Origin of the sequence: Klebsiella sp. KP20-425-1 (assembly GCF_025813515.1) — a bacterium.
Classification (GTDB): domain Bacteria; phylum Pseudomonadota; class Gammaproteobacteria; order Enterobacterales; family Enterobacteriaceae; genus Klebsiella; species Klebsiella pneumoniae.
The window spans coordinates 1293510-1351180 of record NZ_CP109614.1; the positions used below are offsets into that span (position 1 = coordinate 1293510).

A 57671-nucleotide genomic window follows, 5' to 3' on the forward strand; every position below is an offset into this window, starting at 1 on the left:
CGGCATGGTCGGCGCGCCGGCCTGCGGCGACGTGATGAAGCTGCAGATTAAAGTCAACAATGAAGGTATCATTGAAGACGCGCGCTTCAAGACCTACGGCTGCGGTTCCGCTATCGCTTCCAGCTCCCTGGTTACCGAGTGGGTGAAGGGCAAATCGCTGGACGAAGCGCAGGCGATCAAGAACACCGATATCGCCGATGAACTGGAACTGCCGCCGGTGAAAATCCACTGCTCGATCCTGGCGGAAGACGCGATTAAAGCCGCGATTGCGGATTACAAAAGCAAACGCGAAGTAAAATAATTAGTTGAGGTTTTGTTATGTCGATTACTCTTAGCGACAGTGCAGCAGCGCGAGTCAATGCCTTCCTGGCGAACCGCGGTAAAGGGTTTGGCCTGCGCCTGGGCGTAAGAACCTCCGGCTGCTCGGGTATGGCCTATGTACTGGAGTTTGTTGACGAGCCGGCGGCTGAAGACACCGTGTTTGAAGACAAAGGCGTGAAGGTCGTGATCGACGGCAAAAGTCTGCAATTCCTCGACGGCACTCAGCTGGACTTCGTCAAAGAAGGCCTCAACGAAGGGTTCAAATTCACTAACCCTAACGTCAAAGATGAGTGCGGCTGCGGCGAAAGCTTTAACGTATAATCGGTACTCCTCAACCCCACCGCGGTCACGCCGCGCGTGGGGTTTTAATTTAGATGCATGACCCTGAGGTTACTATGGACTATTTCACCCTCTTCGGGTTACCAGCCAGCTATACCCTCTCGCTTGAACAACTGGCTGTCCGGTATCAGGATCTGCAGCGCCAGTACCATCCGGATAAATTTGCCAGCGCGCCTGCGGCGGAACAGCTTGCGGCGGTTCAGCATTCCGCCACTATAAACCAGGCCTGGCAGACGCTGCGCCATCCGCTGACTCGCGCAGAATATCTCCTTTCGCTGCATGGCTTCGATCTGGCCAGCGAGCAGCATACCGTTCGCGATACCGCGTTCCTGATGGAACAGCTGGAATTGCGCGAAGAGCTGGATGAGATCGGCCAGGCGAAAGACGACGCGCGGCTGGAAGGTTTTATCAAACGGGTGAAAGCGCTGTTTGATACCCGTCAGCAGCTGATGGTTGACCAATTGCATAATGAGAGCTGGGAGGCGGCGGCGGACACGGTTCGTAAGCTCCGTTTCCTCGATAAACTGCGCAGCAGTGCTGAAGAACTCGAAGAAAAACTGCTCGATTTTTAATTTTCGGAAGCAATTATGGCCTTATTACAAATTAGTGAGCCCGGCCTGAGCGCCGCGCCGCACCAGCGTCGTCTGGCGGCCGGTATCGACCTGGGCACCACCAATTCTCTGGTGGCTACCGTGCGTAGCGGCCAGGCCGAGACTCTGCCCGATCATCAAGGCCGCTATCTGCTGCCGTCGGTGGTGAACTACCACGCTTCGGGGCTGACCGTCGGCTATGACGCCCGGCTTAACGCCGCTCAGGATCCTGCCAATACCATCAGCTCCGTGAAGCGGATGATGGGGCGCTCCCTCGCCGATATTCAAAACCGTTACCCGCATCTGCCGTATCAGCTGCAGGCCAGTGAAAACGGCCTGCCGATGATCCAGACCGCCGGCGGCCTGCTGAACCCGATTCGCGTCTCCGCCGATATCCTCAAAGCGCTGGCCGCCCGGGCGACCGAAGCGCTGGCCGGCGAACTCGACGGCGTGGTCATTACCGTTCCCGCTTACTTCGATGACGCTCAGCGCCAGGGAACCAAAGACGCGGCGCGTCTGGCGGGCCTGCACGTGCTGCGCCTGCTCAATGAGCCGACCGCGGCGGCTATTGCCTACGGCCTCGACTCCGGCCAGGAAGGGGTGATTGCGGTCTACGATCTCGGCGGCGGCACCTTTGATATCTCCATTCTGCGTTTAAGCCGCGGGGTGTTTGAAGTGCTGGCCACCGGCGGCGACTCGGCTCTCGGCGGCGATGATTTCGATCACCTGCTGGCTGACTACCTGCGCGAGCAGGCGGGCTTCAGCGACCGCAGCGATAACCGTCTGCAGCGTGAGCTGCTGGATGCCGCCATCGCGGCGAAAATCGCCTTGAGCGATGCCGAGGCAGCGCACGTCGAGGTCGGCGGCTGGCAGGGCGATATCACCCGCAGCCAGTTTAACGATCTGATTGCCCCGCTGGTAAAACGTACCCTGATGGCCTGCCGTCGGGCGCTAAAAGACGCTGGCGTTGAAGCGCAAGAAGTGCTGGAAGTGGTGATGGTCGGCGGTTCGACCCGCGTGCCGCTGGTGCGTGAGCGCGTTGGCGAGTTCTTTGGTCGCACTCCGCTGACCTCCATTGACCCGGACAAAGTTGTCGCCATCGGCGCGGCGATCCAGGCCGATATCCTGGTGGGCAACAAGCCGGACAGCGAACTGCTGCTGCTCGACGTTATCCCGCTGTCGTTAGGCCTGGAAACCATGGGCGGCCTGGTGGAGAAAGTGATCCCGCGTAATACCACCATTCCGGTGGCCCGCGCGCAGGAGTTTACCACCTTCAAAGATGGCCAGACGGCGATGTCCATTCACGTGATGCAGGGCGAGCGTGAGCTGGTCCAGGATTGCCGTTCGCTGGCGCGCTTTGCGCTGCGCGGTATCCCGGCGCTGCCGGCGGGCGGGGCGCATATTCGCGTTACCTTCCAGGTGGATGCCGATGGCCTGCTGAGCGTTACGGCGATGGAAAAATCGACCGGCGTGGAAGCCTCCATCCAGGTGAAACCGTCTTACGGTCTGACCGATGGCGAAATCGCCACCATGATTAAAGATTCGATGAGCTACGCCGAACAGGATATTCAGGCGCGCATGCTGGCTGAACAGAAAGTGGAAGCCGCGCGCGTACTGGAGAGCCTGACAAGCGCGCTGGCCGCCGACGCCGCGCTGTTAAGCGCCGCGGAGCGTCAGGCCATCGATGCCGCTGCGGAGCAGGTACGCGCCGCCGCGGCAGGCGACGACGCTGACGCGATTAAAGAAGCGATTAAAAATATCGACACACAAACCCAGGAATTCGCCGCTCGCCGTATGGATCAGTCGGTCCGTATCGCGCTGAAAGGCCAATCCGTGGACGAGGTTTAAAATGCCAAAAATTGTATTTCTGCCCCACCAGGACCTGTGTCCGGATGGCATCGTTGTGGAAGCTGAGACCGGTGAAACCATTCTCGATGCCGCGCTGCGTAGCGGTATCGAAATTGAACACGCCTGCGAAAAATCCTGTGCCTGCACCACCTGCCACTGCATCGTGCGTGAAGGCTTTGACTCGCTGGCGGAAAGTAGCGAAGATGAAGACGACATGCTGGATAAAGCCTGGGGGCTGGAACCTGACAGCCGTCTGAGCTGCCAGGCGCGCGTCACCGACGAAGATCTGGTCGTTGAGATCCCGCGTTACACCATCAACCACGCACGCGAGCACTAATATGGCACTGAAATGGACCGACAGTCGCGAAATCGGCGAAGCCTTGTATGACGCTTACCCGGATCTCGACCCGAAAACCGTTCGCTTTACCGACATGCATCAGTGGATTTGCGATTTGGAAGAGTTTGATGATGATCCAAACGCATCCAATGAAAAAATTCTCGAGGCGATTCTGCTAGTCTGGCTAGACGAGGCCGAATAATTTCGCGTTAAGCGAAAACATTTTAACGGGCTGCCATAGGGTGGCCCGTTTGCTAAGAAGGATAATGATAATGACCGAAGCTATGAAGATTACGCTTTCTACTCAGCCAGCCGATGGACGCTGGGGAGAAAAAGCGACCTGGAGCATCAATAACGACGGCATCGCTCTACATCTCAACGGTAAAGACGACCTCGGGCTTATCCAGCGCGCGGCGCGCAAAATTGACGGCATGGGCATCAAGCACGTCGCCCTGAGCGGCGAAGGCTGGAACACCGATCGCGCCTGGGCCTTTTGGGCCGGCTATAAAGGGCCGAAAGGTCAGCGTCAGGTCGAATGGCCATCCCTTGACGACGCGCAGCGCAGCGAGCTGGATAACCGCCTGACGATCATCGACTGGGTGCGCGACACCATCAATGCGCCGGCGGAAGAGCTGGGTCCGGAGCAGCTGGCGCAGCGCGCTGTCGACCTGCTGTGCGGCGTGGCGGGGGAGAAGATAAGCTATCGCATCACCAAAGGCGAAGATCTGCGCGAGCAGGGCTATCTTGGTCTGCATACCGTGGGCCGCGGCTCCGAGCGCCCGCCGGTTCTGCTGGCGCTGGACTATAACCCGACCGGCGATAAAGAGGCGCCGGTATACGCCTGCCTGGTGGGCAAAGGCATCACCTTTGATTCCGGCGGCTACAGCATCAAGCAAAGCGCCTTTATGGATTCGATGAAATCCGATATGGGCGGTGCGGCGACTATCACCGGCGCGCTGGCTTTTGCCATTACCCGTGGGCTGAACAAACGCGTGAAGCTGTTCCTGTGCTGCGCCGACAACCTGATCAGCGGTAACGCCTTCAAACTGGGCGATATTATTCATTATCGCAACGGCAAAACCGTTGAAGTTATGAACACTGACGCGGAAGGCCGCCTGGTGCTGGCGGATGGCCTGATTGACGCCTCGGCGCAGAAGCCAGAGCTGATCATCGACGCCGCCACCCTGACCGGCGCGGCGAAAACCGCGTTGGGCAATGATTACCACGCGCTGTTCAGCTTTGACGATGCGCTGGCGAATCGCCTGCTGGCGAGCGCTCAGGCGGAAAACGAAGCCTTCTGGCGTCTGCCGCTGGCCGAGTTCCACCGCAACCAGCTGCCGTCCAACTTTGCTGACCTGAACAACACCGGCAGCGCGGCCTATCCGGCCGGCGCCAGCACCGCGGCGGGCTTCCTGTCCCACTTCGTGGAAAACTACCATCAGGGTTGGCTGCATATCGACTGTTCGGCAACCTACCGCAAATCTGCCGTTGAGCAGTGGTCGGCGGGCGCCACCGGGCTTGGCGTGCGTACCATTGCTAACCTGCTGACAGCTGAGTAATGGCCTGGCCGGGTGGCGCCCGCGCTTACCCGGCCAGGAAAACCATATGCCCGCGTGGACGAATGGCCGCCGGGCAATTCATTGTGAAGTAGCCAAACTATGTCAGATACAAAAAATGAATTAGAAACCCTGCTGGAAAAAGCGGCGACTGAGCCCGCCCATCGTCCGGCATTTTTCAGCGCGCTGCTGGAGGCCACCGTCTGGGTGCCGGGCAGGGCAGCCGATGGCGAGCAGATTGTCGAAGATAGCGCGCTGGATCTGCAGCATTGGGAAAAAGACGACGGTACCTCGGTGATCCCATTCTTTACCTCGCTGGAGGCGCTGCAGCAGGCGGTGGCGGATGAACAAGCTTTCGTGATGATGCCGGCCCGCACGCTGATGGCGATGACGCTGGGCGAATCGTTATTCCTCAACCCGAAGCTGCCGAGCGGCAAAGAATTCACCCCACGGGAAATCAGCCATCTGTTAGGCGAAGAGGGCAGCCCACTGAGCACCCAGACGGTACTGGAAGGCGGCGAAGCGCTGCTGCTGTCTGAAGTCGCCGAACCGCCGGCGCAGATGGTCGATTCGCTGACCACGTTGTTCAAAACGCTGAAGACCGTCAAGCGGGCGTTTCTGTGCTCGATTAAAGAGCGCGCCGATGCGCCGGCCAACTTATTGATCGGGATTGAAGCGGAAGGGGATATTGAAGCCATTATCCAGACCACCGGCAGCGTGGCCACCGATACCTTGCCAGGCGACGAACCGATCGATATTTGCCAGGTGGTGGAAGGCGAGAAGGGCATCAGCCATTTTATGATTGCCCATATCACGCCGTTCTATGAAAAGCGCTGGGGCAGCTTCCTGCGCGATTTTAAGCAGAACCGCATCATCTGACAGCGGGGGCGGCAGCCCCCGCTGTTTCTTTCTGCTTCCAGTTCGAGGCACAAAAGCGGGGTGGCAAAAGCTAATGCAGGGCGGCAAAGATTCGCGGATAGGCAGACACCATGTGATAGAGGAGAAATCCCGTCACGCACAGTGTGACAATGCCGTTGAAGAGCGCCATATCCCCGCGCCAGGCCCGGCACCTCTCTTCGCCCAGCAGAGAACGTAGCGCTGCCACCAGCCCGCCGACCAGCATAAACGCCAGTAACACCCCTGCCATTTGCGCGATAACAATGTACCAGCCCAGCGGCGTATTCACGCCCCGGGCGCTCATCAGCGCGATCTGCGCCGGCAAAATCGTCTGGAACCCGAGGGTAAGTATCATGAGAAGACGCAGGTCCGCCAGCTGAGCGTCGAACGTGCGGGCCAGGCGCCGGGCGTCACGCAGGAGCAGCACCCCTGACGCCACCGCCGCGGCAACGCTGATGTGCTGGAGAATAAAAATATATAACGCCAGGGTTCCGGATGGGACCCGGGACAAAAAGAACAGATTGCAAAAGACAATGACCAGCAGGCCAAATTTTGTGACCCAGGCACGGAATACCTCGCCGGGCCAGCGACGGCTTGACGCTGGGTTATGCATCATCCACGCGGCAAGGGTCGACTTACCGTAACCGGGCGCGAGCAGCACCATCAGAAAACCCAGCAGCGCCTGATGGCAATAGGTGACTAACGGAACGTCTTCGAGAGTGACCCCGAGAAAGCGGGTATACACGGAGACTGGCGCAGGCACCAGGCTTAGCCATGTCCGGTTCCATTGCGGCCAAAAATAAAGGATCGCGCCGCCTGCCAGCAGGCCAGCTATACCTCCCAGCCAGGGAAGGCGCGGTGAATAAGCCGAATGTGGGTTAGAGACTAATGCCATTTTCACTCCTTGTGGTGACATCAGATTGGGATGGACTGGATGCGCTATCAGCCCTGAGGAATTCTGTACCAGTGCTCTGCCTCCCCATCAGGCAAAGCGAACTCGGCAGGAACAAGCCCTGCGGCAGCACAGAGTAACCGGTTTAGCGAGAAGCAGAAGAAAGTGGGAGAGAAAATCAGAAATTATTTAGTGACCGCGGAACGGGAGGCCCGCGGTCACGCTGTGTTTACGGAGCGGCAGGGGCCGGTTCAATCGGCAGATCGCTCCGCGCGCCCCATTCGCTCCAGGAGCCGTCATACAGGCAGACGCCGTTCACGCCAAGCGTGGTGAGCGCCAGCACGACCACCGCCGCCGTCACCCCCGAGCCGCAGCTGGCGATGATCGGCCGTTCAAAATCGACACCCTGACGTAAAAAGATATCGTTCAGCTCGTCAACGGTTTTCAGTTCGCCGTTAATCACCAGATCCGTCCACGGTACGTTCAGCGCGCCGGGGATATGCCCGCGGCGCAGGCCCGGGCGCGGTTCGTCGGCCTGGCCGTTAAACCGGGCCGCCGGACGGGCATCGACAATCTGCGCCGATCCTTCATGGCTGACCAACAGGACGTCGGTCAGACGCTTAATTTGTTGAGGATCGAACCGCACGTCGAATTCCCCTTCGGCCACCTCCGGCATCCCTTGTTCCAGCGGCAGTTCGTCGCGCCGCCAGCCCTCCAGTCCGCCGGCCAGAATTGACACCTTCTCTACGCCAAAGGTGCGCAGCATCCACCACGCGCGCGGGGCGGAAAACAGATTGCCTTCGTCATAGACCACCAGATGCTTATCGCTGCAGACGCCCAGTTCGCGCATGGCGACGGCAAACGCTTCGGCCCGCGGCATCATATGCGGCAGCGGACTGGTGTGGTCGGATAGCGCCTCGATATCGAAAAACAGCGCGTTCGGCACATGGCCGGCGCGGTATTCCGCGGCCATATCCCGCAGGGCCTCCTGCCCGGCGGGCGCCATGCGGGCGTCGATAATCTGAATTTCCGGGTCATCAATATGTTCTGCCAGCCAGTCGGCAGCGACAAAAAACGAGGTGGACATAGGTGCCTCCGTTTTATTATTCATGACTGAATTGTCGGCGTTTTAGCTGGCGCTGACAAGTTAAGGACGCCAGAGTGGGGACGGCGTCACGGCACTTTTCTGATTAATCGGCAGAAACCCGCTTCGTCACTGTTGAGAAGCGCCGCCATAACGCATAATAAATGTGACAAATAGCATCAGGCTCATCGGCCGAGGGGTTAGAAGGATGAAACCATTTCGTTTAGCGGCGCTATCACTGGCGCTCCTTACCGCATTTTCATTAACCGGGTGTGATGACAGCGGTACACCGCAGGCCTCGGCCCCGGCGCCAGCCGCGGATAGCAACCCAGGCGCGACGGCAAAACCGGACCGCGCCCAGCTGGCGGCGCTGGCGGAAAAAAGCCAGGGTAAAGCGCTGACGCTCCTCGACGCCTCGGAGGTGCAACTGGATGGCGCCGCGACCCTGGTGCTGACGTTTTCCGTCCCGCTGCAGCCGGACCAGGATTTCTCGCGCAGCGTGCATCTGGTCGACAAGAAAAGCGGTAAGGTGGACGGTGCCTGGGAGCTGGCGCCGAATCTGAAAGAGCTGCGTCTGCGTCACCTTGAGCCAAAGCGCGAGCTGATTGTCTCGGTCGACCCGACGCTGACCGCCCTGAACAAGGCGACGCTCGACAAACCGTTTGAGAAGACCCTGACCACCCGCGATATCGCACCGAGCGTTGGGTTTGCCAGCCGCGGCTCGCTGCTGCCGGGCAACGTGGTCGCCGGGCTGCCGGTGATGGCGCTGAACGTCAATAATGTCGACGTTAATTTCTTCCGCATTAAGCCGGAATCGCTCTCCGCCTTTGTCAGTCAGTGGGAATACCGTAACTCGTTAAGCAACTGGGAATCTGATGAACTGCTGAAGATGGCGGATCTGGTCTACAGCGGCCGCTTCGATCTCAACCCGGCGCGTAATACTCGCGAAAAGCTGCTGCTGCCGCTGAGCGACATCAAGCCGCTCCAGCAGCCTGGCGTCTACGTGGCGGTCATGAACCCGGCGGGCCGTTATAGCTACAGCAACGCGGCGACGCTGTTTACCCTCAGCGATATCGGCGTCTCGGCGCATCGCTACCATAACCGGCTGGACGTTTTTACCCAGAGTCTGGAAAACGGCGCCGCCCAGTCGGGTATTGAGGTGCAGTTGCTCAATGCCAAAGGGCAGACCCTGGCGGAAGCGAAAAGCGACAGCCAGGGCCACGTCACCCTGCAAACCGATAAAGAAGCCGCGCTGCTGCTGGCGCGCAAAGAGGGGCAGACCACGCTCCTCGACCTCAAGCTGCCGGCGCTGGATCTGGCGGAATTCTCTATCGCAGGCGCGCCCGGCTTTAGCAAACAGTTCTTTATGTTTGGCCCGCGCGATCTCTATCGTCCCGGCGAAACGGTGATCCTTAATGCGCTGTTGCGCGATAGCGACGGCAAGCCGCTGGCGGAGCAGCCGGTGAAACTGGAGGTGGTTCAGCCGGACGGCCAGGTGATCCGCTCGGTGATGAGTAAACCAGTGAATGGCCTGTACCAGTTTACTTATCCGCTCGACAGCGGCGCGGCTACCGGCATGTGGCACATTCGCGCCAGCGCCGGCGACAACCAGCCGCGCGAATGGGATTTCCACGTTGAAGACTTTATGCCGGAACGCATGGCCCTGAACCTGACGCCGCAGGCCGCGCCAGTCGCGCCGGATGCCGACGTCACCTTTGGCGTTAGCGGCGCTTATCTCTACGGCGCGCCGGCCAGCGGCAACCAGCTGCAGGGCAAGCTGTTCCTGCGCCCGCTGCGCGACGCCGTCGCTGCGCTGCCGGGCTTCCAGTTCGGCGATATTGCGGAAGAAAACCTCTCCCGTAGTCTGGATGAAGTCCAGCTGACGCTGGACGAAAAAGGCCATGGCGAAGTGACCACCTCAAGCCAGTGGCAGGATAGCCATTCGCCGCTGCAGGTGGTGCTGCAGGCCAGCCTGCTGGAATCCGGCGGTCGCCCGGTGACCCGTACGGTTAAGCAGCCGATCTGGCCCGCCGAGGCGCTGCCGGGGATCCGCCCGCAATTTACGCTGAAGGACGTTTACGATTACCGCACCGATACCACCGTCAAACAGCCGGTGGTGGATGAAAACAGTAACGCCGCGTTTGATATCGTCTATGCCGACGTCAAAGGCGAGAAAAAAGCGATCTCCGGTCTCCAGGTGCGGCTGATCCGCGAGCGGCGCGACTACTACTGGAACTGGTCCGACAGCGAAGGCTGGCAGTCGCAGTTCGATCAAAAAGATCTGCAGGAGGGCGAGGAGTCGCTAGACCTGCAGGCCGGCCAGATCGGCAAAGTGAGCTTCCCGGTGGAGTGGGGATCCTATCGCCTGGAGGTGAAAGGACCGGACGACGTGGTCAGCAGCGTGCGCTTCTGGGCGGGCTACAGCTGGCAGGATAACAGCGAAGGCGCCGGCGCGGCGCGTCCTGATCGCGTAACGATGAAGCTCGACAAACCTGGCTATAAACCGGGCGATACCATCAGGCTGCACATCGCCGCCCCGGCGGCGGGTAAAGGCTACGCGATGGTCGAATCCAGCGAAGGGCCGCTGTGGTGGCAGGAAATTGACGTCCCGGCGGAGGGCATGGATCTGTCTATTCCGGTCGATAAAGCCTGGAATCGCCACGATCTCTACCTCAGCACGCTGGTGGTTCGCCCCGGCGATAAATCGCGCTCGGCGACGCCGAAACGCGCGGTGGGCCTGCTGCATCTGCCGCTGGGCGATGAAAACCGTCGCCTGACGCTGGCGCTGGAGGCCCCGGACAAAATACGCCCCAACCAGCCGCTGACGGTGAAAGTGAAAGCCAGCGTCAAAGAGGGCGAGGCGCCGAAACAGGTCAATGTCCTGCTCTCGGCGGTGGATAGCGGGGTACTGAATATCACCGATTACGCTACCCCGGATCCGTGGAACGCCTTCTTTGGCCAGAAGCGTTACGGCGCAGATATCTATGACATCTACGGCCAGGTGATCGAAGGGCAGGGGCGGGTGGCCAGCCTGCGCTTCGGCGGCGATGGCGACGAGTTAAAACGCGGCGGCAAACCGCCGGTCAACCACGTGACGATCGTCGCCCAGCAGGCGCAGCCGGTGGTATTGAACGATCAGGGCGAAGGCACGGTGACGTTACCCATTGGCGATTTTAACGGCGAGCTGCGGGTGATGGCCCAGGCGTGGACGGCGGATGACTTCGGCAGCAGCGAAGATAAAGTGGTGGTGGCCGCCCCGGTCATCGCCGAACTGAACACCCCGCGCTTCCTCGCCAGCGGCGATACCACACGGCTGGCGCTGGATCTCAGCAATCTGACCGATAAACCGCAAACCCTGCAGGTTCATCTTACCGCCAGCGGGCTGGTGACCTTGACCGAGGGTCAACTGCCGCCGGTGCAACTGGCGCCGGGGGCGCGCAGCACGCTGTTTATACCAGTGAGCGCGCTGGCGGGCTTCGGCGATGGTCAGGTTAATGCCACCATCAGCGGCCTGAGCCTGCCGGGCGAAACCTTCGCCCCGCTGCAAAAACAGTGGAAAATCGGCGTGCGTCCGGCGTACCCGGCACAGACCGTCAACAGCGGCGCAGTGCTGCAGCCAGGTGAAAGCTGGCAGCCGCCGGCGGCGCAGAGCCAGGGCTTTGCCCCGCAAACGCTGCAGGGCCAACTGCTGCTCAGCGGTAAACCACCGTTGAATCTCGCCCGCTATATCCGCGAGCTGAAAGCCTATCCTTACGGCTGCCTTGAGCAGACCGCCAGCGGCCTGTTCCCGTCCCTGTATACCAGCGCGGCGCAGCTAAAGGCGCTGGGCATTAGCGGGGACAGCGACGAAAAACGCCGCGCGGCCATCGATGTCGGTATTTCACGCCTGCTGCAGATGCAGCTGGAAAACGGCGGCTTTGCGCTATGGGATAGAGAGGGGCCGGAAGAGTACTGGCTGACCGCCTACGCCATGGACTTCCTCGTGCGCGCCAGCGAGCAGGGCTATAGCGTACCGGTCAACGCCATTAATAAAGGTAACGAACGCCTGCTGCGCTATCTGCAGGAGCCGGGCCTGATGACCGTGCGCTACAGCGACGACGCCCAGGCCAGCCGCTTTGCCGCTCAGGCCTATGCCGCGCTGGTGCTGGCGCGTCAGCAAAAAGCGCCGCTCGGCGCCTTGCGTGAAATCTGGAGCCGTCACGACCAGGCGCGATCCGGCTTGCCGCTGCTGCAGCTCGGCATTGCGCTGAAAACCATGGGGGATGCGCCGCGCGGCGATGAGGCCATGAAGCTGGCGGTTACCACGCCGCGCCAGGATGAGAATCGCTGGTTGGGCGATTACGGCAGCCAACTTCGCGATGATGCGCTGAAGCTGGCGCTGCTGGAAGAGAACAAGCTGCTGCCAGAGGTACAAAACCAGCTGTTGAGCAGCTTGTCGGAAGAGGCCTTCGGTCAGCGCTGGCTGTCGACGCAGGAAACCAACGCGCTGTTCCTTGCCGGGCGTACGCTTGCCGACCTGCCGGGCAACTGGCAGGCGCAAACGTCGCTGCAGGCGCAGCCGCTTGCCAGCGACAAAGCGCAAACCCGTAATCTCGACGGCGATCGGCTGGCGGCGCTGCAGGTGACGAATACCGGCAATCAGCCGCTGTGGCTGCGCCTCGATAGCAGCGGTTATCCGCAAAGCGCGCCACAGCCGGGAGGCAACGTGTTGGGGATTGAACGCGCTATTTTCGATACCCACGGCCAGCAGAAATCGCTGACCTCGCTGCGCAGCGGCGAACTGGTGCTGGTCAAGCTGGAGGTGACCGCCAAACGTAACGTTCCTGACGCGCTGGTGGTCGATCTGCTGCCGGCGGGACTTGAGCTGGAAAACCAGAACCTGGCCAATAGCAGCGCCAGCCTGCAGGAGAATGGCGAAGCGGTACAAAACCTGCTTAACCAGATGCAGCAGGCGGATATTCAGCATATCGAGTTCCGCGATGACCGCTTTGTCGCCGCAGTCGCCATCAATGAAGGTCAGCCGGTGACGCTGGTCTATCTGGCGCGGGCGGTGACGCCGGGCACCTATCAGGTTCCGCAGCCGCAGGTGGAGTCGATGTATGTACCGCAGTGGCGGGCGACCGGAACGGCCAGCGGCCCGCTTACCGTTACGCCGTAAATGCGCGCATTACCTTGCATAAAACGCCGCTGGCGCTGGCTGGCGGCGTTTATTTTTCTGCTGTGGTTAGCGGTGCTGCTGGCCGATCGTCTGTGGCCGCTGCCGTTGCATGAAGTCACCCCAGCCCGCGTGGTGGTAGCGGAAGACGGCACGCCGCTCTGGCGCTTTGCCGACGCGCAGGGCGTCTGGCGTTATCCGGTCACCATCGCCGACGTTTCGCCGCGCTATCTGCAGGCGCTCATCCAGTATGAAGACCGCTGGTTCTGGCGCCATCCGGGGGTCAATCCCTTCGCGGTGCTGCGCGCCGCCTGGCAGGATCTTACTTCCGGGCGAGTTATCTCGGGCGGCAGCACGCTTACCATGCAGGTGGCACGCCTGCTTGATCCCCATCCACGCACCTTCGGCGGCAAGCTGCGCCAGCTGTGGCGGGCGCTGCAGCTGGAGTGGCATCTGTCAAAAAGCGACATTCTAACCCTCTATTTGAACCGCGCGCCGTTTGGCGGCACCCTGCAGGGGATCGGTGCGGCCAGCTGGGCCTATCTCGGTAAGCCGCCTGCCAGGCTTAGCTACGGCGAGGCGGCGATGCTGGCGGTACTTCCCCAGGCGCCCAGTCGTTTACGTCCGGACCGCTGGCCGCAGCGGGCCCAGGCGGCGCGTGATAAAGTGCTTACGCGAATGGTCAGCCAGGGCGTCTGGCCGGAGCAGGCGGTAAAGGAAGCGATGGAGGAACCAGTATGGCTGTTTCCGCGCCAGATGCCGCAGCTGGCGCCGCTTTTTTCACGCCGCGCGCTGGCGACCAGCCGTGATGAAAAGGTGGTGACGACTCTGGATGCCGGACTGCAGCGGCAACTGGAAGATCTGGCGCTGAACTGGAAATCGCGCCTGCCGCCGCGCAGTTCGCTGGCGATGGTCGTCGTCGACCACACGGATATGAAAGTTCGCGGCTGGGTGGGCTCGGCGGATATCACCGACGACAGCCGCTTCGGCCATATTGATATGGTCTCGGCGGTACGCTCGCCGGGGTCGGTGCTGAAACCCTTTATCTACGCGATGGCGATGGATGAGGGGCTGATTCACCCGGCATCGCTATTACAGGATGTGCCACGGCGTTTTAGCGATTATCGCCCCGGTAATTTCGACAGCGGGTTTCATGGCCCGGTGAGCGCCAGCGAGGCTCTGGTGCGTTCGCTGAATCTGCCGGCGGTGCAGGTGCTCGAAGCCTATGGACCAAAACGCTTTGCGGCTAATTTACGCAACGCCGGGCTGCCCCTGACGCTGCCCGCTGGCGCAGAGCCGAATCTGTCGCTAATCCTCGGCGGCGCCGGGGCGCGGCTGGAAGATATTGTCGCGGCGTACAGCGCCTTCGCCCGCCATGGCAAGGCGGCGCGGCTGCGCCTGAAGCCGAGCGACCCATTGACCGAGCGCGCGCTGATGTCGCCCGGGGCGGCATGGATCGTCCGGCGTATTTTGGCCGGCGAAGCGCAACCGGTTCCCGATGCCTCGCTGCCGCAGGCGGTGCCGCTGGCGTGGAAAACCGGCACCAGCTACGGCTATCGCGACGCGTGGGCGGTCGGCCTCAATGCGCGATATCTGATAGGCATCTGGACCGGGCGCCCGGACGGTACGCCGGTGGTGGGCCAGTTTGGCTTCGCCAGCGCCGTACCGCTGCTCAACCAGGTCAATAATCTGCTGCTGGCCCGCCCGGCGATGAGCCGCGGCGGGCTGCCGAGCGATCCGCGCCCGGCAACGGTCAGCCAGGGGACAATCTGCTGGCCTGGCGGGCAGGATCTGCCGGCGGGCGACAGCAACTGTCGTCGTCGCCTGGCCAGCTGGCTTTTGGATGCCAGCCAGCCGCCGACTCTGCTGCTGCCGGGGCAGGAGAGCATACGCGGGATCCGCTTCCCGGTGTGGCGCAATGAACACGGCGAACGGGTGGCGGCGGATTGTCCCGGCGCTCGGGAAAGCCAGGTCGAAGTCTGGCCGCTGCCGCTGGATCCCTGGCTGCCGGCCAGCGAAAGGCGGCGCGCGCGCCTGGGACCGGCATCGGAGTCATGCCCGCCGTTACAGACTCAGGATACCGCGCCGCTGGTGCTGTCCGGCATCCGTGATGGGGCGGTGATAAAACGTCTCCCGGGTGAGGCGCGGGTGATGTTGCCGCTACAAACCAGCGGTGGGGAGGGGCGGCGCTGGTGGTTTATTAATGGCGAACCGTTAGAGGCCGCCGGCGCAAGAACCACGCTAACGCTGGATAAACCCGGCGAGTGGCAGTTGGTGGTGATGGATGAAGCGGGCCAGACGGCAGCCGCCAGCTTTACCCTGCAATAACCAGGGTAAATTTGTTGTTGGCGGTTTGTGTTTTCAATACTCATCTTATTTTAACAAAATGTTACCTTCATCCGTAGGCAGGGGCGGGGATGCTCATTATAATGCGCGCCAGGCCATACAATCGTATGTGCAACAACAGAACATTTAATTAGAGGTAATCATGGCTATTGAACGTACTTTTTCCATCATCAAACCAAACGCGGTGGCAAAAAACGTTATTGGCAGCATCTTTTCCCGCTTTGAAGCTGCAGGGTTCAAAATCGTCGGCACCAAAATGCTGCACCTGACCGTTGAACAGGCTCGTGGTTTCTATGCTGAGCACGAAGGTCGCCCGTTCTTCGACGGTCTGGTTGAGTTCATGACCTCCGGCCCGATCGTGGTTTCCGTTCTGGAAGGCGAAAATGCGGTACAGCGTCACCGTGACCTGCTGGGCGCCACCAATCCGGCAAACGCCCTGGCGGGTACCCTGCGCGCTGACTACGCTGACAGCTTCACCGAGAACGGCACCCACGGTTCCGACTCTGTAGAATCCGCTGCCCGCGAAATCGCGTTCTTCTTTGCTGAAGGCGAGGTTTGCCCGCGCACTCGCTAATCTCCTGCGTCTTTCACGCCACAGCATTGTTGGCTTCCTTCGCGCACCCCGGTCACATAGTTATCTATGCTCCCGGGGATTTGCGAACTCGCCGTCTCGCTGTGACCTGAAATACTTTGGAGATACAAACCTCGTCTTTTCGACCGTCGCGGCGTTGGCTGCGCGCGTTCACCCCGGTCACATAGTTATCTATGCTCCCGGGGATTAATGAGAGGCTCCTGCCTCTCACCGGAGGCCAGCCTACGGCTGGTCAAATTCGTTCCCGACGAATTTGTCACTTGCTTGCCGCCTTGCGACAATCGAAAAGCCTTAGAGGATTGAGCAGTCAGTTACAGATTTTTTTTCATTGCTTTGTGCAAACGTGGCAATGATGCGCCAGAATTTGTAGAATATAGCGCCCCTGGACGAGCAGTCGCTCTCCGGGGCGTTTCTTTTTCAACCCACCTGGGGCCATAACGTGTAATAACGAGGCCGGAAAATATTATGTCTGAACAAATTGTCACGCCTGATACCGCCGCTCTGACGGTGCCGAACAAAGATGCCAAAATCAACCTGCTGGATTTAAACCGTCAGCAGATGCGCGAGTTTTTCAAAAACATGGGCGAGAAGCCTTTCCGCGCCGATCAGGTGATGAAATGGATGTATCACTACTGCTGCGACGACTTTGATGAGATGACCGACATCAACAAAGTCCTGCGCAGTAAACTGAAAGAAGTGGCGGAGATCCGCGCCCCGGAAGTGGTTGAAGAGCAACGCTCAACCGACGGGACCATTAAATGGGCGATTGCCGTTGGCGATCAGCGCGTCGAGACCGTCTATATCCCGGAAGAAGACCGCGCCACCCTGTGCGTCTCCTCCCAGGTAGGCTGCGCGCTGGAGTGCAAATTCTGCTCCACCGCCCAGCAGGGCTTTAACCGCAACCTGCGGGTATCCGAAATTATCGGCCAGGTCTGGCGCGCGGCGAAGATCGTCGGCGCGGTGAAGACCACCGGCGTGCGTCCCATTACCAACGTAGTAATGATGGGCATGGGCGAGCCGCTGCTGAACCTCAACAACGTCGTTCCGGCGATGGAAATCATGCTCGACGATTTCGGCTTTGGCCTTTCCAAGCGTCGTGTGACCTTGTCTACCTCCGGCGTGGTGCCGGCGCTGGATAAACTCGGCGATATGATCGATGTTGCGCTGGCGATCTCCTTGCACGCGCCGAACGACACCATTCGCGACGAAATCGTCCCGATCAACAAAAAGTACAACATCGAGACGTTCCTCAACTCGGTGCGCGGCTATATTTCGAAGTCCAACGCCAACCAGGGCCGGGTGACCATCGAGTACGTGATGCTGGATCACGTCAACGACGGCACCGAGCACGCCCATGAGCTGGCGGCGCTGCTGAAAGATACGCCGTGCAAGATCAACCTGATCCCATGGAACCCGTTCCCGGGCGCGCCGTATGGCCGCAGCTCCAACAGCCGCATCGACCGTTTCTCCAAAGTCCTGATGGAGTACGGCTTTACGACCATCGTGCGTAAAACGCGCGGCGACGATATCGATGCCGCCTGCGGCCAGCTGGCGGGAGACGTCATTGACCGTACCAAGCGTACGCTGCGTATGCGGATGCAGGGCGAAGCGATTGACGTAAAAGCGGTCTGACAAATGATGACCCGTGCAGCGCAGGCGGCACGGGTCATATTTATGGCCGATAGCCAGGCGAAATACGCTGATTCGGTTAATAATTACGGTGCGTTTTTGTCGACTTTGAGGCAGTATGTAGCGGCACAACAACCGCTTAGCATTCAATTTTGATTCGTCTCTGTGATCGCGCGGCTGACAGTCCTATACTGTGAGGCTGACGTAGCACAGATGTCTCGCGGCGCCGGCTTTTTCCCGCGCTGAACTTTAAATTTCACGTACCAGTAGTTGTAGCGAATGAATACTGAAGCCACTCAAGATCATCAAGAAGCAAACACCACGGGCGCGCGTCTGCGTCACGCCCGCGAACAACTCGGACTTAGCCAGCAAGCGGTGGCCGAACGCTTATGCCTGAAGGTGTCCACGGTTCGTGATATTGAAGACGATAAGGCCCCCGCCGACCTCGCCTCCACCTTCCTGCGCGGGTACATCCGCTCCTACGCTCGCCTCGTACATATTCCAGAAGACGAGCTGCTGCCGATGATGGCCAAGCAGGCGCCCATCCGCGCGGCGAAAGTCGCGCCAATGCAGAGTTTCTCTTTAGGCAAGCGCCGCAAAAAGCGCGACGGCTGGCTGATGAGCTTCACCTGGCTGGTGCTGTTTGTGGTTATCGGTCTGAGCGGCGCCTGGTGGTGGCAAGACCATAAGGCGCAGCAGGAAGAGATTTCGACCATGGCCGATCAGTCTTCCGCTGAGCTGAACGGCGGCGACGCCAACAGCCAGAACGTGCCGCTGGATACCAGCGCCCCTGCAGCCCCGACCGCCGATAGCGCCGCGAACAGCGCGCCAACCGATACCGCCAGCGCACCGACCACCAGCGCGCCGGCCCAGACGCCAGCGGATAATAACGCTGTCGTGGCGCCTTCCCAGGCCAATGTCGATACCGCGGGGACGACGCCGGCAGCTCCGGCTACCACCCCAGCCTCGCCGTTGCCGACCGATCAGGCGAACGTCACGACTCCGGCGGCGTCGGCGCAGGATCTGGTGATGAACTTTTCCGCCGACTGCTGGCTGGAAGTGAGCGATGCCACCGGTAAAAAACTGTTCAGCGGCCTGCAGCGTAAAGGCGGTAACCTGAACCTGAGCGGTCAGGCGCCGTATAAGCTGAAAATTGGCGCCCCGGCCGCGGTACAGATCCAGTATCTGGGCAAGCCTGTCGATTTAAGTCGTTTTATCAGAACTAACCAGGTTGCGCGTCTGACCCTCAATGCCGAATCATCACCGGCGCAGTAACAGACGGGTAACGCGGGAGATTTTTCATGCATAACCAGGCTCCGATTCAACGTAGAAAATCTAAACGTATTTACGTTGGTAATGTGCCAATTGGCGATGGGGCTCCCATCGCCGTTCAGTCAATGACTAATACGCGCACCACCGATGTGGCGGCGACCGTAAATCAAATCAAAGCGTTAGAGCGCGTAGGCGCGGACATTGTCCGTGTCTCTGTTCCGACGATGGACGCTGCTGAGGCGTTCAAACTTATCAAACAGCAGGTTAACGTCCCGCTGGTCGCCGATATCCACTTTGACTACCGTATTGCGCTGAAAGTGGCGGAATATGGCGTCGACTGCCTGCGTATCAACCCGGGCAACATCGGCAACGAAGAGCGCATCCGCATGGTTGTAGATTGCGCTCGCGATAAAAACATCCCGATCCGCATCGGCGTCAACGCCGGCTCGCTGGAAAAAGATCTGCAGGAAAAATATGGCGAGCCGACGCCGCAGGCGCTGCTCGAATCCGCCATGCGTCATGTCGATCATCTCGATCGTCTGAACTTCGATCAGTTTAAAGTCAGCGTTAAAGCCTCCGATGTCTTCCTGGCGGTGGAATCCTATCGTCTGCTGGCGAAACAGATCGATCAGCCGCTGCATCTCGGGATCACCGAAGCGGGCGGCGCGCGCAGCGGCGCGGTAAAATCGGCGATCGGTCTGGGACTACTGCTGTCCGAGGGGATCGGCGATACGCTGCGCGTCTCGCTGGCGGCGGATCCGGTGGAAGAGATCAAGGTCGGCTTCGATATCCTCAAATCTCTGCGTATTCGTTCCCGCGGCATTAACTTTATCGCCTGCCCGACCTGTTCACGCCAGGAGTTTGACGTTATCGGTACGGTGAATGCTCTGGAGCAGCGTCTGGAAGATATCATCACCCCGATGGATGTTTCGATCATCGGTTGCGTGGTGAACGGCCCGGGCGAAGCGCTGGTCTCCACCCTTGGCGTCACCGGCGGCAACAAGAAAAGCGGCCTGTATGAAGACGGCGTGCGTAAAGATCGCCTGGACAACAACGACATGATCGACCAGCTGGAAGCGCGGATCCGCGCCAAAGCCTCGATGCTCGATGAAGCCCGTCGGATTGACGTTCAACAGGTTGAAGCAAAATAACGTGTTGGGAAGCGATACGCTTCCCGTGTATGATTGAACCTGCGGGCGCGAGGCGCCGGGGTTCATTTTTGTATATATAAAGAGAATAAACGTGGCAAAGAACATTCAAGCCATCCGTGGCATGAACGATTATCTGCCGGGCGAAACCGCTCTCTGGCAGCGCATTGAAGGCTCACTGAAGCAGGTGCTCGGTAGCTACGGTTACAGCGAAATCCGTTTGCCGATTGTAGAGCAGACCCCGTTATTCAAACGCGCGATCGGCGAAGTGACCGACGTGGTTGAAAAAGAGATGTATACCTTCGAAGACCGCAATGGCGACAGCCTGACGCTGCGTCCGGAAGGGACGGCGGGCTGCGTACGTGCCGGCATCGAACATGGTCTGCTGTACAATCAAGAACAGCGTCTGTGGTACGTCGGGCCAATGTTCCGTCACGAGCGCCCGCAGAAAGGTCGCTACCGCCAGTTCCATCAGATCGGCGCCGAAGTGTTTGGCCTGCAGGGCCCGGACATCGACGCGGAGCTGATTATGCTGACCGCGCGCTGGTGGCGTGAGCTGGGCATCTCCGAGCACGTCAGCCTGGAGCTGAACTCCATCGGTTCGCTGGAAGCGCGCGCCAACTACCGCGACGCGCTGGTGGCATACCTGGAGCAGTTTACCGATAAACTGGATGAAGACAGTAAACGCCGGATGTATACCAACCCGCTGCGGGTGCTGGACTCCAAAAACCCGGACGTGCAGGCGCTGCTCAACGACGCGCCGGCGCTCGGCGATTATCTTGACGAAGAGTCGAAAGCCCACTTTGCCGGCCTGTGCGCGCTGCTTGACGATGCCGGGATCCGCTACACCGTCAACCAGCGCCTGGTGCGCGGCCTTGATTACTATAACCGCACCGTGTTCGAGTGGGTGACCACCAGCCTTGGTTCCCAGGGCACCGTCTGCGCCGGCGGTCGTTACGACGGCCTGGTTGAGCAGCTGGGCGGTCGCGCTACCCCGGGCGTGGGTTTTGCCATGGGGCTGGAACGTCTTGTTTTACTGGTCCAGGCAGTGAATCCGGAATTTAAAGCCGATCCTGTTGTCGATATATACCTGGTAGCCTCCGGGACCGATACTCAGTCTGCTGCAATGCGTCTCGCTGAGCAGGTTCGCGATGCGCTGCCCGGCGTGAAGCTGATGACCAACCACGGCGGCGGCAACTTTAAGAAGCAGTTCGCCCGCGCTGACAAGTGGGGGGCGCGCGTCGCGCTGGTGGTCGGTGAATCAGAGATCGCTGACGGAAACGTGGTAGTGAAGGATTTACGCTCAGGTGAGCAAACTACCGTAACGCAGGAGAGCGTTGCCGCGCATTTGCGCACACTTCTGGGTTAATCTCCCGGGAATTATTAGTCAGGAGAAGGACTGCGTGGAAACTTTTAACAACGAGAACGATCAGGTCGATGCGCTGAAGCGTTTCTTTGCCGAAAACGGCAAAGCGCTGGCGGTCGGGGTGATTTTAGGGATTGGCGCGCTGGTTGGCTGGCGCTACTGGACCTCCCATCAGCAGGATACCGCCAGAGACGCGTCGCTGGCTTACGAGAAGGCGACTTCCGCGCTGAAATCGAATACGCCAGAAGTGCTGTCAGGGGCAGAGAAATTCGCGGCTGACAATAAAAATACCTACGGCGCCTTCGCCTCTCTCGAGCTGGCACAGCATTTTGTTGAACAGAACGATCTGCCGAACGCTGAAAAGCAGCTGCAGCAGGGGCTGGCGGCCGCATCTGATGATAATCTGAAATCGGTTATCAGTATGCGTCTGGCCCGCGTTCAGCTGCAAATGAAACAGGCTGATGCGGCGCTGAAAACCCTCGACAGCATCAAAGGTGAGGGCTGGACCGCCATTGTGGCCGATTTGCGCGGCGAAATTCTGTTGAGCAAAGGCGATAAGCAAGGGGCCCGTGCGGCGTGGGAAGCTGGCGTGAAAAGCGATGCTTCTCCTGCGCTCAGCGAAATGATGCGTATGAAAATGAATAATTTGTCCATCTGAGAGGGACTCGATGCAATTGCGTAAATTACTGTTGCCAGGGCTGCTTTCCGTTACCTTGCTGAGCGGGTGTTCGCTGTTTAATAGCGAAGAAGATGTGGTGAAAATGTCACCGCTGCCGACGGTAGAAAACCAGTTTACGCCGTCCACGTCCTGGAGCACCTCGGTTGGCGATGGTATCGGCGAATTTTACTCTAACCTTCATCCGGCCTTTGCCGACGGCGTAGTGTATGCTGCTGACCGTAAAGGCACCGTCAAAGCGCTGAACGCCGACGATGGCAAAGAGGTATGGTCGGTGAATCTGGCGGAGAAAGATGGCTGGTTCTCGCGCACGCCAGCGCTGCTTTCCGGCGGGGTGACCGTCTCTGGCGGCCATGTTTATATCGGCAGCGAGAAAGCGCAGCTTTATGCGCTGAATACCAGCGATGGTACCGTGGCCTGGCAAACCCGTGTCGCCGGCGAGGCGCTGTCGCGTCCGGTGGTGAGCGATGGCATGGTGCTGGTGCATACCAGTAACGGCCAGCTGCAGGCGCTAAACGAGACCGATGGGGCCGTGAAGTGGACCGTTAACCTCGATATGCCGGCGCTCTCCCTGCGCGGCGAGTCTGCGCCTGCGACCGCCTACGGCGCGGCGATCGTCGGCGGCGACAACGGCCGCGTCAGTGCAGTATTGATGCAGCAGGGGCAGATGATTTGGCAGCAGCGTATTTCTACGGCCACCGGCCCGACGGAAATTGACCGCCTGAACGACGTCGACACGACGCCGATCATCGTTAACGGTGTGGTTTATGCGCTGGCTTATAACGGTAACCTGACCGCGCTGGACCTGCGTAGCGGCCAGATTATGTGGAAACGCGAGCTGGGTTCGGTGAATGATTTCATCGTCGATGGTAACCGTATCTACCTGGTAGACCAGAACGATCGCCTGCTGGCACTGACCACCGACGGCGGTGTAACCCTGTGGACGCAAAGCGATCTGCTGCACCGTTTGCTGACCGCGCCGGTGTTGTATAATGGCAATCTGGTCGTCGGCGATAGCGAAGGCTACATGCACTGGGTTAATCCGGAAGATGGCCATTTTGTGGCGCAGCAGAAAGTCGATAGTTCCGGCTTCCTGACCGACCCGGTGGTTGCCGATGGTCGACTGCTGATCCAGGCGAAAGACGGTACGCTGTACGCGATTACGCGTTAATTACCGCTGTCGTGAGTGATTAAGAAACGGCCCCTGGCAGACAGGGGCCGTTTTGACTTTTTTAAAAACGTCGTTAAGACGATGTTGCTTAGTGATTGTATGAGGCATTTAACATGATACCTGTGGTCGCGCTTGTCGGGCGCCCTAACGTTGGAAAATCCACGCTCTTTAACCGCCTGACGCGCACTCGTGATGCGCTGGTTGCGGATTTCCCGGGGCTGACTCGTGACCGTAAGTACGGTCGGGCCGAAGTCGAAGGCCGCGAATTCATCTGTATCGATACCGGTGGTATTGATGGTACGGAAGAGGGCGTGGAAACCCGGATGGCGGAGCAGTCGCTGCTGGCAATCGAAGAGGCCGATGTGGTGCTGTTTATGGTCGATGCGCGCGCGGGCCTGATGCCGGCGGACATCGCGATCGCTAAACACCTGCGCTCTCGTGAAAAGCCCACCTTCCTGGTGGCTAACAAAACCGACGGCATCGACGTCGACCAGGCGATGGCGGACTTCTGGTCGCTCGGCCTGGGCGATATCTATCCGATTGCCGCTTCGCACGGCCGCGGCGTGACCAGCCTGCTGGAGCAGGCCCTGCTGCCATGGGTCGATGAGGTTAATCCGCAGGAAGAAGTGGATGAAGACGCCGAATACTGGGCGAAATTCGAAGCCGAGCAGAATGGCGAAGCGGAAGAAGAGCCGGAAGACGACTTCAATCCGCAGGATCTGCCGATCAAGCTGGCGATTGTCGGACGTCCTAATGTCGGTAAATCAACCCTCACCAATCGCATCCTCGGTGAAGATCGCGTGGTGGTTTACGATATGCCGGGCACCACCCGTGACAGCATTTATATCCCGATGCAGCGTGACGAGCGCGAATACGTGCTCATCGATACCGCCGGGGTGCGCAAGCGCGGGAAAATCACCGACGTCGTGGAAAAGTTCTCGGTGATCAAAACGCTGCAGGCGATTGAAGACGCCAACGTCGTGCTGCTGGTGATCGATGCTCGCGAAGGGATCTCCGACCAGGACCTCTCGCTGCTGGGCTTTATTCTTAACAGCGGCCGTTCGCTGGTGATCGTCGTTAACAAGTGGGATGGCCTGAGTCAGGAAGTGAAGGAGCAGGTGAAGGAGACCCTCGACTATCGTCTGGGCTTTATCGACTTTGCCCGGGTGCACTTCATCTCCGCCCTGCACGGCAGCGGCGTCGGCAACCTGTTTGAATCGGTACGCGAAGCCTACGACAGCGCTACGCGCCGCGTAAGCACCGCGATGCTGACCCGGATCATGAACATGGCGGCGGAAGATCATCAGCCACCGCTGGTGCGTGGCCGTCGCGTGAAGCTGAAATACGCCCACGCCGGGGGCTACAACCCGCCTATCGTGGTGATCCACGGTAACCAGGTCAAGGATCTGCCGGATTCCTACAAGCGCTATCTGATGAACTACTTCCGTAAATCCCTGGACGTGATGGGCACGCCGATCCGGATCCAGTTCAAGGAAGGGGAAAACCCGTTCGCTAACAAGCGTAACACCCTGACGCCGAACCAGATGCGTAAACGTAAGCGCTTGATCAAGCACATCAAGAAAAGCAAATAATCATTAAACCCGCTTCGGCGGGTTTTTTGTGGCCGCCATGCCGGTAAATGTCAAAACCTTCCGCCATAATCCCGCGATACTTCGCCGGGAACAGAGCGGCTCAAAGGTGGACTTACTATGCAGATTGGTTTTATCGGCCTCGGCGCGGTGGTGGAAACCGCCTATTTACCGGCGCTGCGTCGCCTGGGGGACGTCATCGACCGCTGCCAGGGCTATGACCTGGACTGCAGCAGAGCGCTGCCGGGGATCCAGCGCTGTAGTTCGCTGTCGGCGCTGCTGGCCGAACCCCTGGATACGCTCTTCATTACCACCTCATCACTTCAGCATCTGCCCGTACTGGAGAGGGCGTTAGCCAGCGGCATTTCCCGCATCGTGGTGGAAAAGCCGATCGTGGCCAACCTTGAGCAGGCCGCCCGGCTGCGGGCGCTGCTGGCGCCGCCTGAGCAGGCCGCGCGGGTGCTGGCTCTTGACCACTGGATGGCGCGAGGCGTTGCGCTGAACGCTCCTGGCCCGCTGTGGCGGGCGGAAGGGGAGGCCAGCGGCTTGCCTCCGCCGCACCTGTCAGCGCAGGATATCGTCTGGCTCGAAGGCTCTTTGCAGGAGCCAAGCGGCTTTAACAGCGCTGGTGAGCCGGTCGCACTCAATTTTGCCACCGGGGAGCTGGATACCCGGCAGCTGCGTCACCCTGATGGGGTGATCCTCGATATCGGCACCCATGTCCTGGCGATGCTCCGCGAAACCCTGCACGCCAGCGGAAGCGATACGGCGCTGAGCCTTTCCCTTCGGGTGGCGAAAGACCGCCTCGGCCATGACATTGCTCCTGGGGATACGAGCACTGCCGAGGGGGAGGCGCATCTGCAGGGAACCCTGGGCACTATCCCGCTCAATATCTGGCTCAACAAATACGCGGGTCCCGCGGGCGGGCAAAAGGGAATGCGGATAGGACTGCGGGACGGGCGAATAATTACCTTCGATCGCGCCCCTGAGGGCGAAGTGGTGACGCTACAGGACGGCGAGCGGGTGCAGCGCTGGACCCGGCCCGGGGCGATCTATACGCACTGTCTTGATGAGCAGATCCTCGGCGCTGATAATCTGTTTATCCGGGCGCCGGACAGCGTGGCCGGGCTAACGCAGCGTAGGCTTGAGGAAGTGGAATGGCTGCTCAGGTTGCAGCAGCAATTACGCGGCCCGCATTAAACCCGGAACATGATAAAATAGGTGCAGATAAACGTTGAAAGGAATGGTTATGGAACTTGATTGCCCTCTGTGCCACGCGCCGTTAGATGTCAAAGGCAGTAGCGCGCATTGCGCCCAGTGCGAAAGGGTATTTACCCTTGAGGCCCGCTGCCCGGAATGCCACCAGCCGCTGGAGGTGCTGAAGGCGTGCGGCGCGGTGGATTACTTTTGCCAGCATGGGCATGGCCTTATCTCGAAAAAACGGGTGGAATTTATTCCGCTGGTTTAGTGGGCGAAGGCTTTCTGGCCCGCGTTTTTTTCACCGGCGCGATCTGCTTCACTTCGCTTTCGACCCAGCCGTCTTTCAGGCGGGTGGTGAGCAGATCGCCGGTTTTGACCTGTTTTGTCTGCTTCAGCACCGTACCGTCGCTCACCGAGGTGACGCTGTAGCCCCGCGCCAGGGTGGCTAAGGGGCTCACCGCCTCCAGATGGGTCACCGCGTTGCCAAACCGTTCACGCCGCTCGCTGAGGCGGCCACGCATAATTTCCGCCAGCCGGTATTCCAGCTGCTGGATCCGCGACTGCGCGCGGTGGATCCGCGGCTGCGGGTTGTAGTGATTCAGACGCTGAACGGTGCGCTTTTGCCGCTGTTCTGCGCGCTTAAGCTGTGACTCCACGGCGATACGCATCCGTTGGCGCAGGCGTTCCAGGGCGGTCTGCTGGCGGGCCAAGCGCAGCTGTGGATGCTGTTGCTGCAGGCGATGGAACAGCTGGGTAAAACGGCGCTGGCGACTGGCGAGGAAATAGTCCATCGCCATTTCCAGCCGCTGCTGTCCGGACTGCAGCTGGCGCAGCAGCTCCTGCTGGTTGCGGCTGACGATTTCCGCGGCGGCTGAGGGAGTCGGTGCCCGCAGGTCGGCAACAAAATCAGCGATCGTGACGTCGGTTTCATGGCCGACGGCGCTGACGATAGGGATCTGGCTGGCGAAAATAGCCCGCGCCACCCGCTCATCGTTAAAACTCCACAGATCCTCCAGCGAACCGCCGCCGCGTCCGACAATCAGTACGTCACACTCCTGGCGCGCGTTGGCCAGCGCGATGGCGCGCACAATCTGCCCGGGGGCGTCGTCACCCTGGACCGCGGTTGGGTAGATGATCACCGGCAGCCCGGGATCGCGGCGCCTGAGGACATGGAGAATATCGTGCAGCGCGGCACCGGTTTTCGAGGTGATGACGCCGACGCAGTGGGCGGGAGAGGGGAGCGCCTGCTTATGTTTTTGCTCGAACAGTCCTTCCGCCGTTAACTGCGCTTTCAGCTGCTCATACTTCTGCTGCAGCAACCCTTCGCCGGCGGGCTGCATGCTTTCGACGATAATCTGGTAGTCGCCGCGCGGCTCATACAGCGTGATGTTGGCGCGAACCAGCACCTGCTGCCCGTGCTGCGGGCGGAACGTGACCCGGCGGTTGCTGTTGCGGAACATCGCGCAGCGCACCTGGGCGTTATCGTCTTTTAAGGTGAAGTACCAGTGGCCGGAGGAGGGCTGGCTGAAGTTAGAGATCTCGCCGCTGATCCAAACCTGGCCCATTTCGCGCTCAAGCAGCAGACGCACCGTCTGATTGAGGCGGCTTACGGTAAAAATTGCGGGGGATTGAGAGGGTAACATGTGAGCAAGATCAAACTTTAAATCAGCAGGTTATTCAGTCGATAGTAACGCGCTCAGAGGGGATGGCAAGTATTATTTGCAAAAAAGGGTAGATGCAATCGGTTACGCTCTGTATAATGCCACGGCAATATTTATCCACCCTGGTCGAGATATTGCCCATGCTACGTATCGCTAAAGAAGCCCTGACGTTTGACGACGTCCTCCTCGTTCCCGCTCATTCTACCGTTCTGCCGAATACTGCCGATCTCAGCACTCAGCTGACGAAAACCATTCGTCTGAATATTCCTATGCTCTCCGCAGCCATGGATACCGTAACGGAAGCGCGTCTGGCTATTGCCCTGGCACAGGAAGGCGGCATCGGCTTTATTCACAAAAACATGTCCATCGAGCGCCAGGCGGAAGAAGTTCGTCGCGTGAAGAAACATGAGTCCGGCGTGGTCACCGACCCGCAGACTGTTCTGCCGACGACCACTCTGCGTGAAGTGAAAGAGCTGACCGAGCGCAACGGTTTCGCCGGCTACCCGGTGGTTACCGAAGAAAACGAGCTGGTTGGCATCATCACCGGCCGCGACGTGCGTTTCGTCACCGATCTGAACCAGCCGGTCAGCGTCTACATGACGCCGAAAGAGCGTCTGGTCACCGTTCGTGAAGGCGAAAGCCGTGAAGTGGTCTTCGCTAAGATGCACGAAAAACGCGTCGAGAAAGCGCTGGTCGTGGATGAGAGCTTCCACCTGCGCGGCATGATCACCGTCAAAGACTTCCAGAAAGCAGAACGTAAACCGAACGCCTGTAAAGATGAGCAGGGCCGTCTGCGCGTAGGCGCGGCGGTCGGCGCCGGTGCCGGCAACGAAGAGCGCGTAGACGCGTTGGTAGCGGCAGGCGTTGACGTTCTGCTGATCGACTCCTCGCACGGTCACTCAGAAGGCGTTCTGCAGCGTATCCGTGAAACGCGCGCGAAATATCCTGACCTGCAGATCATCGGCGGCAACGTCGCCACTGGCGCAGGCGCACGCGCGCTGGCGGAAGCTGGCTGCAGCGCGGTGAAAGTGGGCATCGGCCCGGGCTCCATCTGTACTACCCGTATCGTCACCGGCGTGGGTGTGCCGCAGATCACCGCTGTTTCCGACGCGGTGGAAGCGCTGGAAGGGACCGGTATTCCGGTTATCGCTGACGGCGGTATCCGTTTCTCCGGCGATATCGCCAAAGCGATCGCCGCCGGTGCGGCGGCGGTGATGGTTGGCTCCATGCTGGCGGGTACCGAAGAGTCCCCGGGTGAAATCGAACTCTATCAGGGTCGCTCTTACAAATCCTACCGCGGGATGGGCTCCCTTGGCGCGATGTCCAAAGGCTCCTCTGATCGCTATTTCCAGAGCGATAACGCCGCTGACAAACTGGTGCCGGAAGGTATCGAAGGCCGCGTGGCCTATAAAGGCCGCCTGAAAGAGATCATTCACCAGCAGATGGGCGGTCTGCGTTCCTGTATGGGTCTGACCGGCTGTGGTACCATTGACCTGCTGCGTACCAAAGCTGAATTCGTACGCATCAGCGGTGCGGGCATTCAGGAAAGCCACGTTCACGACGTGACCATCACCAAAGAGTCCCCGAACTACCGTCTGGGCTCCTGATTTCTTCGCCCGACCTTGCGTCGGGCGATTTATTTACTCTGTTTCACTTGCCTCGGAATTAGCGTCAATGACGGAAAACATTCATAAACATCGCATCCTCATCCTCGACTTCGGGTCTCAGTATACTCAGCTGGTGGCGCGTCGCGTGCGTGAGCTGGGCGTCTACTGTGAGCTGTGGGCATGGGATGTCACGGAAGCACAGATCCGCGAATTTAATCCAAGCGGCATCATTCTTTCCGGCGGCCCGGAAAGCACCACCGAAGAGAACAGCCCGCGCGCGCCGCAGTATGTGTTCGAAGCCGGCGTGCCGGTATTTGGCGTCTGCTACGGCATGCAGACCATGGCGATGCAGCTGGGCGGCCATGTAGAAGGTTCTAACGAGCGTGAGTTTGGTTACGCGCAGGTTGAAGTGGTTAACGACAGCGCGCTGGTGCGCGGTATCGAAGATTCCCTGACCGCAGACGGCAAACCGCTGCTGGACGTGTGGATGAGCCACGGCGACAAAGTGACCGCCATCCCAGCGGACTTCGTAACCGTCGCCAGCACCGACAACTGCCCGTTCGCCATTATGGCCAACGAAGAAAAACGCTTCTACGGCGTGCAGTTCCACCCGGAAGTGACCCACACCCGTCAGGGGATGCGTATGCTGGAGCGCTTCGTGCGCGACATCTGCCAGTGCGAAGCGCTGTGGACCCCGGCGAAAATCATCGACGACGCCGTTGAGCGTATCCGTCAGCAGGTTGGCGACGACAAAGTGATCCTCGGCCTCTCCGGCGGTGTGGACTCTTCGGTGACCGCGATGCTGCTGCACCGCGCTATCGGCAAAAACCTGACCTGCGTATTCGTGGACAACGGTCTGCTGCGCCTGAACGAAGCGCAGCAGGTGATGGAGATGTTCGGCGACCACTTTGGCCTGAACATTGTTCACGTTGAAGGCGAGCAGCGTTTCCTCGACGCGCTGGCGGGTGAAAGCGATCCGGAAGCCAAGCGTAAAATTATCGGTCGCGTGTTCGTGGAAGTGTTCGACGAAGAAGCGCTGAAGCTGGACGACGTCAAATGGCTGGCGCAGGGTACCATCTACCCTGACGTTATCGAGTCTGCTGCTTCCGCCACCGGTAAAGCGCACGTCATCAAATCTCACCACAACGTGGGCGGCCTGCCGAAAGAGATGAAGATGGGCCTGGTTGAGCCGCTGCGTGAGCTGTTCAAAGACGAAGTACGTAAGATCGGCCTGGAACTGGGCCTGCCGTACGACATGCTCTACCGTCACCCGTTCCCGGGCCCCGGCCTTGGCGTGCGCGTGCTGGGCGAAGTGAAGAAAGAGTACTGCGACCTGCTGCGTCGTGCGGACGCTATCTTCATCGAAGAGCTGCACAAAGCTGACCTGTATAACAAAGTCAGCCAGGCGTTCACCGTGTTCCTGCCGGTTCGTTCCGTCGGCGTGATGGGCGATGGCCGTAAATACGACTGGGTGGTTTCCCTGCGTGCGGTGGAAACCATCGACTTTATGACCGCGCACTGGGCGCACCTGCCGTACGATTTCCTCGGCCGCGTCTCCAACCGTATCATCAATGAAGTGAACGGTATCTCCCGCGTGGTGTATGACATCAGCGGCAAGCCGCCAGCAACGATTGAGTGGGAATAATCCCCGGCGTTAGCTGAGTAAAACGAAACCCTCTGTGTTTACAGAGGGTTTTTTTATAGCTGCTACATTAAGGTCTCCCACCTGACGGCAAGCGCTAATCGCGCATATATTGATGCATCTGGGCCGCCGTCAGATCCCACTGGCTTCCTTCAAACGGGGGCATATAGCTGCCATCATCTTCGCCAATCTCAGCGGCAGTGAGCTGATTGAGTTTATCGTTCATTGTCATTAACAGATCCCGGTATTTCTCTGGCTCCCGGGCGAGGTTATGATTTTCTTCGGGGTCGTTAACCAGATCGAAAAGTTCAACATCATTATTCTCCAGCAGCTCGGCCAGGGTAGCAGGAATATGATGCTGCTTGAGCGAAAAGTAGCGGGCAAATTTATAGTGTCCATCGTTGATCATACGGATCCCTGAGCGATGGGAAAAATCAGGATGGAGTGACGCGATCGCTTTTTTAAATTGATCGTGCGGGAGTTTTTCTCCAGCCAGCTTTCTGAATTTTGCCGTGTATTGCGCATCCATATACAGGATCATGCCGTAACAATAAAGCGAACCCGGACGCAGCGCATTTAAGCCCGCTTGCTCAGGATGCGCCAGTAATGGGCTCATATCCCGGCCTTTTCTGCCCTCCAGGACTTTCTCTCGCAGCGAGCGATCGCGTCCAGTCAGACCAATCAGGGTCGGTACTAAATCCAGATGATTAGTCAAACTGTTGCAGCGGATGTTTCCCGGATACGCCGGATGGCGAATGATCATCGGCACATGGATCTGCTCTTTGTACACCGAGGAACCTTTACCATGCATCTGGTGGGAGCCACCGAGTTCCCCATGGTCGGCGGTAAAGACGATAATCGTATTTTGCGTCAGCTGCAGGTTATCCAGCTCATTGAGAATCGCCTCAAGATGCTGGTCATTATCGCGAATACAGTTGAAATAATAATCCAGTAATTTGCGCCAGCGCCGGTCTTCATCGGGGAACTGTCCCTCCATCACCGCCCTGGCATTCTGGTACTCTTTATGGGCGGCAGGTCTGCCAGGCTCATCGAGCGGCTGGTGGCGGTTTGCAGGCAGCGGATAGTCTGGCCAGCTTTGCTGATAGATTTGGTTGTGCGGGGGTTGGGTTGGCAGCAGGGTGTGGTTTTCTTTATCCATTGGCCCTTTCCACTGCACCTGCTCACCATGCTCATCGGTGTCGATAAACATGACATCGTGGGGGTTAACCAGGTTTACTGCCGCGAACCAGGGTTTATTTTCATCATTCAGCGGGCGGCCGGTGTTACGTAGCCAACTAATGGTCTGCCCCGTGGTGACTGAATCAAAGAAATAGCCGCCCTTACTTTTCCCGATGACATCGCCAATGCCGTGATAATCAGAGAAACCATACTTTTCCATAATTTCATGCAGTCGCGGCGTCGGGATCTCGCCCAGGTCCATTTCTTCTACCGATTTACCAGCGACCGGCTGATCGATCTCCCGGGTAAGATGCCATTTACCTTTATACGCCGTGTAATAACCCAGTTCACGCATCATATGGCCCACGGTACGTAATTCCGGGTCCAGATCGTAATTCATCCAGGGGAAGCCAAGATTATCAAACATCCGGGTGTGCGGCATATGGAGCCCGGTGTACATGACAGAGCGCGATGGCGTACAAACGTTGGCCGTGTTCTGATGATTGGTAAAAGTGATACCCGTTTTCATCAGGCGTTCCCGGCCCGGCACCGGAAAGGGATACCGCTCGAAATAACGTTCCTGATCGCAGGTTATGAGTAAAATATTGTAGCCTTCGGGCAGTGTGTCAGGGATTTCGCCGGTGAAAGGAATATCCCATGCCGCTTTCGGGGCGGCATTATTTTGCGCGGCGTTTCCCGTCTCTGGTAACAGGCTCACGACAGCGGCAATCCCCAGACCTTTGAGGAGATCGCGGCGATTTCCATCTATTTTATTTGGTTCTTTCATCTTCAGACTCCGTTAATTGTAATATATTTTGCCGAATCTCCGGGATAAGACTCATAATGAGCGCGGGCGGCTGGCAATTTAATAAAAGCCTTCTCATGACGTTCATATAGGGCGTGATATGGCCGAAAAAGGTTAAATAGCCGCTGCACAGGTAATTCTGTGCTTCGTCGTCATGGATGGTAAAACGGTGTTTAGGGCATCCTCCATGGCAGGCAAAGCGCCAGTGGCAGCCCTGACAGCGGGCAGAGAGTTGGCCCTTTTGCTTCCCGAACTGTTGCTGAAATGGCGAGCTCGCCATCGCTGCCATAGCATCTTGCTTCAGATTACCCAGCTTATATTCCGCTGAGACAAAGTGATCGCAGCTGTAGACATCGCCGTTTTGCTCCACCAGTAAACTCTGCCCACAGACAGGCTGCATGGTGCAGAGCGTGGCGGGCTGGCCGGCCCATACGCCGAGCAGATTATCAAAGTACTGGATAAACACCCTGCCAACATCGTTTTCCAGCCAGTCGTCGAAAACACTGCACAAAAATTTGCCCCAGCCCTCAGGGGTAACTGACCAGGGAGCAGGGGAGTCAACGAGAGGAATAAACTGGAGATGGTGAAGGTTTAGCTCGCGGCTCAGGCAGCGATAGAGACTTTTCCCCTGGCTTGCAGACTGGCGGCTGACCACCACCATGGCATTTACCGGAACGTCATGCTGCTGCAGGCAGCGTATGGCCTGCACAACTTTTTCCCAGGTGGGTTTTCCGCAGCCCGTCGTACGCCAGGTGTCGTGGAGTGACGCAGGGCCATCAATGGATAATCCGACCAGAAATCCATGACGACGCAAAAAACGAGCCCATTTATCGTTCAGCAAGATGCCGTTGGTTTGCAGGCTGTTGGCGATGATTTTGTTACCACGGTAACGCTGCTGGAGCTCGACCACCTTTGCAAAAAAATCCAGCCCGCATAAGGTAGGCTCACCGCCCTGCCAGCAAAACTCGACGTTTTGCGAGGGGGTCGATGAAATGGTGTTGTGAATGTATGCTTCCAGCGTGAGGTCGTCCATGGTGGCATACCCTGGACGCGGAACCTCGTTTTCCAGATAGAAACAATACCGACAGGCCAGATTGCATCGATTGCCGCCGGGTTTTGCTACGGTATTAAAATTAGCGCTCATTCTTTGCTATGCTCGAACGGTTTCGATGAGGAAGAGAGTAAGGCTAATTGTGTTACCGGAGGTGTGGCTAATGTTACCGATGGCGACTGGCTTTATTTTTTGGATCATTATGCAAGCGAAAAATACAGGCGGTATCGTTATTTTTCGCAGGTGACAGCATGCCCTGCTATTCTCTTAAAAATTTCATTATTGATTTGGTGAATGTATTTTCATTAAAAATTTATAATATGAATAATGCCTGCCATATGGCTATAAGGGCAGGCGTAAATTATCAAGGGCGTAGTGATCCACGTTTACTCTTCAGCAAGGTTGTTTTTGGCTATCGGTTGGTCAACGGCCGCTGCCGGATATTCTACATTACGTTCATCCTGCGCCTTACCCGCCTCGCGCACCATCGCCAGCGCCAGTCCGGCAACGATCAACGTTAACCCGGTGGACACCCACATTCCGCCGATAATGCCCAGCCGGTGGTTCAGCCATGCGTAGGCAAAGGGTGAAACAGCTGCCATCAGTTGCCCGGGGATCAGCAGGAGACCCGTGCGGCTGGCGTAGCTTTCTGCGCTAAACAGCGCCAGCGGCAGCGTCGCTTTGACAATCGTCACCAGCCCGTTAATCGCGCCATAGCCCAGCACAAACCCGGCTGCGCATCCGGCAAAGGTCGTGCTGCTCAATCCAAGGAGAAAACAGAGCGGCATGGCGAGCGCAGTAAAACGCGTTAGCGTGAGTGAGGTGACCCGGGGACCGGCCAGCACTTCCCCCAGCCGGGCGCCGGTCTGGCCGAATCCCCACAGCATACCGACGGCAACCGGCAGACCAAAGTGGCTGATAAACTCCGGCAGATGGGTAGAGGTACCGTTAGAGATGAAGGTGATCAGCGCAATAAAGATCGCGTAACGCGCCCCGTTACGCCGGTCGCCCTCTGCTGTCGCTGGCGAGGCTGGTGATTTCGCCGCTGAATTGAGCCGCTGGCGAGGCAGTTGATAACTCAGCCATGCGCTCAGCAGGCCAAACAGTGCATAGATCCGCAGGGCATTCTGCCAGGGCATGATGGTTAATAACGCCTCGCCCAGCGGCCAGAAGAGGGCAGAGGCCAGACCGCCAGCGAGAGTGATATGAGAGATAGTTTTCCGCGCCTGCTGACCGTACAGATTCACCACTGCGGCGAACAGCGCATCATACAGTGAGAGCCGCATGCCGATGCCGGTCAGCAGCCAGGCGCCGTACCAGCCGGCCAGCGAAGGGCGCCAGGCCATCATGGCGCAGCTGGCGGCTATCAGTAAGGTACCGCTGGTGACCACCAGTCTTCCGCCAAAGCGAGCCAGCAGCCTGGCAACGAACGGGGAGACAGCGGCCATCATCAGCATCGCAAGCGTCAGGCCGAGATAGATCTGCGGCAAGGACCATCCTTTGTCGGCGGCGATAGCCCCGGCAAAGGTGCCGGGCATATAAAAAGAGATCCCCCAGTTGATGAGTTGCTGACCGCCCGCGGTGAAGGCAAGGCGTCGGGGAATAGCGTTTATTTCCATGGTTTTTCATTCCGTTAAGACAGTTGTCCTGAGCATACCCGGCAGGCTATTGTTCTGGCAGAGCGGCCACCTTATGCGCGGTATAAGAGAAACTTTTATGACAACACTGAACCTGGGAAATCTGGCGACCTTCCGGCTGGTCGTACAGCGCGGCAGCTTTTCTGCCGCCGCCGACGCGCTGGGGATCTCCCAACCTGCCGTCAGCCTGCAGGTACGTCAGCTGGAGCAGTTTTTACAGACCAGGCTGCTGGAGCGAACCGGACGTGGGATCAAGGCGACGGCGGCAGGAATGGCATTGCTGGCCCACAGCGAGCAGATCGATCGGGCGGTGAATAGCGCGGTGCAGTCGGTCAGCGCATTCAGTCAGGAGGTTAATGGATCGTTGACGCTGGGGACCGGCGCGACGGCCTGCATTCATCTTCTTCCACCGCTGCTGCAGCATCTTCGTCAGCAGCACCCGCTGCTGACGGTGGGGGTGACCACCGGCAACACGCTGGATATCGTCCGCGCGGTGGAAGAAAACCGGCTCGATCTCGGGCTGGTCACGCTGCCCGTGCAGGGGCGCAGTCTGGCGGTGACTGCGATGTTAGATGAGGAGTTCGTGACCATCTATGCCAGCCGCGAGACGGAGATGCCGGCGGTTTATACTCCCGCCGAGCTGCAGGCGCAGCCGCTCATTGCCTTCGAGGCGGGTAGCGGCACGCGGGATCTGATTGACCGCTGGTTCCGCTCGGCGGGACTGGCGGTGACGCCGGTAATGCAGTTGGGGAGCATCGAGGCGATTAAGCGCATGGTGCGGGCAGGGCTGGGCTACAGCATCGTGCCCCGCATGGCGGTGGAGCGGGTGGAGGATCGCGACGGATTACGCGTACACTCGCTGGCGCCGCGGCTATACCGACAGCTGGCGGTAGTCATGCGTCAGGACAAAATTGTGACAAAAGGTATCGCTGAAATGCTGCGCCTGCTGCATACCGTGCGCTTATAAATCGCCGACGGCAAAATTACCGCATCAAAGACAGTACTTCAGCAGCGAGCGGCTCTGCCTGCGGAGTGTGGCGCTTGCAGTATTAGAATCAAAGGATTACTCGCGGGGGGAGGGCTCGACGGTGAGCGATGACTCCTGCGACGCTTTTTTATCCTGATGATGGTACCAGGCGCCGATGGAGGAGTAGACAAAGCGTCCAAAGAAGAAGAGAAAGCTGATAAGCAGTACGATACGGGTCATGCGACGGTTAAATCGATGTCGTTTACGCATACTGGGTGCCTGACTCACAAAAGGATCCTTGAAGTATACCCGAAGATGGGCGATGGGGGTATTAAGGCACAGGAACGAGATGGGGTCAATTGATGCAGATGTAAAAGTGCGGCAGTGAAAACATTAATTAATGTTATATAAGATAATCGTCGTATTTACATGCTCACTTTATTAGCCGTGAAATGTCGGGAAAAATAAGATTTATTAATGTTGGCGTCAGCATTTGTTGATTTATATCAATAGTCTCCTTCTCTTGGCCACTAAAATCAGCGGACGTTACCGTATCGTTATTATTTACGCGGTCAGCATGGGTGGTTGGATGCCTGCCTGAATATGCCTCGCGGGAGCAGAGGCACTCTGTAGAGCACCTATGAATTTATTAAAATACTATCAACAATATCGCGACAAGTGGTGGGCTTTACCGCTCGTTCTGCCTGCGCTGTTATTACCGGTCGCCAGATGGGCGAATACCTACACCATGCTCAATGGTCATATGGTATTTTTGTATTATCTTCCCCTGGCGCTGGTGCTCAGCCTGATGATGTTTTTTGGTTGGGCGGCGATCCCTGGCATTATTATTGGCCTGCTGTTAACTCTGGCCCACGGCATGATGCTTGAGCAATCCATCGGTGTACTGTTCCATTTCCTTATCCCCTGCGTGCTCTGCTGGGGCGGCTACCGCATTTTTGTCCCCCAGCGTCAGCAGGTCTCACACGGCAACGTCCGACTGATGCCGCATCGTCTGTTCTGGCAAATGCTGCTCCCCTCGGTCATTTTTCTGATTTTGTCACAGATTGCCGAATATCTTGGACTCCATCCGCGCACAACGGAAATGACCGGCGTTACGCCATTTAGTTTACGTTCATTAATCACCTTTCAGGCGCTAATGGTAGGGTGCCTGACCGGCATGCCGCTGTGTTATTTTGTGTTACGGGTCATTCGTAATCCTTTTCATTTACGCGGCTTTATTTCTCAGGTTCGCTTACAAATTGATCCAAAAATAAAAAAAATTGAAATTATTTGCTGGGCGACGGTATTAATTCTGCTACTGTGGCTATTATTGATGCCGCTTAATGATAGCAGCACCATATTTAGTACGAATTATACGTTGTCATTGCTGATGCCGGTGATGCTCTGGGGTGCCATGCGTTTTGGCTATCGCTTTATCTCACTGATCTGGACGCCGGTGCTGATTGCCGTGATCCATTTTCATTACCGTTACTTACCAATTTACCCAAGCTATAACACCCAGTTGGCGATCACGTCATCAAGCTATCTGGTATTCTCGTTTATTGTCGCCTATACGGCGATGCTGGCGACACAGCAGCGGCTGATCTACGCTCGCGTCCGGCAGATGGCCTTCCTCGACCCGGTGGTTCATATGCCGAACTTGCGGGCGCTGAGCCGGGCGCTCAACGGCACGAGCTGGTCGACGCTCTGTTTTCTGCGCATTCCTGAGCTTGAACTGCTGGGGCGCCACTATGGGGTACTTTTGCGAATCCAGTATAAGCAAATGCTGGCGAACCATCTGAGAACGCTGCTGCAGCCCAACGAAGCGGTATATCATCTTGCCGGTCACGATTTAGTGTTCCGTCTCAATAGCGAAGGGCACCAGGCGCGCATTCACTTAATTGACCGCTCCCTGCGACAGTTCCGTTTCCACTGGGACGGGGTCCCCCTGCAGCCGCGGATCGGCATGAGCTATTGCAGCGTTCGCTCGCCGGTCAAGCATCTGTATTTACTGCTTGGCGAGTTGAACACCATTGCCGACATGTCGTTAGCCAGCGGCCATCCGGAAAATTTACAGCGCCGCGGCGCGGGCCATGTTCAGCAGGATCTGAAAGATAAAGTCGTGATGATGAACCGCATTCTCAAAGCGCTGGAACATGACCATTTTGTCCTGATGGCGCAGCCTATCCAGGGCATTCGCGGCGATCGCTATCATGAAGTGCTGGTGAGGATGGAAGGGGAGTCGGGTGAGCTAACGGGGCCAAACGAGTTCTTGCCGGTGGCGCACGAGTTTGGGCTGTCAACGCGGGTGGACCAGTGGGTTATTGAGCATACGCTGGCCTTTATGGACGCCAACCGGCGGGCGCTGCCCGGTCTGCGGCTGGCGATCAATCTTTCTCCGGTGTCGCTGAGCCGCAGCCAGTTTCCTCAGGAGGTCGAAGCGCTGCTGCAGGCCTACAACATTGAGCCATGGCAGATTATTTTCGAGCTGACCGAGAACTACGCGCTCAGCAATCCCGAGCTGGTCTGTCAGACTTTAGAGCATCTGCGGGCGCTGGGCTGCCGGGTGGCGATCGATGATTTTGGTACCGGCTACGCCAGCTACGCCCGGTTAAAAACAATGAACGTCGACATTCTTAAAATCGACGGCAGTTTTATTCGCAATCTGCTTGCCAGCAGTCTTGATTACCAGGTCGTGGACTCTATTTGTCGTCTGGCGCGTATGAAGAACATGCAGGTGGTGGCCGAATATGTGGAGTCGCCGGAAATACGTCAGGCGGTCATCACGCTGGGGATCGATTATATGCAGGGCTATGATATCGGGGTACCGGTACCTCTGACGCAGTTGGCGGAGGAGATGACCGGCTGAGCAGCAAAAAGCCGGGCGTAAGCGCCCGGCTCGGTTGATAGCCAAAGATACGATCAGGCGTCTGGCTCTTCTTCAGCAATCTTCAGCATCCATTCCGGCACGCCTTCCCAGTACTGTTGCTCTTTTTCCAGATCCAGCAGCACCAGCGCATTCTGGCTAAACCAGTTGTGCGGAAACGTCAGCGTCCAGTGGTGAGCTTCCGTCTGCAGGCGCAGCGTCGGCGGCGTAGTGGTAGCCTGACGCTGGTTATTCAGCAGTACGCCCAGGCGCAGTAGCTGAATTAGCGGCAGAAACTGCTTTTTCCTGAATAGCGTAAAGCGCGGCAGATCGTCGAGCTTGATCGCTTTGCGATGATAGCGTACGAGGGTGGCCATCAGCATCTGCTGCTCCTGATTGAAGCCCGGCAGGTCGCTATTTTGGAGAATGTAGGCCGAGTGACGATGCATGCCGCTGTGGTTGATATTCAGCCCTACCTCATGGAGCATCACCGCCCATTTCAACAGCGCCGCGAGGTGCGGATTGGCCAGCTTGGGATTCTGCTCCTGCCACTGCTCCAGCATCTGGGTGGTAGTTTCCAGTACCCGGCGCGCCTGTTCGCGATCGATGTTGTACTGATTTGCCAGACTCTGTGCCGTGCGGCTACGAATATCCTGGTGGCGGAAGCGGCCTTCCATCTCGTACAGGACACCTTCGCGCAGCGCGCCATCGGACAGACGAAGTTCTTTGATGGCCAGCGCGTCAAACACACCGCAGAGGATCGCCAGCCCAGGCGCAAAGACCGCTTTACGGTCTTCTGAGAGACCGGGCAGACTGAGCGCGTCGAAGTTTTTATGCTTCAACAGCTCATTTACCAGCATCTCGAGGCGCTCCGGCGTAATAAATCCGTCCTTCTCGCCCATCGCCACCAGCACTTCCTGGGCGGCTTTAATGGTGCCGGAGGCGCCCAGCGCTACGGTCCATCCCTGAATACGGAACTGCCAGGCCAGCGTCTCCAGTTTCTGCACCGCCGCCAGGCGCGCGCGCTGGAAGTTCTCTTTATTGATAACGCCGCCAGGGAAATAGGCCTGCGAGAAGCTCACGCAGCCCATGCGGCGGCTTTCCACCAGGCGGGGCTCAAAATCTTCGCCAATGACCAGCTCGGTTGAACCGCCGCCGATATCAATCACCAGCTTGCGGCCGCGCTCCGGCTGCGTGTGCTCAACGCCCATAAAAATCAGGCGCGCTTCTTCATTACCGGAGATGATCTCGATCGGGTAGGGGATCACTTTTTCCGCGCGTTTAAGAAACTCCGCCGCGTTGGTCGCCTGACGCAGCGTATGCGTCCCGACGATACAGACGCTGGAGGGGGAGAACCCCTGCAGGCGTTCGGCAAAAAGCGACAGGCAGTTCAGCCCACGGGTCATGGCTTCTTCGCTCAACACCGAGTTTTCATCAAGGCCATCGGCCAGATGTACGCGCTGTTTCAGGCGTCCGATGATCTGCATGGCGCCGTCGACGACACGGGCGATCACCATATGAAAACTGTTCGAACCAAGGTCAACCGCAGCGAACTCCTGCGGCCGAGGGGTGTTATCGTTTATTGGCATAGGTTAGTCGGGTTGTTCGAGTGATTTGAGATAATCGTAAATCGCCATTTGCGCGCGCACTTTACGGCGATTGCCGCGCGGCACATAGCGGTTACTCAGTTCTTTATCAAGATAGCGCGCTTTTACCGTATCGTTGAACAGGATATCAAAAATATCCAGCACCCGCTGCTTCAGACGCGGATCGAGCAGCGGAGCGGCAACTTCGATGCGATAATCGATGTTACGCGTCATCCAGTCGGCAGAGGAGAGCCAGACCTGTTTATCGCCACCGTTTTCAAAACAGTAGACCCGGTCGTGCTCGAGGAAACGGTCCACAATACTGATGACGCGGATATTTTCGCTGATACCTTCCAGACCCGGGATCAGCGAGCACATGCCGCGGATCAGCAGATTAACCGGCACGCCGGAGCTGGAGGCGGCATACAGTCGGTCCACCAGACCTTTATCCACCAGGTTGTTCAGCTTCAGCGTAATCCCGGACGGTTGCCCGTTTTGCGCATTGGCGATCTCGCGATCGATCATCTCATACAGCAGACGACGCGAGTTCTGCGGCGACACCAACAGGTAGTCGAAGCTAACCGGACGATAGGGGTTCTCGATAAAGTTAAACACGCGGCGGACTTCATTGGTAATGCGCGCATCGGCGGTTAACAGCGAATAGTCGGTGTAGATCCGCGCCGTCTTCTCGTTAAAGTTACCGGTGCCGATGTGGGCGTAGCGCACCACCTCATCGCCTTCTTTACGCGAGATAAGGAACAGCTTGGCGTGGATCTTCAGACCTGGCGCAGAGAAGATAACGTGGACTCCCGCTTCCGTCAGGCGTTTCGCCCAGTGAATGTTAGCCTCTTCATCGAAGCGCGCCTGCAGCTCCACCACTACGGTGACTTTCTTACCGTTGTGGGCGGCGTGGATCATCGCGTCAATAATGCGCGAATCCTTGGCCACGCGGTAAATGTTGATTTTGATCGCCAATACGCTGGGGTCGAAGGAGGCCTGACGCAGCAGCTCCAGCACGTGCTCAAAGGTGTGATAGGGATAGTAGAGCAGCACGTCGCGTTCGCGAATGGCGTCGAAGCCGTTGCGGAATTTATCAAACCACAGATGACGCAGGCGCGGCATGGGTTTATTGACCAGATTGGCCTTACCGACGTTCGGGAAGCCGATAAAGTCTTTAAAGTTGTGATAGCGGCCGCCCGGCAGCATTGAGTCGTAGTTGGAAATGGAGAGCTTATCGCGCAGCATTTCGACCATCGCATCCGGCATATCGCGCTGGTAGACGAAGCGAACCGGCTCGGCGGTCAGGCGCTGCTTGAGGCTGGAGGACATCAGCTCCATCAGGCTCGACTCCATCTCATGCACCAGATCGTACTCGGCGTCACGGGTCATCTTCATCGAGTAAGCGTTCAGCGCATCGTAATCAAAGAAGCCTTTAAAAATATCGTCCAGGCAATAGCGCAGGATGTTATCCAGGAGGATCATTGGCTTGCGGCGACGCGGCGCTTCCGGCGGCAGGTTCACGAAGCGCGGCACTTTATCCGACGGTATTTCCAGCAGAGCATAGTTGATGTTTTTCCCGCGGATAATCTCCACCGCCAGATAGGTGTAATCATCTTTCAGGAACTGCACGAGGTCCGTTTCGCGGTTGATCAGGATCGGCGAGATATGCTGGCGTAAATACTGCTTGAAGTAGTTGCGCAGCCAGGCCTGCTGATTGACGGACAGCTGGCGCTCGTTGATCAGGAAGATCTGGTTACGCGCCATCTCCAGCAACAGTTCATTATACAGACTATCGAATTCCTGATCGGCCTTCAGAACGCGGGCCTGAATTTTGCCTAACAGGTGGCGAGAATGGGCGGTACTGCCTTGTTCTTCACTGATAATAATCCGGCGCTTCAGCTCAGCGAAGCGCACTTTGTAAAACTCATCCAGGTTGTTGGAGTAAATCCCTAAGAAGCGCATGCGCTCAATCAGCGGGTTACTCTTGTCCGCCGCTTCCTGCAGCACGCGTTCGTTAAAAGACAACCAGCTGAGTTCTTTTTCGATGTATAGCTTTTCCTGGCCCATTACCGCTCACACTCCGTTTTACTCACAGGACGTAGACTATTATGACGAATTTTTCTGCATAGCGATTTACTGTGTCACAACAATATGACAGTAAGAAGAATTATTTCTGTGAGATGTTTGATTAGTAAACACTTTTAATTAAAAAAAAGCCCCGCGATGTGCACATGCGGGGCTGGTTGTTCATTCGTCGGCGGCATAGCCCTGCGGGGGAAGCTGTCGCTCATCCAGCCAGGCGTGGTTGCCTGCCATGCGCAGACGTCCATCGACGAACCAGCTGATGACCAGCGGATAAATGGCATGTTCCTGGGCCTGAACCCGCGCCGTGATTTCCTCCTCGCTGTCGCCAGCGAAGACCGGCACCTTGGCCTGCAGAATAACCGGCCCACCGTCCAGCTCATCGGTGACGAAGTGCACCGAGGTGCCGTGCTCCTCGTCACCGTTCTCCAGCACCTGACGATGAGTATGCAGGCCAGGATACTTCGGCAGTAGCGAGGGATGGATGTTCAGCAGACGTCCCTGATAGTGGCTGACGAACGCCGGGCTAAGGATACGCATATAGCCTGCCAGCACCACCAGATCCGGGGCGTAGGCGTCGATTTCATGCATCAGCTGACGATCGAACGCTTCCCGGTCGGCAAACTGACTTTGCGCCAGCGCATGGGCCGGGATGCCGGCCAGGCGCGCGCGCTCAAGGCCGAACGCATCAGCCTTGTTACTGAATACCGCACGCAGGGTGCCGTTTATCTGTTTCCGGCCGCAGGCGTCGATGATCGCCTGCAAATTGCTGCCGCTACCGGAAATCAGCACCACGATGTTTTTCATGCAATGACCACACGCTGTTCGGAATCGGAGGCTTTGATATACCCGATTTTCCACGCGTTTTCACCTTTGTCATTCAGCAGGGCAATCGCTTTGTCCGCTTCCGCTGCCGGCAGGGCGATAATCATCCCTACGCCGCAGTTAAAGGTACGGTACATTTCATGCTGGCTGACGTTACCGGCGGTTTGCAGCCAGTTGAAGACGGATGGCCACTGCCACGAGGACTCATCGATGATCGCCTGGGTGTTATCCGGCAGCACGCGCGGAATGTTTTCCCAGAAGCCGCCGCCGGTCAGGTGGGCAATAGCGTGGACGTCAACGCTGGCGATCAGATCAAGCACCGATTTCACATAGATGCGGGTTGGCGCCAGCAGATGGTCGGCCAGCGGTTTACCGTCAAGGTCGGTAGTTTGTGGGTCAACGCCGCTAACCTCAATGATCTTACGCACCAGCGAATAGCCGTTAGAGTGCGGGCCGCTGGACGCCAGCGCCACCAGCACGTCGCCATCGGTCACTTTGCTGCCGTCGATGATTTCTGATTTTTCCACTACCCCGACGCAGAAACCCGCCACGTCGTAATCTTCGCCGTGGTACATCCCGGGCATCTCTGCGGTTTCACCACCGACCAGCGCGCAACCGGACTGCAGGCAGCCTTCGGCGATGCCGTTGATGACGCTGGCTGCGGTATCGACGTCCAGTTTACCGGTGGCGTAATAATCCAGGAAAAACAGCGGCTCAGCGCCCTGAACCACCAGGTCGTTCACGCACATGGCGACCAGGTCGATACCGATGGTGTCGTGACGCTTCAGATCCATTGCCAGACGCAGCTTGGTACCGACGCCGTCGGTGCCGGAGACCAGTACCGGCTCGCGGTATTTCTGCGGCAGTGCGCACAGCGCGCCGAATCCGCCCAGTCCCCCCATCACTTCCGGGCGACGGGTTTTCTTCACCACGCCCTTAATACGGTCGACGAGAGCGTTGCCTGCATCAATATCCACGCCGGCATCTTTATAGCTGAGAGAGGTTTTATCGGTCACTGCGAAGTCTCCACGCGTTTGCGGTAAGCAAGAAAAATCGGCGCAATTCTAACAGGGAAAGCAAACGTTTGCGAGCCTGCTTTACAGTTGGCGTAAAACCGCTGATGAATGGTTAAATTTGATACTGCTCACGAAAATGAAACCGGGTACAGTCTGGTGCTTGCCTCTACGTAAAGGAATCCTCATTATACGACTGAAACCGGTTTCCGTGTTGGTTTGCCACGCATTTTGTCGGTGATTGACGCGGGTCAGGAGAGGGATGAATGAAGATTGCGGCATTTGATATCGGTGGCACCGCGTTAAAGATGGGCGTGATGGCCCGCGACGGCAGGCTGCTGGAAACCGCCAGGCAGTCAATCAATGACAGCGATGGCGATCGGATCTTACAGGCAATGCTGTCGTGGCTGGCGGCCCATCCGTCGTGTGAAGGAATAGCCATCAGCGCGCCGGGCTATATCGATCCGCACAGCGGTCTTATCACCATGGGCGGCGCTATCCGTCGATTTGATAACTTCGCCATGAAATCGTGGCTCGAGACGCGAACCGGGCTGCCGGTCTCGGTGGAAAACGACGCCAACTGTGTGCTGCTGGCCGAGCGCTGGCAGGGCAAAGCGGCGGAGATGGCCAATTTTCTGGTACTCACTATCGGTACTGGCATCGGTGGGGCGATTTTCTGCCAACACCAGCTGATCAACGGGGCGCGTTTTCGTGCCGGCGAATTCGGCTATATGCTTACCGACCGTCCCGGCGGACGCGATCCTCGTCGCTATTCAATGAATGAGAACTGCACTCTGCGGGTGCTGCGCCATCGCTATGCGCAATATATTGGCGCGCCGCTGGATAGCGTGACAGGCGAACTGATTTTCGACCGCTATGACGCCGGCGACCCGGTTTGTCAGCGTCTGGTCGCCGAGTTCTTCAATGGCCTGGGCCATGGCCTTTATAACCTCGTCCATATCTTCGATCCGCAGACCATTTTTATCGGTGGCGGCGTTGTGGAACGCCCAGGATTTCTGACGCTACTGCGCCAGCATCTGGCCTGGTTCGGCATTGCCGACTATCTCGATACCGTCAGTCACGGTAACGATGCCGGCCTGATTGGCGCGGTTTACCATTTTAATCAGCTGTATCGTTCGCCAGACGACGATCGACATTAGGGAGAGACTATGTCCGGATTTAAAGCAGGTTTTCTGTGGGGCGGCGCGGTCGCAGCGCATCAGTTAGAGGGCGGCTGGCAGGAGGGCGGCAAGGGGATCAGCGTGGCGGATGTGATGACCGCCGGCGCCCACGGCGTGCCGCGGGAAATTACCGACGGCGTGGTGGCCGGGAAAAACTACCCGAACCATGAGGCGATCGATTTTTATCATCGTTATCCACAAGACCTGGCGCTGTTTGCCGAGATGGGCTTCAAATGTTTTCGCACCTCGATTGCCTGGACGCGTATTTTCCCGCAGGGCGATGAGCTGGAGCCCAACGAGGCTGGCCTGCAGTTTTATGATGATCTGTTCGACGAATGCCTGAAACACGGCATTGAGCCAGTCATTACGCTGTCGCATTTTGAAATGCCTTATCACCTGGTCACCGAGTACGGCGGCTGGCGCAACCGCAAGCTAATCGACTTTTTCGTGCGCTTTGCCAGGGTCGTCTTCACCCGCTATCAACATAAAGTGAAGTACTGGATGACCTTTAACGAGATCAACAACCAGGCCAACTTCCATGAGGACTTTGCCCCCTTCACCAACTCCGGTTTGAAATATTTGCCGGATGAAGACCGGGAACCGGTGATGTACCAGGCCGCGCACTATGAGCTGGTGGCCAGCGCCCTGGCGGTGAAAGCGGCGCGCGAGATCAACCCGGCGCTGCAGATTGGCTGCATGATCGCTATGTGCCCCATCTATCCGCTGACCTGCGCCCCGGACGATATGATGATGGCGATGAACGCCATGCACCGCCGTTACTGGTTTACCGACGTCCACGTGCGCGGTCGCTATCCGCAGCATCTGCTCAACTATTTTGCCCGCCGCGGCTTTACTCTGGATATCACCGAAGCCGATCGTCAGGCGTTAACCGAGGGCTGTGTCGACTACATTGGCTTTAGCTACTATATGTCGTTCGCTACCAAAGCCACCGAAGACAACCCCTTGCTTGATTATGATGAAACCACCAGCCTGGTCTCCAACCCGTACGTCAAAAAGTCGGACTGGGGCTGGCAGATTGACCCGGTCGGCCTGCGCTATTCGCTGAACTGGTTCTGGGATCACTACCAGCTGCCGCTGTTTATTGTCGAAAACGGCTTTGGCGCGATTGATGTCCGCGAAGCGGACGGCAGCGTCAATGACCAGTATCGTATCGATTATCTCTCCGCCCATATCGCGGAGATGAAAAAGGCGGTGGTCGAGGATGGCGTCGATCTGATGGGCTACACCCCCTGGGGCTGTATCGATCTGGTTTCCGCCGGCACGGGGGAAATGAAAAAACGCTACGGCTTTATTTATGTCGATAAAGATAATGAAGGCAATGGCACGTTGGCACGCAGCCGGAAAAAGTCCTTTGCCTGGTATCAGCAGGTAATTGCCAGCAACGGGGAGAAGCTGTCGTAGTCGGGTGGCGCTAACGCTTAACCGACCTACAATACACGTAGGCCCGCGTAAGCGTATGGACTGCACCCCGCACCCAAGCCGGAGCCTCGCCTCCGGTTTTTTTGTCTCTAAATCACTTTGCTTGATATACGTCAAGCAAGATGGGTATGGCACAATCCGCAAAAAGCGGTATAATCCCGCGATTTTTTTTGTGGCTGCCCCTCAGAGGAGAAAGAGAATGAAGATTGTGGAAGTCAAACACCCACTCGTCAAACACAAGCTAGGCCTGATGCGCGAGCACGACATCAGCACCAAACGCTTCCGTGAACTCGCCTCAGAAGTGGGCAGCTTACTGACTTATGAAGCCACCGCCGATCTGGAGACTGAGAAAGTCACTATTGAAGGCTGGAACGGTCCGGTGGAAGTCGAGCAGATCAAGGGCAAGAAAATTACCGTTGTGCCTATCCTGCGCGCTGGCCTCGGCATGATGGAAGGGGTGCTGGAGCACGTGCCAAGCGCGCGTATCAGCGTGGTCGGTATCTATCGCAATGAAGAAACCCTCGAGCCGGTGCCTTACTTCCAGAAACTGGTGTCTAACATCGATGAACGTATGGCGCTGGTCGTTGACCCGATGCTGGCCACCGGTGGGTCGATGATCGCCACTATCGATCTGCTGAAAAACGCCGGCTGCACCAGCATCAAGGTGCTGGTGCTGGTGGCGGCGCCGGAAGGGATTGCCGCGCTGGAGAAAGCCCACCCGGACGTTGAGCTGTACACCGCCTCTGTCGATAAGGGACTGAACGAGCACGGGTATATCATTCCCGGTCTCGGCGATGCCGGCGACAAGATTTTTGGAACGAAATAAAATATACCGCGAAAAAAGCCGACTTTGAGAGTCGGCTTTTTTTTGAATAAAAGTAATCCACAGCAAATAACAGACGACTCTCAGAGGAATACACTATGACGCGCCGTGCCATCGGGGTGAGTGAAAGACCGCCGCTTTTACAGACAATCCCGCTTAGTTTGCAACATCTGTTCGCCATGTTTGGCGCAACGGTACTGGTGCCTATTCTGTTCCACATTAACCCGGCCACCGTCCTGCTGTTCAACGGCATCGGTACGCTGTTGTACCTCTTTATCTGTAAAGGCAAAATTCCCGCTTATCTGGGATCAAGCTTCGCTTTTATCTCCCCGGTGCTGCTGCTGTTGCCGCTGGGCTACGAAGTGGCGCTGGGCGGCTTTATTATGTGCGGCGTGCTGTTCTGCCTCGTCTCCTTTATTGTCAAAAAAGCCGGTACCGGCTGGCTGGATGTGATGTTCCCGCCGGCGGCGATGGGCGCCATCGTGGCGGTTATCGGCCTCGAACTGGCGGGCGTGGCGGCTAATATGGCCGGGCTGCTGCCGGCCGACGGCCAGTCACCGGACAGTAAAACCATTATTATCTCGATGGTGACCCTGGCGGTGACGGTGTTCGGATCCGTGCTGTTCCGCGGCTTCCTGGCGATTATTCCGATCCTGATCGGCGTGCTGGTGGGCTATGCGCTGTCGTTTGTGATGGGCGTGGTCGATACCACCCCGATCGCCGAGGCGCACTGGTTCGCGCTGCCGACTTTCTACACTCCGCGCTTTGAGTGGTTTGCTATCTTCACCATACTGCCCGCCGCGCTGGTGGTGATTGCCGAGCACGTGGGGCATCTGGTGGTGACCGCCAATATCGTTAAGCGCGATCTGATCCGCGACCCGGGCCTGCATCGTTCGATGTTTGCCAACGGCCTGTCGACGATCGTTTCCGGCTTCTTCGGTTCGACGCCCAACACTACCTACGGTGAAAATATCGGCGTGATGGCGATTACCCGGGTCTACAGCACCTGGGTAATCGGCGGCGCGGCGATCATTGCGATTCTGCTCTCCTGCGTCGGCAAACTGGCGGCGGCTATCCAGATCATCCCGGTGCCGGTGATGGGCGGCGTTTCCCTGCTGCTGTACGGGGTGATCGGCGCCTCGGGGATCCGCGTACTGATTGAATCGAAGGTGGATTACAGTAAAGCGCAGAATCTGATCCTCACCTCCGTGATCCTGATCATCGGCGTTAGCGGCGCTAAAGTGCACATTGGCGCCGCCGAGCTGAAAGGGATGGCGCTGGCGACTATCGTGGGCATCGCCCTCAGCCTGATTTTCAAGCTTATCAGCGTCCTGCGTCCGGAAGAGGTGGTCCTCGACGCGGCGGATAGCGAAGAGTTTAAATAACGATCGCCTGACCGGGCGGCGATCCCGCCCGGTTCTCTCCTGACCTAAATCTGTGGTAAACTCTTCGCGTTTTTCTGTAAGCCTATGTTGAGGTCCATCTGAACGCACCGGCACAGCTCTCTTTGCCACTGTATCTTCCTGACGACGAAACCTTCGCGAGTTTCTGGCCGGGTGATAATCCTTCCCTACTTGCCGCCCTCCAGAACGTACTGCGCCAGGAACACAGCGGGTACATTTATATCTGGTCACGTGAAGGGGCAGGTCGTAGCCACCTGTTACACGCCGCCTGCGCGGAGCTTTCCCAGCGCGGGGATGCGGTAGGCTACGTGCCGCTGGATAAACGGACGTGGTTTGTGCCCGAGGTGCTGGAGGGGATGGAACAGCTGGCGCTGGTGTGCATCGATAACATCGAGTGCGTCGCCGGCGATGAGCCCTGGGAGATGGCCATCTTTAATCTCTATAACCGGATCCTGGAATCAGGCAAAACCCGGCTGCTGATCACCGGCGATCGGCCGCCGCGGCAGCTGAATCTTGGCCTGCCGGATCTGGCCTCACGGCTGGACTGGGGGCAGATCTATAAGCTGCAGCCGCTGTCGGATGAAGACAAACTGCAGGCGCTGCAGCTGCGCGCCAGACTGCGCGGCTTCGAGATGCCGGAAGATGTGTGCCGCTTCCTGCTGAAGCGGCTGGATCGCGAGATGCGTTCGCTGTTTATGACCCTCGATCAGCTGGATCATGCCTCGATTACCGCTCAGCGCAAGCTGACGATCCCCTTCGTGAAAGAGATCCTTAAGCTTTAGTCCGCCAGGGGAGTCAGCTCCTGCTCCGTCAGCCCGGTCAACCGGGCGACCAGGTCGCGCGGAAGGCCGCTGTGCAGCATAGCGACAGCGATGCGCTGCGCCTCTTCTTTCCGTCCTTCCTGACGGCCTTGCGCCAGGCCCCGCTCCAGCCCCTGTTGTTCCAGATATTCCGCAATCGTCATCAACGTCTCCTTATGCTGCGGCGTACGTAACGCCAGCTCGCGAATGAATTTAATCGGCTCGCGCGTGTTGCCTGCCTGTACCAGATAGTGCATCAGGGCTTGTACCTGCGATTCCGTCGCCAGTCCAGTCAATAATAATTCGCTCAGCTTGTCGAGGAGCTGCGCCAGATCGCGTTGTCGAATATGTTTTTGCAGTAACTCCAGCGTTGCCATGCGCTGGTGGGTGGCAATCTCGTCATCCGGAATGACGGTTATGTCCGCCAGCGGAAACGCCCCGTGATAAAGGTGGCCGGCCAGCTCCGGAGCGACGAATTCATCGAGCCAGCGCAGAGAGAACGGATAGGGGCTCACCAGACCGTGGTAGAAGAGAACAGGGATCACCAGCGGCAGGCGATCGTGGCCGGCATCGAGATGGCGCTGCATGGCGGCGATGGCGTAGCGCATCAGACGAAAGGCCATATGCCGGTCGGGCGTGCTCTGGTGTTCGATAAGCGCATAAATATAACCGTCGCCCGCCGTGGTTTTCAGGGAATACAAAATGTCGGCGTAAAAGGGACGCAGATCGTCTTCGACAAAATGTCCGGACTCGAGATGCAGCGTACGCAGATCGCACACTTTAAGCAGCGTCTCGGGCAGATACAGTTGCAGGAAATCACGGGCGGTATCGGGATGGGAGAGGTAGGTCTTAAACACGGCGTCATGGGGCGTGGAGGTCGGCTTTTTCATGTTCATCCGTCCAGTGGATTGAGCGATGGATGAACAGTAGCACCGTCCGGCGGGCGGGAGATATTGGCGTGAAAGATCTGGAATCGCCCACGTAAAAAAAAGCGCCGCGCAAACGCGGCGCGGGTGAGTTAGCTTACGATCTCAAGAACCTGTTCCGGCGGGCGGCCAATACGCGCCTGGCCGCGGCTGACGACGATAGGGCGCTCGATGAGTTTCGGATTGTCGACCATCGCCTGTATCAGCGCCGCGTTGCTGAGAGCCGGGTCGGCCAGATTGAGCGATTTATACAGATCCTCTTTCTGGCGCATGAGCTCGCGGGGGCTCTCCATACCCAGCAGCTGCAGCAGCTGGCGCAGCGTCCCGGCATCCGGTGGCGTCTCAAGATAAAGCACCACCTCAGGATCGATGCCGCGACTCTGCAGCAGGCTCAGCGTTTCGCGGCTCTTGGAGCAGCGTGGGTTATGGTAAATTTTTACCGCGTCGGTCATGGGGTCTCCTTACATTTTTTGATAGGGACGGAAGCGAGCCTGCAGATCGCGTAGCTGATCGATACGGGCATCGTAACGTGCCTGCTGCAGGCTACCCAGTTTCACCTGCGAGCTGGCGCTGCTGAGCAGGGAAATCGCCTGCTCCAGCTGGCCGACCAGCGCCATGCTTTCAGCCCGCGCCGCCAGCTCCTGATCGCGATTGCCCAGCGCGCCTTCCGCCTGGGCCAGCAGGTCCCAGCCGTTGCCATCCTCTTTATAGGTAAAGGTATACCGGTTCAGAATGGTCGCCGCTTCCCCGGGCTGCCCGCCCTGCAGCAGGGCGTTGGCCAGGTTCAGCTGCAGCACCGGATTAGTACGCAGCTCGCGGGCGTTTTTAAGGCGATTGATGGCGTCGCTGGTTTTCTTCTGTCCGAGGTCGATATCAGTGGCCAGATCGAGATACCAGGCATTTTGCGGGTCGGCGTTGAGCAGCGGCTGCAGCGTTTTGCGTGCCTGGTCAAAGTTGTTGCTTTCCATCGCCAGCAGAGCGCGACCATACTGGGCGGCATGCTGTTGGCGGATATTGCCTTTATCCCAGGCGTTCAGCAGATCGGTGCCCAGCTTGTTGTCGCCGTTGGTGTACATCCCGAGGGTACGCGCCTTCGCCAGATAGAAGTCCGCCGAGGACTGTACCACCACCGGGCGCATCTGGTTGGCGCGGTTACGGGCATCGGCCAGTCGGCTTTCCGGCAGGGGGTGGGTGAGCAGCATTTCTGGCGGTCGCGTCGAGTAGCGCGACTCGTCAAGCAGTTTACCCATAAACATCGGCATAGCCTGCGGGTCGAAACCCGAGCGCTGCAGAACCTGAATGCCAATCCGGTCGGCCTCTTCTTCGTTCTGGCGAGTGAAGCTGATCATACCCTGCTGAGTACCGGCCAGCGTCCCGGTCAGGGCCGCCATTCCGGCCTGCGGGCTGGCCATCGCCAGCAGAATCGAACCCAGGGCACCGACCCAGGTCAGCGGCGCATTGCGTTTCTGATCTTCCATCGCGCGGGCGAGATGCCGCTGCGTCACGTGGGAGATTTCGTGCGCCATGACAGAGGCCAGTTCGCTCTCGTTATCAGAGTAGCGGAACAGGGCGGAGTGGAGGACCACATTGCCGCCGAAGAAGGCGAAGGCGTTGATCTGGTCGTTATTAATCAAATAGAAGTGGAACGGGGTACGCACCGAGTTGGCGTGAGCCACCAGACGCATACCCAGCCCGTTGATATATTGCACCAGCAGAGGGTCGTTGATCAGCGGCGCGCTACCGCGCAGTTGGCGGACGTAGTAATCCCCCATCTGCATTTCCTGACCGATTGACAGCGTGCTTCCTGCGGAGGTTCCCATGTCCGGCAGGGTATCTGCGGAGTCAGCAAAAGCAGGACCTATCGAACCCAGCGTCAGCGACGCGATCGCGGTCGCCACCAGCGTTTTCTTCAACTGCCTGAACATAACCTCTGTCCTGTAATGTGGGTGTGCCAGTTTGACCGATTGTGCGGCGTAATGTTCCCTGGCCGCATCCCAGCGAGTTTAGCTGGCGTTGGCCGCCTTGAAAATATGTTCTTCATGGCGGAGAACGGTTTGACTGCGGCGCATCAAAAAGCGAAGTCTTTTTTGTGACATTTCGATACAATTCCCCGGATTGTCGCCGCTTGGCCCTTCAGGGAAGGTTTTATGCTTGAGATGTTAATGCAGTGGTACCGCCGTCGATTCAGCGACCCTGAGGCGATAGCGCTGCTGGTTATTTTGCTTGCCGGTTTCGGCATTATGTTCTTTTTCAGCGGCCTGCTGGCCCCGTTGCTGGTGGCTATCGTGCTGGCGTATCTGCTGGAGTGGCCGACCGTTCGTCTGGAGCGCATCGGTCTGTCGCGCACCTGGGCCACCTCGCTGGTGCTGATCCTCTTTGTGGGCATCCTGCTGTTGCTGGCCTTTGTGGTGCTGCCGGTAGCCTGGCAGCAAGGGATCTACCTCATCCGCGATATGCCGGGCATGCTAAATAAGCTCTCTGATTTCGCCGCCACGCTGCCGCGGCGCTATCCGGCGTTAATGGATGCCGGCATTATCGATGCGATGGCGGAAAATATGCGCACCCGGATGCTGACGGTGGGCGACTCGGTGGTTAAGTACTCTCTGGCTTCGCTGGTGGGGTTACTCACCCTGGCGGTCTATCTGGTGCTGGTGCCGCTGATGGTCTTCTTCCTGCTGAAGGATAAAGAGCAGATGCTCAACGCGGTGCGCCGCGTTCTGCCGCGCAATCGCGGGCTTGCTGGGCAGGTGTGGAAAGAGATGAACCAGCAGATCACCAACTACATTCGCGGCAAGGTGCTGGAGATGATTGTCGTCAGCGTCGCCACCTGGATAGGCTTTATCCTCTTTGGCCTCAACTACTCGTTGCTGCTGGCGGTGCTGGTCGGCTTCTCGGTGCTGATCCCCTATATCGGCGCGTTTGTGGTGACCATTCCGGTGGTGGGGGTGGCGCTGTTTCAGTTTGGCGCTGGCACCGAGTTCTGGAGCCTGTTTGCGGTCTATCTGATTATTCAGGGGCTGGACGGTAACCTGCTGGTTCCGGTGCTATTCTCGGAAGCGGTCAATTTACACCCGCTGGTAATTATCCTGTCGGTGGTGATCTTTGGCGGACTGTGGGGATTCTGGGGCGTCTTCTTCGCCATTCCGCTGGCCACGCTGATTAAAGCAGTGGTGCATGCCTGGCCGGATGGTTTGGCGGTCGACGACTAAGGCAATGAGAATAAAAAAAGACGCCGGGCGAGGGCTTCCTCTCCCGGCGTCTTGCTTTGCATCAGGCGTTTTCTTTCAGCCAGTTCAGCACCACGTCGTGGTGATTGCTGGTTTTAAAATCATCAAAGACGTGTTCGATTTTGCCATCGGCATCAATGAGGAAACTAATCCGGTGGATCCCGTCGTAGGTTTTCCCCATAAAGGATTTTTCGCCCCAGACGCCAAACTGCTCGCAAACCTGATGGTTTTCATCAGACAGCAGCGTAAAGTTCAGCAGCTCTTTTTCGGCGAAACGGGAGAGTTTTTCCGGTTTATCAGTGCTGATGCCCAGCACTTCAACGCCGGCTTTTTTCAGGTCGTCCATATTATCGCGCAAGCCGCACGCCTGGACGGTGCAGCCCGGGGTCATGGCTTTCGGGTAAAAATAAACCAGGACACGTTGTCCCTGGAAGTCGGTTAAATTTACTTCCTCGCCGTCCTGGTCCGGTAAGCTAAATTTCGGTGCGATATCACCGGCTTTCAGTGGGGTCATGGGTTAAACTCCATCCTGTTCATCATGCTGTGAATAATTAACGATGTTAATACTGCCTTGTGCGTTCAGTTCTGTACATAGGGCTTTGAACGCTTGTTCGATATTTGCTGCATTTTGCGTCGCAGGACTGTGGGCAGTTATCTGGATAAAAAGCTGCGCGGAATCGCCGTCTCCCGGCTGCGTGCGGGACACCAGCTCCGCAATATTCATATTCCATGTATCGCACAGGGCAGTAAAGCGCTCGATGATATGCGGTGAGTCCGGCACCTCAACCTGGACCCAAACGGTGTTTGGCATGGCCTGCGGTGGGCGCGCAGTGGTGCGTTTCATCACGATCAACAGCTCCAGCTCCGCGCCTTTCAGCGGCAGCGTTGATTCGATCAGGTTAATCGCATTCCACGACCCGGAAAGCAGCATGATAAACGTAAACTCATCACCGAGCATGGCCAGCCGGCTGTCTTCGATATTACAACCGCAGCTGCTGACGTGGCGAGTGATCGTATTCACGATGCCGGGACGGTCAGCCCCCAGGGCGGTAATAACCAGATAGTGTTGTAATGAGGCTGTCAAACCTGTTCTTCCTTTAAAAAGGTGAGGTAACATTAGGAAAGCATAAAAAAAACCGCCATACAACATCCCTGATGGCGTCGGGTCTCTTGCTTTTATTACAGCTCCAAACGTAACATTGAGAATCTTGTCGCACTTCTGCTCTGAGGATGGCCCATGTTCACGGGAAGTATTGTAGCGCTTGTCACGCCGATGGATGAAAACGGTAATGTCTGCCGGACAAGCCTGAAAAAACTGATTGATTACCATGTCGCCAACGGAACCTCGGCGATCGTTTCGGTAGGGACTACCGGTGAATCCGCAACGCTGAGCCATGAAGAGCATGGCGACGTGGTGATGATGACGCTGGAGCTGGCCGACGGGCGTATTCCGGTTATCGCTGGAACGGGAGCCAATGCAACCGCAGAGGCGATTAGCCTGACCAAACGTTTTAACGACAGCGGTGTTGTTGGCTGCCTGACGGTCACTCCTTATTATAACCGTCCGACCCAGGAAGGCCTGTTCCAGCACTTTAAAGCTATCGCCGAACATACTGACCTGCCGCAAATTCTGTATAATGTGCCGTCCCGTACCGGTTGCGATATGCTGCCGGAAACCGTTGGCCGTCTGGCGGAAATTAAAAATATTGTCGGTATTAAGGAAGCAACAGGGAACTTAAGTCGCGTTCACCAGATCAAAGAGCTGGTTTCAGACGACTTTATTCTGCTGAGCGGTGACGATGCGACCGGTATGGACTTCATGCAGCTCGGCGGCGTAGGCGTGATTTCTGTTACGGCCAACGTGGCGGCGCGCGAAATGGCCGACATGTGCCGTCTGGCGCTGGCGGGTCAATTTGCCGAAGCTCGTGCGATTAACCAGCGTCTGATGCCACTGCATACAAAATTATTTGTCGAACCCAATCCTATCCCGGTGAAATGGGGATGCAAGGCGTTGGGTCTTGTGGCGACCGATACGCTGCGCTTGCCGATGACGCCTATCACCGATCATGGTCGTGAAGCCGTCACTGCCGCGCTGAAGCATGCCGGTTTGCTGTAAAGTTTAGGGAGATTTGATGGCTTACTCAGTACAGAAGTCGCGCCTGGCGAAGGTTGCGGGTGTTTCGCTGGTTCTACTCCTCGCGGCCTGTAGTTCCGACTCGCGCTATAAGCGTCAGGTGAGCGGTGATGAGGCCTATTTACAGGCATCACCGTTGAGCGAACTTCACGCGCCGGCGGGGATGATCCTGCCGATTCAGGTGGGTGATTACAATATTCCGGTGGCTAACAGCACCGGCGCGGTCGGTAAAGCGCTGGACATTCGTCCGCCGGCGCAGCCGCTGGCGCTGGTGAGCGGTGCGCGGACCCAGTTTAACGGCGATACCGCGACGCTGATGGTCGAGAACGGCCGCAGCGGTTCGCTGTGGGCACAGGTCACCAGTATTCTTCAGGCGAAGAACTACGTTATCGCCAAGCGCGATGATGCGAGCCAGACGCTGAACACCGACTGGGTTGAGTGGAACCGTCTTGATGAAGATCAGCAGTATCGCGGTCGTTATCAAATCTCCGTCAAACCGCAGGGTTATCAGCAAGCGGTGGTCGTTAAGCTGGTGAATCTGGAGCAGGCGGGTAAACCGGTTGCCGATCCGGCGTCTCTGCAGCGCTACAGCACCGCTATGCTGAACGTCATTTCGGAAGGCCTTGACATGAATGCCACCAGCGCCCAGAACGCCGCCCAGCGCAGCGCGGGGGCCACCTTCGACGTGCAGAGCGCCGCCGACGATACCGGCCTGCCGATGCTCGTAGTTCGCGCGCCGTTTAACCTGGTGTGGCAGCGTCTGCCTGGCGCCCTCGAGAAAGTGGGGATGAAAGTGACCGACAGCACG

The 57671-nt window shown here is 57.9% G+C and carries 49 protein-coding genes (2 of these 49 cut by a window edge); 33 read left to right on the plus strand and 16 right to left on the minus strand.

Translation table 11 applies throughout. The annotated features are described in order from the left end of the window. The 8 genes from iscU to sseB form a co-directional block, all read left to right on the plus strand. A protein-coding gene (gene iscU, locus OHJ17_RS06415) for a Fe-S cluster assembly scaffold IscU (RefSeq protein ID WP_032433428.1) crosses the window boundary here: on the plus strand, positions 1–301 show its 3' portion. The gene continues 86 nt to the left of window position 1, outside the view; 301 of the gene's 387 nt are visible here — the last part of the coding sequence; its start codon lies beyond the left edge, outside the window; it ends in the stop codon at positions 299–301. A gap of 17 nt (positions 302–318) precedes the next feature. Further along, complete coding sequence (gene iscA / locus OHJ17_RS06420; protein ID WP_002913979.1) at positions 319–642, plus strand: iron-sulfur cluster assembly protein IscA; 324 nt, start codon at positions 319–321, stop codon at positions 640–642. A 74-nt stretch (positions 643–716) separates the two neighbouring features. Beyond that, positions 717–1232, plus strand: coding sequence for a co-chaperone HscB (gene hscB, locus OHJ17_RS06425; protein ID WP_004174835.1), 516 nt, complete (start codon positions 717–719; stop codon positions 1230–1232). Between the two features lie 15 nt (positions 1233–1247). Further along, on the plus strand, positions 1248–3098 hold the full coding sequence (gene hscA / locus OHJ17_RS06430) for a Fe-S protein assembly chaperone HscA (RefSeq protein ID WP_004149343.1): 1851 nt from the start codon (positions 1248–1250) through the stop codon (positions 3096–3098). Position 3099: 1 nt separating this feature from the next. Beyond that, complete coding sequence (gene fdx, locus OHJ17_RS06435; protein WP_002913956.1) at positions 3100–3435, plus strand: ISC system 2Fe-2S type ferredoxin; 336 nt, start codon at positions 3100–3102, stop codon at positions 3433–3435. Position 3436: 1 nt separating this feature from the next. After that, positions 3437–3637 (plus strand): Fe-S cluster assembly protein IscX, encoded by a 201-nt coding sequence (gene iscX, locus OHJ17_RS06440; RefSeq protein ID WP_002913954.1) that lies wholly within the window; start codon positions 3437–3439, stop codon positions 3635–3637. 70 nt (positions 3638–3707) lie between these two features. Beyond that, positions 3708–4994, plus strand: coding sequence for an aminopeptidase PepB (pepB, locus tag OHJ17_RS06445; protein ID WP_004185110.1), 1287 nt, complete (start codon positions 3708–3710; stop codon positions 4992–4994). A 99-nt stretch (positions 4995–5093) separates the two neighbouring features. Beyond that, on the plus strand, positions 5094–5870 hold the full coding sequence (gene sseB, locus OHJ17_RS06450; protein ID WP_002913952.1) for an enhanced serine sensitivity protein SseB: 777 nt from the start codon (positions 5094–5096) through the stop codon (positions 5868–5870). 70 nt (positions 5871–5940) lie between these two features. Here the strand turns inward: sseB and OHJ17_RS06455 are convergent, their stop codons facing one another. After that, complete coding sequence (locus tag OHJ17_RS06455) at positions 5941–6783, minus strand: hypothetical protein (RefSeq protein ID WP_004180898.1); 843 nt, start codon at positions 6781–6783, stop codon at positions 5941–5943. A 226-nt stretch (positions 6784–7009) separates the two neighbouring features. Next, on the minus strand, positions 7010–7867 hold the full coding sequence (sseA, locus tag OHJ17_RS06460) for a 3-mercaptopyruvate sulfurtransferase (RefSeq protein WP_002913950.1): 858 nt from the start codon (positions 7865–7867) through the stop codon (positions 7010–7012). 205 nt (positions 7868–8072) lie between these two features. Here sseA and OHJ17_RS06465 point away from each other — a divergent pair, with 205 nt between their 5' ends. From OHJ17_RS06465 to OHJ17_RS06520, 12 genes are all read left to right on the plus strand, one after another. Further along, the gene (locus OHJ17_RS06465; protein ID WP_032433426.1) at positions 8073–13022 is read left to right on the plus strand and encodes an alpha-2-macroglobulin family protein; all 4950 of its coding nucleotides are present in this window, start codon (positions 8073–8075) and stop codon (positions 13020–13022) included. Beyond that, positions 13023–15347, plus strand: coding sequence for a peptidoglycan glycosyltransferase PbpC (gene pbpC, locus OHJ17_RS06470; RefSeq protein ID WP_023278780.1), 2325 nt, complete (start codon positions 13023–13025; stop codon positions 15345–15347). Between the two features lie 160 nt (positions 15348–15507). Beyond that, complete coding sequence (gene ndk, locus OHJ17_RS06475; RefSeq protein WP_004144312.1) at positions 15508–15939, plus strand: nucleoside-diphosphate kinase; 432 nt, start codon at positions 15508–15510, stop codon at positions 15937–15939. Positions 15940–16422: 483 nt separating this feature from the next. Next, positions 16423–17589, plus strand: a complete 1167-nt coding sequence (locus tag OHJ17_RS06480) for a dual-specificity RNA methyltransferase RlmN (protein WP_267303020.1) — start codon at positions 16423–16425, stop codon at positions 17587–17589. 276 nt (positions 17590–17865) lie between these two features. After that, positions 17866–18861 carry a cytoskeleton protein RodZ gene (gene rodZ, locus OHJ17_RS06485; RefSeq protein WP_004149336.1) on the plus strand — a complete coding sequence of 332 codons (996 nt, stop codon included), beginning with the start codon at positions 17866–17868 and terminating at the stop codon, positions 18859–18861. A gap of 26 nt (positions 18862–18887) precedes the next feature. Then, positions 18888–20009 carry a flavodoxin-dependent (E)-4-hydroxy-3-methylbut-2-enyl-diphosphate synthase gene (ispG, locus tag OHJ17_RS06490; RefSeq protein WP_002913892.1) on the plus strand — a complete coding sequence of 374 codons (1122 nt, stop codon included), beginning with the start codon at positions 18888–18890 and terminating at the stop codon, positions 20007–20009. A 91-nt stretch (positions 20010–20100) separates the two neighbouring features. Next, complete coding sequence (hisS, locus tag OHJ17_RS06495; RefSeq protein ID WP_004149335.1) at positions 20101–21375, plus strand: histidine--tRNA ligase; 1275 nt, start codon at positions 20101–20103, stop codon at positions 21373–21375. A 34-nt stretch (positions 21376–21409) separates the two neighbouring features. Then, a complete protein-coding gene (locus OHJ17_RS06500; protein ID WP_002913890.1) occupies positions 21410–22030 on the plus strand; it encodes a YfgM family protein in 621 nt (206 codons plus the stop codon). Between the two features lie 10 nt (positions 22031–22040). Continuing rightward, positions 22041–23219 carry an outer membrane protein assembly factor BamB gene (gene bamB, locus OHJ17_RS06505; protein ID WP_002913889.1) on the plus strand — a complete coding sequence of 393 codons (1179 nt, stop codon included), beginning with the start codon at positions 22041–22043 and terminating at the stop codon, positions 23217–23219. A 113-nt stretch (positions 23220–23332) separates the two neighbouring features. Further along, positions 23333–24811, plus strand: a complete 1479-nt coding sequence (gene der, locus OHJ17_RS06510; protein ID WP_004144309.1) for a ribosome biogenesis GTPase Der — start codon at positions 23333–23335, stop codon at positions 24809–24811. 117 nt (positions 24812–24928) lie between these two features. Continuing rightward, entirely contained in the window at positions 24929–26008 is a 1080-nt protein-coding gene (locus tag OHJ17_RS06515; RefSeq protein WP_032432265.1) for a Gfo/Idh/MocA family oxidoreductase, read from the plus strand. A 49-nt stretch (positions 26009–26057) separates the two neighbouring features. After that, positions 26058–26276, plus strand: coding sequence for a zinc ribbon domain-containing protein (locus OHJ17_RS06520; RefSeq protein ID WP_004144303.1), 219 nt, complete (start codon positions 26058–26060; stop codon positions 26274–26276). Here the strand turns inward: OHJ17_RS06520 and xseA are convergent. Then, positions 26260–27651: an exodeoxyribonuclease VII large subunit gene (gene xseA, locus OHJ17_RS06525; RefSeq protein ID WP_004149333.1), complete on the minus strand. Its 1392-nt coding sequence runs from the start codon at positions 27649–27651 to the stop codon at positions 26260–26262. The two genes, OHJ17_RS06520 and xseA, sit on opposite strands and share 17 nt — an antisense overlap. Before the next feature lie 158 nt (positions 27652–27809). On the opposite strand from xseA, the gene guaB reads away from it, so the two are divergent. Further along, on the plus strand, positions 27810–29276 hold the full coding sequence (gene guaB, locus OHJ17_RS06530; protein WP_004151980.1) for an IMP dehydrogenase: 1467 nt from the start codon (positions 27810–27812) through the stop codon (positions 29274–29276). A gap of 67 nt (positions 29277–29343) precedes the next feature. Further along, positions 29344–30921, plus strand: a complete 1578-nt coding sequence (gene guaA, locus OHJ17_RS06535; protein WP_004151979.1) for a glutamine-hydrolyzing GMP synthase — start codon at positions 29344–29346, stop codon at positions 30919–30921. A gap of 94 nt (positions 30922–31015) precedes the next feature. Here the strand turns inward: guaA and OHJ17_RS06540 are convergent, their stop codons facing one another. From OHJ17_RS06540 to OHJ17_RS06550, 3 genes are all read right to left on the minus strand, one after another. Next, positions 31016–32884 (minus strand): sulfatase-like hydrolase/transferase, encoded by a 1869-nt coding sequence (locus OHJ17_RS06540; RefSeq protein ID WP_009309501.1) that lies wholly within the window; start codon positions 32882–32884, stop codon positions 31016–31018. Further along, positions 32868–34046 (minus strand): anaerobic sulfatase maturase, encoded by a 1179-nt coding sequence (locus OHJ17_RS06545; RefSeq protein ID WP_029884024.1) that lies wholly within the window; start codon positions 34044–34046, stop codon positions 32868–32870. Before OHJ17_RS06545 ends, OHJ17_RS06540 begins: the two co-directional genes overlap by 17 nt. A 293-nt stretch (positions 34047–34339) precedes the next feature. Then, complete coding sequence (locus tag OHJ17_RS06550; protein ID WP_023301188.1) at positions 34340–35572, minus strand: MFS transporter; 1233 nt, start codon at positions 35570–35572, stop codon at positions 34340–34342. 73 nt (positions 35573–35645) lie between these two features. Here OHJ17_RS06550 and OHJ17_RS06555 point away from each other — a divergent pair, with 73 nt between their 5' ends. Further along, positions 35646–36557 (plus strand): LysR family transcriptional regulator, encoded by a 912-nt coding sequence (locus OHJ17_RS06555; protein WP_004221278.1) that lies wholly within the window; start codon positions 35646–35648, stop codon positions 36555–36557. A gap of 96 nt (positions 36558–36653) precedes the next feature. Here OHJ17_RS06555 and OHJ17_RS06560 read toward each other — a convergent pair whose 3' ends face one another. After that, positions 36654–36827, minus strand: coding sequence for a YfgG family protein (locus tag OHJ17_RS06560; RefSeq protein WP_004174861.1), 174 nt, complete (start codon positions 36825–36827; stop codon positions 36654–36656). A 370-nt stretch (positions 36828–37197) separates the two neighbouring features. Between OHJ17_RS06560 and OHJ17_RS06565 the strand changes: the two genes are divergently transcribed. After that, positions 37198–39426 (plus strand): sensor domain-containing phosphodiesterase, encoded by a 2229-nt coding sequence (locus OHJ17_RS06565; RefSeq protein ID WP_016530313.1) that lies wholly within the window; start codon positions 37198–37200, stop codon positions 39424–39426. Positions 39427–39479: 53 nt separating this feature from the next. Here OHJ17_RS06565 and ppx read toward each other — a convergent pair whose 3' ends face one another. The 4 genes from ppx to purM all read right to left on the minus strand — a co-directional run bounded on the left by ppx (position 39480) and on the right by purM (position 44932). After that, positions 39480–41012 (minus strand): exopolyphosphatase, encoded by a 1533-nt coding sequence (gene ppx, locus OHJ17_RS06570; RefSeq protein ID WP_002913839.1) that lies wholly within the window; start codon positions 41010–41012, stop codon positions 39480–39482. Between the two features lie 3 nt (positions 41013–41015). Beyond that, positions 41016–43076, minus strand: a complete 2061-nt coding sequence (gene ppk1 / locus OHJ17_RS06575; protein WP_032433421.1) for a polyphosphate kinase 1 — start codon at positions 43074–43076, stop codon at positions 41016–41018. 180 nt (positions 43077–43256) lie between these two features. Beyond that, positions 43257–43898, minus strand: a complete 642-nt coding sequence (gene purN / locus OHJ17_RS06580) for a phosphoribosylglycinamide formyltransferase (RefSeq protein WP_004145656.1) — start codon at positions 43896–43898, stop codon at positions 43257–43259. After that, positions 43895–44932: a phosphoribosylformylglycinamidine cyclo-ligase gene (purM, locus tag OHJ17_RS06585; RefSeq protein ID WP_002913836.1), complete on the minus strand. Its 1038-nt coding sequence runs from the start codon at positions 44930–44932 to the stop codon at positions 43895–43897. The genes purN and purM overlap by 4 nt, the downstream gene beginning before the upstream one ends. Positions 44933–45195: 263 nt before the next feature. Between purM and bglK the strand changes: the two genes are divergently transcribed. The 5 genes from bglK (at position 45196) to OHJ17_RS06610 (ending at position 50558) form a co-directional block, all read left to right on the plus strand. Next, positions 45196–46089: a beta-glucoside kinase BglK gene (gene bglK / locus OHJ17_RS06590; RefSeq protein ID WP_023285416.1), complete on the plus strand. Its 894-nt coding sequence runs from the start codon at positions 45196–45198 to the stop codon at positions 46087–46089. A gap of 9 nt (positions 46090–46098) precedes the next feature. Beyond that, complete coding sequence (locus OHJ17_RS06595; protein ID WP_002913829.1) at positions 46099–47532, plus strand: 6-phospho-beta-glucosidase; 1434 nt, start codon at positions 46099–46101, stop codon at positions 47530–47532. A gap of 217 nt (positions 47533–47749) precedes the next feature. Continuing rightward, positions 47750–48376 carry a uracil phosphoribosyltransferase gene (upp, locus tag OHJ17_RS06600; RefSeq protein ID WP_002913827.1) on the plus strand — a complete coding sequence of 209 codons (627 nt, stop codon included), beginning with the start codon at positions 47750–47752 and terminating at the stop codon, positions 48374–48376. A 95-nt stretch (positions 48377–48471) separates the two neighbouring features. After that, complete coding sequence (gene uraA / locus OHJ17_RS06605) at positions 48472–49758, plus strand: uracil permease (RefSeq protein ID WP_002913824.1); 1287 nt, start codon at positions 48472–48474, stop codon at positions 49756–49758. A gap of 98 nt (positions 49759–49856) precedes the next feature. Next, positions 49857–50558 carry a DnaA inactivator Hda gene (locus OHJ17_RS06610; protein ID WP_020947395.1) on the plus strand — a complete coding sequence of 234 codons (702 nt, stop codon included), beginning with the start codon at positions 49857–49859 and terminating at the stop codon, positions 50556–50558. On the opposite strand, the gene OHJ17_RS06615 is transcribed toward OHJ17_RS06610, so the two are convergent. The 3 genes from OHJ17_RS06615 to bepA all read right to left on the minus strand — a co-directional run bounded on the left by OHJ17_RS06615 (position 50555) and on the right by bepA (position 53427). Continuing rightward, positions 50555–51466 (minus strand): Rpn family recombination-promoting nuclease/putative transposase, encoded by a 912-nt coding sequence (locus tag OHJ17_RS06615; protein WP_002913812.1) that lies wholly within the window; start codon positions 51464–51466, stop codon positions 50555–50557. The genes OHJ17_RS06610 and OHJ17_RS06615 overlap by 4 nt on opposite strands. 128 nt (positions 51467–51594) lie before the next feature. After that, positions 51595–51954 (minus strand): arsenate reductase (glutaredoxin), encoded by a 360-nt coding sequence (gene arsC, locus OHJ17_RS06620; protein ID WP_002913810.1) that lies wholly within the window; start codon positions 51952–51954, stop codon positions 51595–51597. Between the two features lie 9 nt (positions 51955–51963). Next, positions 51964–53427 (minus strand): beta-barrel assembly-enhancing protease, encoded by a 1464-nt coding sequence (bepA, locus tag OHJ17_RS06625; protein WP_002913807.1) that lies wholly within the window; start codon positions 53425–53427, stop codon positions 51964–51966. Between the two features lie 51 nt (positions 53428–53478). Here bepA and OHJ17_RS06630 point away from each other — a divergent pair, with 51 nt between their 5' ends. Both OHJ17_RS06630 and OHJ17_RS06635 read left to right on the plus strand, forming a co-directional pair. Next, complete coding sequence (locus OHJ17_RS06630) at positions 53479–53595, plus strand: hypothetical protein (protein WP_004221267.1); 117 nt, start codon at positions 53479–53481, stop codon at positions 53593–53595. Between the two features lie 54 nt (positions 53596–53649). Further along, positions 53650–54711 carry an AI-2E family transporter gene (locus tag OHJ17_RS06635; RefSeq protein ID WP_002913806.1) on the plus strand — a complete coding sequence of 354 codons (1062 nt, stop codon included), beginning with the start codon at positions 53650–53652 and terminating at the stop codon, positions 54709–54711. A gap of 61 nt (positions 54712–54772) precedes the next feature. Here OHJ17_RS06635 and bcp read toward each other — a convergent pair whose 3' ends face one another. Both bcp and OHJ17_RS06645 read right to left on the minus strand, forming a co-directional pair. Then, the gene (gene bcp, locus OHJ17_RS06640) at positions 54773–55243 is read right to left on the minus strand and encodes a thioredoxin-dependent thiol peroxidase (RefSeq protein WP_002913805.1); all 471 of its coding nucleotides are present in this window, start codon (positions 55241–55243) and stop codon (positions 54773–54775) included. Between the two features lie 3 nt (positions 55244–55246). Further along, the gene (locus tag OHJ17_RS06645; protein ID WP_002913804.1) at positions 55247–55813 is read right to left on the minus strand and encodes a glycine cleavage system transcriptional repressor; all 567 of its coding nucleotides are present in this window, start codon (positions 55811–55813) and stop codon (positions 55247–55249) included. A gap of 153 nt (positions 55814–55966) precedes the next feature. On the opposite strand from OHJ17_RS06645, the gene dapA reads away from it, so the two are divergent. Both dapA and bamC read left to right on the plus strand, forming a co-directional pair. After that, positions 55967–56845: a 4-hydroxy-tetrahydrodipicolinate synthase gene (gene dapA, locus OHJ17_RS06650; protein ID WP_002913803.1), complete on the plus strand. Its 879-nt coding sequence runs from the start codon at positions 55967–55969 to the stop codon at positions 56843–56845. 16 nt (positions 56846–56861) lie between these two features. Further along, positions 56862–57671: the 5' portion of an outer membrane protein assembly factor BamC gene (gene bamC, locus OHJ17_RS06655; protein WP_004149279.1), read on the plus strand. 225 nt of this gene lie beyond the right edge of the window; only the first 810 of its 1035 coding nucleotides appear in the window; the start codon lies at positions 56862–56864; its stop codon lies off the right edge, out of view.

Excerpts from the sequence above, each read along its gene's own strand:
- iscA (WP_002913979.1), top strand. The coding sequence starts at position 319 with ATGTCGATTACTCTTAGCGACAGTGCAGCAGCGCGAGTCAATGCCTTC.
- hscB (WP_004174835.1), top strand. The coding sequence starts at position 717 with ATGGACTATTTCACCCTCTTCGGGTTACCAGCCAGCTATACCCTCTCG.
- hscA (WP_004149343.1), top strand. The coding sequence starts at position 1,248 with ATGGCCTTATTACAAATTAGTGAGCCCGGCCTGAGCGCCGCGCCGCAC.
- fdx (WP_002913956.1), top strand. The coding sequence starts at position 3,100 with ATGCCAAAAATTGTATTTCTGCCCCACCAGGACCTGTGTCCGGATGGC.
- iscX (WP_002913954.1), top strand. The coding sequence starts at position 3,437 with ATGGCACTGAAATGGACCGACAGTCGCGAAATCGGCGAAGCCTTGTAT.
- pepB (WP_004185110.1), top strand. The coding sequence starts at position 3,708 with ATGACCGAAGCTATGAAGATTACGCTTTCTACTCAGCCAGCCGATGGA.
- sseB (WP_002913952.1), top strand. The coding sequence starts at position 5,094 with ATGTCAGATACAAAAAATGAATTAGAAACCCTGCTGGAAAAAGCGGCG.
- OHJ17_RS06455 (WP_004180898.1), bottom strand. The coding sequence starts at position 6,783 with ATGGCATTAGTCTCTAACCCACATTCGGCTTATTCACCGCGCCTTCCC.
- sseA (WP_002913950.1), bottom strand. The coding sequence starts at position 7,867 with ATGTCCACCTCGTTTTTTGTCGCTGCCGACTGGCTGGCAGAACATATT.
- OHJ17_RS06465 (WP_032433426.1), top strand. The coding sequence starts at position 8,073 with ATGAAACCATTTCGTTTAGCGGCGCTATCACTGGCGCTCCTTACCGCA.
- pbpC (WP_023278780.1), top strand. The coding sequence starts at position 13,023 with ATGCGCGCATTACCTTGCATAAAACGCCGCTGGCGCTGGCTGGCGGCG.
- ndk (WP_004144312.1), top strand. The coding sequence starts at position 15,508 with ATGGCTATTGAACGTACTTTTTCCATCATCAAACCAAACGCGGTGGCA.
- OHJ17_RS06480 (WP_267303020.1), top strand. The coding sequence starts at position 16,423 with ATGTCTGAACAAATTGTCACGCCTGATACCGCCGCTCTGACGGTGCCG.
- rodZ (WP_004149336.1), top strand. The coding sequence starts at position 17,866 with ATGAATACTGAAGCCACTCAAGATCATCAAGAAGCAAACACCACGGGC.
- ispG (WP_002913892.1), top strand. The coding sequence starts at position 18,888 with ATGCATAACCAGGCTCCGATTCAACGTAGAAAATCTAAACGTATTTAC.
- bamB (WP_002913889.1), top strand. The coding sequence starts at position 22,041 with ATGCAATTGCGTAAATTACTGTTGCCAGGGCTGCTTTCCGTTACCTTG.
- der (WP_004144309.1), top strand. The coding sequence starts at position 23,333 with ATGATACCTGTGGTCGCGCTTGTCGGGCGCCCTAACGTTGGAAAATCC.
- OHJ17_RS06515 (WP_032432265.1), top strand. The coding sequence starts at position 24,929 with ATGCAGATTGGTTTTATCGGCCTCGGCGCGGTGGTGGAAACCGCCTAT.
- OHJ17_RS06520 (WP_004144303.1), top strand. The coding sequence starts at position 26,058 with ATGGAACTTGATTGCCCTCTGTGCCACGCGCCGTTAGATGTCAAAGGC.
- xseA (WP_004149333.1), bottom strand. The coding sequence starts at position 27,651 with ATGTTACCCTCTCAATCCCCCGCAATTTTTACCGTAAGCCGCCTCAAT.
- guaB (WP_004151980.1), top strand. The coding sequence starts at position 27,810 with ATGCTACGTATCGCTAAAGAAGCCCTGACGTTTGACGACGTCCTCCTC.
- guaA (WP_004151979.1), top strand. The coding sequence starts at position 29,344 with ATGACGGAAAACATTCATAAACATCGCATCCTCATCCTCGACTTCGGG.
- OHJ17_RS06540 (WP_009309501.1), bottom strand. The coding sequence starts at position 32,884 with ATGAAAGAACCAAATAAAATAGATGGAAATCGCCGCGATCTCCTCAAA.
- OHJ17_RS06545 (WP_029884024.1), bottom strand. The coding sequence starts at position 34,046 with ATGAGCGCTAATTTTAATACCGTAGCAAAACCCGGCGGCAATCGATGC.
- OHJ17_RS06550 (WP_023301188.1), bottom strand. The coding sequence starts at position 35,572 with ATGGAAATAAACGCTATTCCCCGACGCCTTGCCTTCACCGCGGGCGGT.
- OHJ17_RS06555 (WP_004221278.1), top strand. The coding sequence starts at position 35,646 with ATGCGCGGTATAAGAGAAACTTTTATGACAACACTGAACCTGGGAAAT.
- OHJ17_RS06560 (WP_004174861.1), bottom strand. The coding sequence starts at position 36,827 with ATGCGTAAACGACATCGATTTAACCGTCGCATGACCCGTATCGTACTG.
- OHJ17_RS06565 (WP_016530313.1), top strand. The coding sequence starts at position 37,198 with ATGAATTTATTAAAATACTATCAACAATATCGCGACAAGTGGTGGGCT.
- ppx (WP_002913839.1), bottom strand. The coding sequence starts at position 41,012 with ATGCCAATAAACGATAACACCCCTCGGCCGCAGGAGTTCGCTGCGGTT.
- ppk1 (WP_032433421.1), bottom strand. The coding sequence starts at position 43,076 with ATGGGCCAGGAAAAGCTATACATCGAAAAAGAACTCAGCTGGTTGTCT.
- purN (WP_004145656.1), bottom strand. The coding sequence starts at position 43,898 with ATGAAAAACATCGTGGTGCTGATTTCCGGTAGCGGCAGCAATTTGCAG.
- bglK (WP_023285416.1), top strand. The coding sequence starts at position 45,196 with ATGAAGATTGCGGCATTTGATATCGGTGGCACCGCGTTAAAGATGGGC.
- OHJ17_RS06595 (WP_002913829.1), top strand. The coding sequence starts at position 46,099 with ATGTCCGGATTTAAAGCAGGTTTTCTGTGGGGCGGCGCGGTCGCAGCG.
- upp (WP_002913827.1), top strand. The coding sequence starts at position 47,750 with ATGAAGATTGTGGAAGTCAAACACCCACTCGTCAAACACAAGCTAGGC.
- uraA (WP_002913824.1), top strand. The coding sequence starts at position 48,472 with ATGACGCGCCGTGCCATCGGGGTGAGTGAAAGACCGCCGCTTTTACAG.
- OHJ17_RS06615 (WP_002913812.1), bottom strand. The coding sequence starts at position 51,466 with ATGAAAAAGCCGACCTCCACGCCCCATGACGCCGTGTTTAAGACCTAC.
- arsC (WP_002913810.1), bottom strand. The coding sequence starts at position 51,954 with ATGACCGACGCGGTAAAAATTTACCATAACCCACGCTGCTCCAAGAGC.
- bepA (WP_002913807.1), bottom strand. The coding sequence starts at position 53,427 with ATGTTCAGGCAGTTGAAGAAAACGCTGGTGGCGACCGCGATCGCGTCG.
- OHJ17_RS06630 (WP_004221267.1), top strand. The coding sequence starts at position 53,479 with ATGTTCCCTGGCCGCATCCCAGCGAGTTTAGCTGGCGTTGGCCGCCTT.
- OHJ17_RS06635 (WP_002913806.1), top strand. The coding sequence starts at position 53,650 with ATGCTTGAGATGTTAATGCAGTGGTACCGCCGTCGATTCAGCGACCCT.
- bcp (WP_002913805.1), bottom strand. The coding sequence starts at position 55,243 with ATGACCCCACTGAAAGCCGGTGATATCGCACCGAAATTTAGCTTACCG.
- dapA (WP_002913803.1), top strand. The coding sequence starts at position 55,967 with ATGTTCACGGGAAGTATTGTAGCGCTTGTCACGCCGATGGATGAAAAC.